Annotated in this window: 43 protein-coding genes (2 of these 43 only partly in view); 14 read left to right on the top strand and 29 right to left on the bottom strand. The window is 61.9% G+C overall.

The window, feature by feature from the left end; translation table 11 throughout:
- Window positions 1–1,436, top strand: the 3' portion of a protein-coding gene (locus BM194_RS05260) for a L,D-transpeptidase family protein (RefSeq protein ID WP_218155368.1). The gene continues 190 nt to the left of window position 1, outside the view; only the last 1,436 of its 1,626 coding nucleotides appear in the window; the start codon falls outside the window, past its left edge; the stop codon is at window positions 1,434–1,436.
- 356 nt (window positions 1,437–1,792) lie between these two features.
- Here BM194_RS05260 and BM194_RS05265 read toward each other — a convergent pair whose 3' ends face one another.
- The 5 genes from BM194_RS05265 to BM194_RS05285 are packed head-to-tail and all read right to left on the bottom strand — an operon-like array spanning window position 1,793 to window position 10,764.
- Window positions 1,793–4,225, bottom strand: coding sequence for a glycoside hydrolase family 65 protein (locus tag BM194_RS05265; protein WP_092844457.1), 2,433 nt, complete (start codon window positions 4,223–4,225; stop codon window positions 1,793–1,795).
- Window positions 4,222–5,796: a trehalose-phosphatase gene (gene otsB / locus BM194_RS05270; protein ID WP_092844459.1), complete on the bottom strand. Its 1,575-nt coding sequence runs from the start codon at window positions 5,794–5,796 to the stop codon at window positions 4,222–4,224. Before otsB ends, BM194_RS05265 begins: the two co-directional genes overlap by 4 nt.
- A 57-nt stretch (window positions 5,797–5,853) precedes the next feature.
- On the bottom strand, window positions 5,854–6,969 hold the full coding sequence (locus BM194_RS05275; RefSeq protein ID WP_092844461.1) for an ABC transporter permease: 1,116 nt from the start codon (window positions 6,967–6,969) through the stop codon (window positions 5,854–5,856).
- Between the two features lies 1 nt (window position 6,970).
- Window positions 6,971–9,691, bottom strand: a complete 2,721-nt coding sequence (gene rbbA, locus BM194_RS05280) for a ribosome-associated ATPase/putative transporter RbbA (protein ID WP_092844463.1) — start codon at window positions 9,689–9,691, stop codon at window positions 6,971–6,973.
- Complete coding sequence (locus tag BM194_RS05285) at window positions 9,688–10,764, bottom strand: HlyD family secretion protein (RefSeq protein WP_092844465.1); 1,077 nt, start codon at window positions 10,762–10,764, stop codon at window positions 9,688–9,690. The genes rbbA and BM194_RS05285 overlap by 4 nt, the downstream gene beginning before the upstream one ends.
- 253 nt (window positions 10,765–11,017) lie before the next feature.
- On the opposite strand from BM194_RS05285, the gene BM194_RS05290 reads away from it, so the two are divergent.
- The gene (locus BM194_RS05290; protein WP_092844467.1) at window positions 11,018–11,974 is read left to right on the top strand and encodes a calcium/sodium antiporter; all 957 of its coding nucleotides are present in this window, start codon (window positions 11,018–11,020) and stop codon (window positions 11,972–11,974) included.
- 143 nt (window positions 11,975–12,117) lie between these two features.
- Here BM194_RS05290 and BM194_RS05295 read toward each other — a convergent pair whose 3' ends face one another.
- A complete protein-coding gene (locus tag BM194_RS05295; RefSeq protein WP_092844469.1) occupies window positions 12,118–12,840 on the bottom strand; it encodes a GntR family transcriptional regulator in 723 nt (240 codons plus the stop codon).
- 342 nt (window positions 12,841–13,182) lie between these two features.
- Here BM194_RS05295 and BM194_RS05300 point away from each other — a divergent pair, with 342 nt between their 5' ends.
- Window positions 13,183–13,938, top strand: a complete 756-nt coding sequence (locus BM194_RS05300; RefSeq protein WP_092844472.1) for an outer membrane protein OmpK — start codon at window positions 13,183–13,185, stop codon at window positions 13,936–13,938.
- A gap of 31 nt (window positions 13,939–13,969) precedes the next feature.
- On the opposite strand, the gene BM194_RS05305 is transcribed toward BM194_RS05300, so the two are convergent.
- A complete protein-coding gene (locus BM194_RS05305) occupies window positions 13,970–14,611 on the bottom strand; it encodes a TetR/AcrR family transcriptional regulator (RefSeq protein ID WP_092844474.1) in 642 nt (213 codons plus the stop codon).
- Window positions 14,612–14,827: 216 nt separating this feature from the next.
- On the opposite strand from BM194_RS05305, the gene xdhA reads away from it, so the two are divergent.
- From xdhA to BM194_RS05335, 6 genes are all read left to right on the top strand, one after another.
- Window positions 14,828–16,315 carry a xanthine dehydrogenase small subunit gene (xdhA, locus tag BM194_RS05310; protein WP_092844476.1) on the top strand — a complete coding sequence of 496 codons (1,488 nt, stop codon included), beginning with the start codon at window positions 14,828–14,830 and terminating at the stop codon, window positions 16,313–16,315.
- Window positions 16,299–18,740: a xanthine dehydrogenase molybdopterin binding subunit gene (gene xdhB / locus BM194_RS05315; RefSeq protein ID WP_092844478.1), complete on the top strand. Its 2,442-nt coding sequence runs from the start codon at window positions 16,299–16,301 to the stop codon at window positions 18,738–18,740. The genes xdhA and xdhB overlap by 17 nt, the downstream gene beginning before the upstream one ends.
- Window positions 18,727–19,590: a xanthine dehydrogenase accessory protein XdhC gene (xdhC, locus tag BM194_RS05320; RefSeq protein ID WP_092844480.1), complete on the top strand. Its 864-nt coding sequence runs from the start codon at window positions 18,727–18,729 to the stop codon at window positions 19,588–19,590. Before xdhB ends, xdhC begins: the two co-directional genes overlap by 14 nt.
- The gene (gene guaD / locus BM194_RS05325) at window positions 19,587–20,909 is read left to right on the top strand and encodes a guanine deaminase (protein ID WP_092844482.1); all 1,323 of its coding nucleotides are present in this window, start codon (window positions 19,587–19,589) and stop codon (window positions 20,907–20,909) included. The genes xdhC and guaD overlap by 4 nt, the downstream gene beginning before the upstream one ends.
- 225 nt (window positions 20,910–21,134) lie before the next feature.
- On the top strand, window positions 21,135–21,701 hold the full coding sequence (locus tag BM194_RS05330) for a TetR/AcrR family transcriptional regulator (protein ID WP_092844484.1): 567 nt from the start codon (window positions 21,135–21,137) through the stop codon (window positions 21,699–21,701).
- Window positions 21,698–22,873, top strand: coding sequence for an MFS transporter (locus tag BM194_RS05335; RefSeq protein WP_092844486.1), 1,176 nt, complete (start codon window positions 21,698–21,700; stop codon window positions 22,871–22,873). The genes BM194_RS05330 and BM194_RS05335 overlap by 4 nt, the downstream gene beginning before the upstream one ends.
- 52 nt (window positions 22,874–22,925) lie before the next feature.
- Here the strand turns inward: BM194_RS05335 and BM194_RS05340 are convergent, their stop codons facing one another.
- From BM194_RS05340 to BM194_RS05370, 7 genes are all read right to left on the bottom strand, one after another.
- Entirely contained in the window at window positions 22,926–23,930 is a 1,005-nt protein-coding gene (locus BM194_RS05340; protein WP_092844488.1) for an adenosine deaminase, read from the bottom strand.
- A 59-nt stretch (window positions 23,931–23,989) separates the two neighbouring features.
- Window positions 23,990–25,717: a thiol reductant ABC exporter subunit CydC gene (gene cydC, locus BM194_RS05345; RefSeq protein ID WP_092844490.1), complete on the bottom strand. Its 1,728-nt coding sequence runs from the start codon at window positions 25,715–25,717 to the stop codon at window positions 23,990–23,992.
- A complete protein-coding gene (cydD, locus tag BM194_RS05350) occupies window positions 25,701–27,404 on the bottom strand; it encodes a thiol reductant ABC exporter subunit CydD (RefSeq protein WP_092844492.1) in 1,704 nt (567 codons plus the stop codon). The genes cydC and cydD overlap by 17 nt, the downstream gene beginning before the upstream one ends.
- 5 nt (window positions 27,405–27,409) lie before the next feature.
- On the bottom strand, window positions 27,410–28,411 hold the full coding sequence (gene cydB, locus BM194_RS05355; RefSeq protein WP_092844956.1) for a cytochrome d ubiquinol oxidase subunit II: 1,002 nt from the start codon (window positions 28,409–28,411) through the stop codon (window positions 27,410–27,412).
- A 5-nt stretch (window positions 28,412–28,416) separates the two neighbouring features.
- Window positions 28,417–29,829 carry a cytochrome ubiquinol oxidase subunit I gene (locus BM194_RS05360; RefSeq protein ID WP_092844494.1) on the bottom strand — a complete coding sequence of 471 codons (1,413 nt, stop codon included), beginning with the start codon at window positions 29,827–29,829 and terminating at the stop codon, window positions 28,417–28,419.
- Between the two features lie 296 nt (window positions 29,830–30,125).
- Window positions 30,126–31,106, bottom strand: coding sequence for a calcium/sodium antiporter (locus BM194_RS05365; RefSeq protein WP_177223349.1), 981 nt, complete (start codon window positions 31,104–31,106; stop codon window positions 30,126–30,128).
- 96 nt (window positions 31,107–31,202) lie between these two features.
- Window positions 31,203–32,174, bottom strand: a complete 972-nt coding sequence (locus BM194_RS05370) for a calcium/sodium antiporter (protein WP_177223350.1) — start codon at window positions 32,172–32,174, stop codon at window positions 31,203–31,205.
- 223 nt (window positions 32,175–32,397) lie between these two features.
- On the opposite strand from BM194_RS05370, the gene BM194_RS05375 reads away from it, so the two are divergent.
- The 5 genes from BM194_RS05375 (at window position 32,398) to BM194_RS05395 (ending at window position 38,870) form a co-directional block, all read left to right on the top strand.
- Window positions 32,398–33,720 carry a paraquat-inducible protein A gene (locus tag BM194_RS05375; protein WP_092844498.1) on the top strand — a complete coding sequence of 441 codons (1,323 nt, stop codon included), beginning with the start codon at window positions 32,398–32,400 and terminating at the stop codon, window positions 33,718–33,720.
- Window positions 33,713–35,371, top strand: a complete 1,659-nt coding sequence (pqiB, locus tag BM194_RS05380; RefSeq protein ID WP_092844500.1) for an intermembrane transport protein PqiB — start codon at window positions 33,713–33,715, stop codon at window positions 35,369–35,371. Before BM194_RS05375 ends, pqiB begins: the two co-directional genes overlap by 8 nt.
- A 60-nt stretch (window positions 35,372–35,431) precedes the next feature.
- Window positions 35,432–36,004 carry a PqiC family protein gene (locus tag BM194_RS05385; RefSeq protein WP_092844503.1) on the top strand — a complete coding sequence of 191 codons (573 nt, stop codon included), beginning with the start codon at window positions 35,432–35,434 and terminating at the stop codon, window positions 36,002–36,004.
- A 163-nt stretch (window positions 36,005–36,167) separates the two neighbouring features.
- Complete coding sequence (locus BM194_RS05390) at window positions 36,168–37,478, top strand: DEAD/DEAH box helicase (protein ID WP_092844505.1); 1,311 nt, start codon at window positions 36,168–36,170, stop codon at window positions 37,476–37,478.
- 165 nt (window positions 37,479–37,643) lie between these two features.
- The gene (locus BM194_RS05395) at window positions 37,644–38,870 is read left to right on the top strand and encodes an EAL and HDOD domain-containing protein (RefSeq protein WP_092844507.1); all 1,227 of its coding nucleotides are present in this window, start codon (window positions 37,644–37,646) and stop codon (window positions 38,868–38,870) included.
- A gap of 26 nt (window positions 38,871–38,896) precedes the next feature.
- Here the strand turns inward: BM194_RS05395 and BM194_RS05400 are convergent, their stop codons facing one another.
- The 15 genes from BM194_RS05400 to BM194_RS05470 form a co-directional block, all read right to left on the bottom strand.
- Window positions 38,897–39,598 carry an RNA polymerase sigma factor FliA gene (locus tag BM194_RS05400; RefSeq protein WP_092844509.1) on the bottom strand — a complete coding sequence of 234 codons (702 nt, stop codon included), beginning with the start codon at window positions 39,596–39,598 and terminating at the stop codon, window positions 38,897–38,899.
- Between the two features lie 159 nt (window positions 39,599–39,757).
- On the bottom strand, window positions 39,758–40,177 hold the full coding sequence (locus BM194_RS05405; protein WP_092844510.1) for a flagellar protein FlhE: 420 nt from the start codon (window positions 40,175–40,177) through the stop codon (window positions 39,758–39,760).
- On the bottom strand, window positions 40,174–40,668 hold the full coding sequence (locus tag BM194_RS05410) for a hypothetical protein (RefSeq protein WP_092844512.1): 495 nt from the start codon (window positions 40,666–40,668) through the stop codon (window positions 40,174–40,176). The genes BM194_RS05405 and BM194_RS05410 overlap by 4 nt, the downstream gene beginning before the upstream one ends.
- Window positions 40,669–40,685: 17 nt before the next feature.
- Window positions 40,686–42,971, bottom strand: coding sequence for a flagellar biosynthesis GTPase FlhF (gene flhF / locus BM194_RS05415; RefSeq protein WP_092844514.1), 2,286 nt, complete (start codon window positions 42,969–42,971; stop codon window positions 40,686–40,688).
- On the bottom strand, window positions 42,968–45,052 hold the full coding sequence (gene flhA / locus BM194_RS05420; RefSeq protein WP_092844516.1) for a flagellar biosynthesis protein FlhA: 2,085 nt from the start codon (window positions 45,050–45,052) through the stop codon (window positions 42,968–42,970). The genes flhF and flhA overlap by 4 nt, the downstream gene beginning before the upstream one ends.
- Window positions 45,049–46,215 carry a flagellar biosynthesis protein FlhB gene (gene flhB, locus BM194_RS05425; RefSeq protein ID WP_092844518.1) on the bottom strand — a complete coding sequence of 389 codons (1,167 nt, stop codon included), beginning with the start codon at window positions 46,213–46,215 and terminating at the stop codon, window positions 45,049–45,051. Before flhB ends, flhA begins: the two co-directional genes overlap by 4 nt.
- Before the next feature lie 186 nt (window positions 46,216–46,401).
- A complete protein-coding gene (gene cheZ, locus BM194_RS05430) occupies window positions 46,402–47,061 on the bottom strand; it encodes a protein phosphatase CheZ (RefSeq protein ID WP_092844520.1) in 660 nt (219 codons plus the stop codon).
- Window positions 47,062–47,080: 19 nt separating this feature from the next.
- Window positions 47,081–47,470 carry a chemotaxis response regulator CheY gene (gene cheY, locus BM194_RS05435; RefSeq protein WP_019018462.1) on the bottom strand — a complete coding sequence of 130 codons (390 nt, stop codon included), beginning with the start codon at window positions 47,468–47,470 and terminating at the stop codon, window positions 47,081–47,083.
- A gap of 163 nt (window positions 47,471–47,633) precedes the next feature.
- Window positions 47,634–49,361 carry a methyl-accepting chemotaxis protein gene (locus BM194_RS20995; RefSeq protein ID WP_092844548.1) on the bottom strand — a complete coding sequence of 576 codons (1,728 nt, stop codon included), beginning with the start codon at window positions 49,359–49,361 and terminating at the stop codon, window positions 47,634–47,636.
- A 34-nt stretch (window positions 49,362–49,395) separates the two neighbouring features.
- Window positions 49,396–50,457 (bottom strand): protein-glutamate methylesterase/protein-glutamine glutaminase, encoded by a 1,062-nt coding sequence (locus BM194_RS05445; protein WP_092844550.1) that lies wholly within the window; start codon window positions 50,455–50,457, stop codon window positions 49,396–49,398.
- Between the two features lie 63 nt (window positions 50,458–50,520).
- On the bottom strand, window positions 50,521–51,345 hold the full coding sequence (locus tag BM194_RS05450; protein ID WP_243836101.1) for a CheR family methyltransferase: 825 nt from the start codon (window positions 51,343–51,345) through the stop codon (window positions 50,521–50,523).
- 101 nt (window positions 51,346–51,446) lie between these two features.
- Window positions 51,447–53,612, bottom strand: coding sequence for a methyl-accepting chemotaxis protein (locus tag BM194_RS05455; protein ID WP_092844552.1), 2,166 nt, complete (start codon window positions 53,610–53,612; stop codon window positions 51,447–51,449).
- Between the two features lie 67 nt (window positions 53,613–53,679).
- Window positions 53,680–55,374: a methyl-accepting chemotaxis protein gene (locus tag BM194_RS21000; RefSeq protein WP_092844554.1), complete on the bottom strand. Its 1,695-nt coding sequence runs from the start codon at window positions 55,372–55,374 to the stop codon at window positions 53,680–53,682.
- 335 nt (window positions 55,375–55,709) lie between these two features.
- Window positions 55,710–57,311 (bottom strand): methyl-accepting chemotaxis protein, encoded by a 1,602-nt coding sequence (locus BM194_RS05465; RefSeq protein ID WP_244890886.1) that lies wholly within the window; start codon window positions 57,309–57,311, stop codon window positions 55,710–55,712.
- A gap of 153 nt (window positions 57,312–57,464) precedes the next feature.
- Window positions 57,465–57,671, bottom strand: partial view of a methyl-accepting chemotaxis protein gene (locus tag BM194_RS05470; RefSeq protein WP_092844558.1) — the 3' portion only. Its footprint extends 1,968 nt past the window's final position; only the last 207 of its 2,175 coding nucleotides appear in the window; its start codon lies off the right edge, out of view — the gene reads right to left on this strand; its stop codon occupies window positions 57,465–57,467.

A 57,671-nucleotide genomic window follows, 5' to 3' on the forward strand; every position in this document is an offset into this window, starting at 1 on the left:
TCGAGCCCGCCTGGAATGATGAGGCCACGCTTGCCGTGTTCATTGATGCATTGTCTTCCCTGGCTGACGATGGCCTGGATCCGGCCGACTATGCTACGGGCATTCTGCAGGAGGAGTACCGGCAGGTACAGGCGACGGGAACAGCGCTTCAACGCGCGCGCTTCGATGTCAATGCCACCCGTACGTTTCTGCTGGCGCTGCGTCATCTACAGCGTGGCAAGGTCGATCCCTTTGCCATCTATGAGCGCTGGGAAGTACCTATCGCCGAGGTGACGCTGGACCCCATGATGGTATCGAACGCCATCGATACCCGGCAATTTGCCCAGGCCTTTGCCGATGCCCGCCCAGCCTATCCCCCTTACGAACGACTGCGCTCGGCGCTGGCCAAATATCGCCGCATTCAGGCCCTGGGGGGGTGGCCCACGCTGCCATCCCGCGACCAATCGCTGCGGCCGGGCGAGACACATGAAGACATTCTGCTTCTGCGCCAACGGCTGGCCATGATTGGCGAGACCATGCTGTCACCCACCGACGCCCCCGATATGTTGCCTACCCGCTATGACGAGGCCTTGGCGGTGGCAGTTCGTCGGTTCCAGGAGCGCCACCTGTTGCAGGCCGATGGCATCGTTGGCCCGCGTACCCGGGCTGCGCTTAATGTTCCGGTAGAAGCCCGCATCGACCAGATTCGTGCCAATCTCGAGCGGGCCCGCTGGCTGTTGCATGACCTGCCCGACACGTTCGTGCTGGTCGATATCGCCGGTTACCGACTCAGTTACTTTCGTCCCGATGGCCAAATCTGGCGCACCCGTATCGTGGTCGGCCAGCCCTATCGACAGACTCCGTCACTGCGCTCCGAGATAACTCACGTCACGGTCAACCCGACCTGGACCATTCCGCCTACGATCCTGCGCCAGGATGTGCTGCCCCAGGTGCGTCGCGATCCGGGCTACCTGGCCCGGCACCGGATCCAAGTGCTGGATGGTTCGGGGTATCGCCTGGATCCCTTTTCCATCGACTGGACACGTCCCGGCAACGTCATATTGCGCCAGGCGGCTGGCCCCGGTAATGCGCTTGGCCAGGTCGTCATCCGCTTTCCCAACCAGCACCTGGTCTATCTTCACGATACGCCGGCGCAAGCCCTGTTCGCCCAGGAACAGCGCGCCTTCAGTTCGGGCTGCATCCGCGTCCAGCAGGTGCTCGAACTCGTCCAGCATCTGTTCGATGATACCGGTACCGACCAACACCTCGCCTCGCTCATCGCAACCGGAGAGACGCGTAACGTGCCTCTTTCCCGCACAGTCCCGCTTATCCTGAGCTACTGGACCGCCCAGGCGGATGAAGCCGGTTTCGTCACCTTCCGCCCGGATATCTATCAGCGAGACGCTCCCCTGCTTGCGGCTCTGGACCGTCCCTTTTTCTTGCGCGACGAGAGGTAAGGTCAGCATTGCACGCTAACGATCAAGCAGCGAATGACTAGCACAAAAAGCACTGTAACTTTTTGTTACCATCTACTACGCTTTGTTGACAAGCATCATGGTTTTCCACCGCAGGGTTTGAAATGATGCTTTCACGACACAGGAAGCGTCGAAGGAAACGGTGCAGGAAGCATCAGGCCTCAAGGACGCAAGAGGCAGGACGCCTCGAGATGAGACAGGATGATCGGCAGGATGCCGTTTGGCCAGGAGGCCGCCGCAGGGAGCGATTTGGCTACGGCAGGATGCGGACAGATATAAGGGCCTCGACCAGGGACTGGCGAGGCCCTTTCCTCATTTGCAAAAGGTCGTTCACTCGATCATGGGCAGTCCCGATTCGGCTGCCAGCAGCGTTCTTCCTCGGAATAGTGCAGTTCCAGCCGCTGCCCGGCGCCGAACGGGTGTATCTCGTCGCGAAACATGACCCGTTCCGGCCCCACCCAGCTTTCCGGTGCCGTCAGCGTTAGACGATCGCCTTCCAAATCGAGTTCGAGCCAGCAACCACGATAGCGTAACCGCAGATGCAAGCCGCCCAATGCCTCGGGCAGGCAAGGATTGAGCCGCAGCATGCCATCGCGAATTTCCAGCCCGGTGTGGCCGCGCTGGATCAGGTCGACGCTTCCCGCCATGGCGCCCAGGTGGATACCTTCCGGGGTCGTGCCGCCCTGGCTGTCCTCGATATCGCTCTGTAGCACCTGCTGGAACAGCTCCCAGGCTTGAAGACGGTCTGCACGCGCCAGCACCCAGGAAGTCACGACCCGACTGAGTGTCGACCCGTGCGAGGTGCGCTGCTGGTAGTAATCGATGGTGCGCGGAATCAGCTCACCGGAGAATGGATAACCGAGCTGGGCGAAGATGTCGCCCAGCTCCTCGGCGGAAAACAGGTAGAACAGCATCAATACGTCGGCCTGCTTCGACGCCTTGTAGCGATTGACGGTATCGCCTTCCGCCTCGAGTAGCCGGTCCAGACGATGGATATCGCCGTAGCGTTCGCGATAACCGGCCCAGTCGAATTCCTGCAACCCTTCGTAGCCCTCGAACTGACTGGGAACGCCATCGGCATGGAACGGCACGAAGAGCTGCTGGCCAATGCTCATCCACTGGCTGACTTCACGGTCCGAAAGTGCCAGCGCGTCGTTCAGTTCCCCACGCCGCCGCTCGCCGATCAGGTCGTAGACATTCACCGCACGTCCCAGAACCCAGGCCGCCATGACATTGGTATAGGTGTTGTTGTCGAGCCCTGGCGCCTGGGCATCGGGGTAACGGTCGTGAAATTCGTCGGGCCCCATCACGCCACGAATGTCGTAACGCTTGCGCTGCGCATTCCAGCTTGCGGCGCTCGCCCAGAATCGAGCGATCTCGAAAAGCATCTCGGCGCCGTAATACGCCAGGAACTCACGATCCTCGGTGACTTCGTAGTAACGCCAGACGTTGTAGGCCACGGCGGCATTGACGTGGCGCTGCAGCGAACTGTTGTCGGGAATCCAGCGACCCGACTTGGGATTGAGATGGACCTGCTGGCTTTCCTCGCGCCCGTCACTCCCGCTTTGCCAAGGATACATGGCGCCCCGGTAACCGGCCTGGCGGGCCAGATGACGGGCCTCGTCCAGGCGCCGGTAGCGATAGCGCAGCAGCGCACGGGTAATCTCGGGAATGCGATAGTTCAGGAACGGAAAGATGAACAACTCGTCCCAGAAAATGTGGCCGCGATAGGCTTCGCCATGCAGCCCGCGGGCCGGCACGCCAACATCCAGGTCGACACTGTGCGGCGAGACCGTCTGCAGCAGATGGAAGATATGCAGGCGCAAAATCATCTGTACTCGCCCACCGCCGTCGAGCCCGATGTCGCAGCGTTGCCAGAGATGCTGCCAGGCTCGCCGATGGCTATCCAGCAACTCGTCGAACGCTCCTGCCCTGGCCACCGCCTGACAAGCGGCGAACCCGGGTTCGGCAATCGCGCGGTCGCGCGACGTATGCAACGCCACGATCTTCTCGACCACGGCTTCGCCGCCTGCCGCAAGTTCGAACGTCATCTCTTGGGCAATGTAGCCAGCCTCCTCGACGGGCTGTCGCTTGCCCTCGATCTCCTGGCCGGCAACGCGCAAGCGCGTGCGCGCCGCCTGAGCGATGCGCAGCTTGGATTGCCGGGTTTCGACCTGAAGACAAATCGTGTCGTCACCCGGTGCATCCGCCGATAGTGGGGCCAGATGGGTGCTGGCCAGTTGCCGATAGCGCGCCACGCCGGCGTTGATCACCCGCCCATCCAGGGCCGACCGCACGGTGATGCGCCCCGCCCAGTTTTCGGGGCGAATGCGCCATTCGATGGCGCCCAGGTGAGGCTGGGCCATATGTACCAGACGCTGCGTGATCAGCGTGGTTTCACGGCCCTGATGGTCACGAAAGAAGAGCTGACGCTTGAGCACACCACTTTCGATATCCAGGCACTGGCGGTAATCGAGCAGTTCCACCGCCATGAGGTTGAACCAGTCGCCGCCTTCAGGCCGGAATGTCAGGCACAGCCAGTTGGGCAGGTTGACCAGGTCCTCGTTTTCGACCACTCGGCCGGCGATTTCCGTCGACAGGCGATTGTAGCCCCCCGCCAGGTAGGCCCCGGGATAGTGAAACTCCCCCGCTTCCGCCTCACCGGCAGCCCCGCGGGTCGCAAAGTAACCGTTGCCCAGCGTGCACAGGGCTTCACGCAACCCTTCCTGGGCTGGATCGAAGCCATGATATTCGAGCGTCCACTCGCTCATGACGTATTGCCCAGCGTAGCGGCAAGCCGGTCGAGAAAGCGCCCGACAGCCTCGGTGTCATCGAGTCGATAGCTGGCGGCCGTTGCCTGCGTGATATCGCCAACGAAAATGCCCAGGCCATTGTGCTCCCGCAACGCCACGAAGGCATCCTCGTCGGTTTCGTCATCGCCGATGTAAAGTGGTATGACGGCATCCTCGGCCACCCCGAGGGCATCAAGCAGCCATAACACGGCCTTGCCCTTGTCCCATGGCAATTGCGGACGCAGTTCGAAGACCTTCTTGCCGCCGGTGCGGCGTAGTTGCGGCTGATGGCCTGCCACGGCCGCGACCGCCGTCTCGACACGTTCCACATCGCCCTCGTCGACCAGCCGGTAATGAACAGCAATGGCGAAGCGCTTGCGCTCGACGAGCACGCCCGATACGTGGCTTAGACGAGTCCGCAGTTGGGTCTCGGCCTCATCGAGGGCCGACAGGAATTCCTCGGCGCGGTCGTGCTGCATGTGCAGGCCATCGGGCCCGGCAATATCGAAGCCGTGGCTGCCGGCATAAACAAGGGTGTCGATGCCGACCAGCTCGGCCACGTTGGCCCGGTCGCGTCCACTGACGATGGCCACGGTGCAGCGTTCGGCCAGCCGCTCGAGCGTGTGGCGCATGGCATCGTCGAGTACGGCCTGTTCCGGACGATCGACGATGGGCGTGAGCGTGCCGTCATAGTCCAGGAACACCATTGGACGCCGCTCTCCCAACTGCTCGGCGAGCCGCTCGAAACCGTCCAGCGCATTTGGTATGGCGCTTTCACTTGCCGCATCGTGCGACATCAGTTCGGCCAGGTCATCCACGACGATGTCGGCGCCATGCGCCAGTAATTCATCGCGTTGCCGGGCCCTGTCGATACCGACCACCAACCCGAAGCCTGCCCTGTCGGCCGCCTCGACGCCCGAGAGTGCATCCTCGACCGCAAGGGCCTCGCCGGGCGGCACCGACAGCAGGCTGGCTGCATGACGGAAAATGTCGGGGTGTGGCTTGCCATGCAGTCCTAGCCGCTCGGCTTCGATACCATCGACCACGGCATCGAACAGATGATCCAAACCGGTCCTGACCAGGATGTCCTGGGCGTTTCTGCTCGACGAGACCAGTGCCGTCTGCAATCCAGACTTGCGTACCGACTCGATGAACGCCACCGACGAGGCGAAAACATCGACCCCCTCTGCCGTCAGAAACTGTTCAAAGTAACGCTGCTTGCGATTGCCCAGCCCGCAAATGGTCTCCTCGTCGGGCAGGTCCTTGGGCGAGCCGAACGGGATCTGGATGCCGCGGGCTTCCAGAAAGCTGCTGACACCGTCATAGCGCGGCTTGCCATCGACGTAACGGCGGTAATCGTTTTCGGGATCGAATGCCTGGAAGGGTTCGCCATGGCGCTCGGCACGCTCGGCCAGGTAACCATCGAAAAGCTTTCGCCATGCCTGGCAATGAATGCGTGCCGTGTTGGTCACGACACCGTCCAGGTCGAACACGGCGGCACGATAATCGGTTGGCGTCATGTCGTGTGGCGAGTGCACTGGTCGTTGCATCGCAAGTCCTTGTGGCAGTCCGTTCGCGAAGTCGTGTCGATAGTGTAGCTGGCTGTCTCAATCCAGCGCCTTTCGAAGCCTCGCCAAGGCGCCGAAAAAAAACGCACAGCCGATGACGACCAGCGCCAGCAATTGTGGCCAGACGATCCCCAGACCGGCTCCGCGAAACAGAATGGCTTGGGCCAGTTCGACGAAGTGGGTGGTCGGCGCAACGAGCATGATGGTCTGCACCAGCTCGGGCATGCTCTCGCGCGGGGTCATACCACCCGACAGGATCTGTAAAGGAATCAGCGCAAGGATGATCAACAGACCCAGTTGCGGCATCGAACGCGCCACCGTTCCCAGGAAGATCCCCATCGACGTAGTCGCAAACAGCAGCAGCGTGGCGCCGAACAAATACAGTGGAAGCGAGCCGTGAAGCGGTACCTTGAGCCAGCCTTCGACAATGACACGCAGCGCGAACACCGAGGCCAGCAGCACGACCAGCCCCATCGACCAGACCTTGGCCAGCATGATCTCGAGCGAGGTGACCGGCATGACCAGCAGATGCTCGATGGTGCCGTGTTCGCGTTCGCGGATCAGCGCTGCCCCGGTCAGGATGATCGACAGCATGGTGATCTGGTTGATGGCCTCATTGATGGCACCGAACCAGCTTCGGTTGAGATTGGGATTGAACTCGGCGCGTACCACCGCCTCGATGGCGCCTTGCGCCGGCTTGCGATAGCCCTGCACAAACGCGGCCACCTCGTCGCCGATGATCCGTTGGATATGCCCGGCGCCGGTGAATGCCTGGCTGATCTGGGTGGCGTCGACGTTCAACTGGATGGTCGGCTGGCCGCCGGCCAGCAGGTCGCGCTGGAAATCGGGGGGAATGTTCAGCGTAAACGTATAACGCCCAGCATCCATGCCACGGTCCATCTCGGCAATGTCGATGAACTCGGGCGGCAGGAAATAGGGTAACTGGAAAGCATTGACGATACGCAACGATGCCTGCGATCGATCTTCGTCGACAATCGCCACACTGGCCCGAAATGGCGCTTCTGGCTCGCCGGTGGCGCTCAGGTAGATCCCCAGGGTAAACGAGTAGACGATCAGCAGCATCAGGGCAGGATCGCGGGAGAGGCTGCGCACTTCCTTGATGCCGAGTTGCAGTATATTGCTTAACCGGGCCATGTCAGCGCTCCTGCTTTCTCAGCCCCGCAACGCTGAGCAGTGTCAGCACGGGAATGGTAACCAGCAGGGCCAGAAAATATGGCGTCAGATCCCCTAGATCGAGCGCCTTGGAAAACACGCCGCGGCTGATGATCAGGAAATGGCTGGTGGGATAGATGTGCCCGATGACCGCCGCGCCCCCCTGCATGGCAGACACCGGGGTAAGCAATCCCGAAAACTGGATGGCAGGTACCAGCGTGGCGATGGCCGTGCCGAAGATGGCGGCAATCTGGCTTTTCAGCACCGAGGACATCAGCAGGCCCATCCCGGTGGAACAGATAACGTAAAGCAGCGCGCCGAGGCTCAATGTCAGCAGACTCCCCTTTACCGGCACGCCGAAGGCCAGCACGGCAAAGGCCACCAGAGTGGCAAAATTGATCATGGCCAGCGCGATGTAAGGCAACTGCTTGCCAAGCAGGAACTCCAGTCGCGAGACCGGTGTGACGTAGAGATTGACGATCGAGCCGAGCTCCTTCTCACGCACGATACCCAGGGCAGTCAGCATCGCCGGGATCAGCATGAGCAACAGCGGGATCATCGCCGGGGCCATGGCCGGCAGGCTCTTCACGTCGGGGTTGTAACGATAGCGAATGGCGATCTCCACCGGAGCCGATACTGCAGGACCTTCGTTCAGGCGGGCCAAGGTATCGGCGTGAATTCCCGCTACGTATCCCTTGATGGTATCGGCCCTGACCGGCATCGAACCGTCGATCCAGTACCCAACCTCGGGCACGTCGCCACGCTTGAGTTGGCGTCCGAATCCCGGCGGTATTTCCACGGCCAGGCTGATCTCGCCGCTGCGCAGGCGTTGCTGCATGTCGCTGTAGTCGATCAGCGGGGCATGTTCGGTGAAGTAACGCGACCCCGACAGATTGAGTGTATACGCCTGGCTGGTGGTAGTCTGGTCACGGTCGAGCACGGCGTAGGCCAGGTTCTCGACATCCATATTGATGCCATACCCCATGATGAACATCAGGATCAGACTGCCGAGCAGCGCCAGCGTGGCACGTACCGGATCACGGCGCAGCTCCAGCGCCTCGCGATGGGTATAGCTGAACAGGCGGCGCAGGCTGATGGCCAGGCGACCGGGATGGGCCGACGGTTTCGGCGCGGCAGACAATGACAACGGTGCTGAAGGCTCGATGTCACTCGAGGCATTGGCTTCTTGCAGGTAAGCAATGAACGTCGCTTCCAGCGTGGCAAGCCCGCGCGACGCCAGCAGCCCTTCGGGCGTATCGGTGGCCAGCACGCGTCCGGCATGCATCAGCGCAATGCGGTCGCAGCGCATTGCCTCGTTCATGAAATGCGTGGAGATGAAGATCGTCACGCCGTCGTCGCGGGCGAGTTGCCCCAACAGCGCCCAGAAGCCGTCACGCGCGACTGGATCGACACCCGACGTGGGCTCGTCGAGGATCAACAGTTCCGGTCGATGAATGATGGCCACCGCCAGTGATAGGCGCTGACGCACGCCCAGCGGCAGCGCGGCCGGCAACGTGTCGGCCATCGGCTCGAGTTCGAAGCGATCCAGCAGCTCTTGCACGCGGGGCCCACGCTCGGCCTCGGGCAGATGGAACAAGCGGGCATGCAGTTCCAGGTTCTGTCGCACCGTCAGCTCGCCATAGAGCGAGAACCCCTGCGACATGTAGCCCACCCGTTGACGCGTGGCGATATCGCGCGGATCGACGAGCTTGCCGAACAGCAGCGCCTGGCCTTCACTGGCGGGCAACAGCCCGGTGAGCATCTTCATGGTGGTGGTCTTGCCACAGCCGTTGGAGCCAAGGAAACCGAAGATCTCGCCGCGCTCGATACGAAAATCGACATGGTCCACGGCGATGAAGTCACCGAATCGCTTGGTCAGGCCGTGCGCCTCGATGGCGATACGTGCATCCGGTTGACGTGGCGCTATCTCGAAGGCCTGGTGCCTGCGCCGCTTGGTCTCGGGCAGCAACACGATGAAAGCTTCCTCGAGCGTGGCACTGCGCGTCGATGCCAGCAGATCACCAGGCGAGCCGGTACTCAGCACCTGTCCATCGTCCATGGCCACCAGCCAGTCGAAACGGCGCGCCTCATCCATGTAGGCGGTAGCAACCAGCACGCTCATGTCGGGGCGGTTACGCCGGATGCGCTCGATCAATTCCCAGAACTGGGCCCGGGACAACGGATCGACGCCGGTGGTCGGCTCGTCGAGAATCAGCAGATCGGGGTCATGAATCAGCGCACAGCACAACCCCAGCTTCTGCTTCATTCCTCCGGAGAGCTTGCCTGCTGGCCGCTCCGTGAACCCAGCCAGCCCGGTGCTGCGCACCAGGTCGGCAATACGGTCGCGACGCTCCTGGCGCCCCTGGCCGAACAACCGACCAAAGAAGTCGAGGTTCTCGAAGACTGTCAGGGTGGGATAAAGGTTCTTGCCCAGCCCCTGGGGCATGTAGGCGATACGTCGGCATACCTGTCGTCGGTGGCTGCCATTAGCCATGTCACCGCCCAGCACGAGCACCCTGCCCTGCTGGATTTTCCGCGCCCCGGCGACCAGCGCCATCAGACTGGACTTGCCGACGCCATCCGGTCCGATCAGACCCACCATGCTACCGGTGGGCACGGCCAGGTCCAGGGCGGAAAGCGCGTTCACCGGGCCATAGCGCAGGCTGACACCTTTCAGCCGTATCACGGGATCGACAGGACTCATGGCGTCACATTGACCTGGAGGTCTTCAGGCCAGTCGAGTGTGTCATCGAGCTTGAGATAGGCCATGCCCGGCAAGCCGGTCTTTACCTTGTCCACGTGCTGCTCCAGCAACTGCGGGTCGATGCGCGCCTTGACCCGGAACATCAGCTTCTCGCGCTCGCTGGCCGTCTCGACGGTCTTGGGCGTGAACTGGGCCACGCTGGAAACGTAGCTGACGCGAGCCGGAATCACGTATTGCGGCACGGCATCCAGTACCAGATGAACGTCGGCGCCCAGCGCGACACGTCCAGCCTGGCGCTCGGGGAGGAAGAAGGTCATGTAGACATCGGTCAGGTCAACGAGATTGAGCACCACACCACCGGCCGCCAGTACCTCACCGGGCTGGGCGACGCGGTATTGCACCCTCGCCACCCGATCGCTGCGCAACTGGCTGTCTTCGAGATCGGCCTCGAGCTTGGCCACGGTCGCCCTGGCCGCCTCGATGGCGGACTGGGACTCGACGACCTGGGAATCGGCCGCCTCGATGGCCGCCTGGGCGGCAAGCACACCTGCCCGCGCCGCCGCCAGTGCGGCTTCGGCACTTTGCAGGCTGGCCAGGTCATCATCGAGTTGCTGTCGCGACAGGGCATTGCGTGCCACCAATGCCCGGGTGCGCTCATAGCGCTTGCGGGCCGCCGTCAGCTCGGCCTGGCGCTGCAATACGCTAGCCTCGGCTGCAGCCTTTTCGCTCTCGCGCTGGGTCACCTGGGCCTGGGCAGTGCGCGTGGCATTCTCGGCCTGGCGCACCTGCGCCCTGGCCTGGCCCAGTTCGGCTTCGAGCACCTTGGTGTCCATGCGGGCCAATAGCTGATCCGGTGCGACCAGTTCCCCCTCGCCAACCAGCACCGCCTCGACACGACCGGCCTGCTGGGTCGCGATATCGATCTCGGTGGCTTCGATCCGCCCGTTACCGCTGGCAAACCCCTCCTCCAGCCCCTCGGGGCGCAACTCCAGCCACGCCAGCGCGCCGGCAACCAACACGACACCGGCCGCAATCAACGCTCGCCAAGCCACCTTGCGCAGCGTGAGGTTCATGGTATGGATTCCTTGTCACTCTAGACGGCGGTAAACAATCGGGAGCAAACGGCATGACTGGCGCGTCAGCGTTCTTTATGCGCATTATGGAATCTACGCGATACGGCGTGATGACATGGATCAACAATGCCTGACTCGGAGCGCTAACATTGGCGACTGGCTGAGTTGATTGGCGACTGGCTGAGTCGCGAACAGGTATAGGCTGCACTACCTTCGGGACAACCCATACATCTACTACTGGTTTTAATCACTTATGGAATTCGCGCTTAGCCTGGCTATCGGTATCGCCCTGCTCACGCTGGGCGGAGAAACGCTGATTCGCGGCGCCATCGCCGCCTCGCGTCGTATCGGTGTCTCCCCGTTGCTGACGGGCCTTGTCATCGTGGGGTTCGGCACCTCATCGCCTGAACTTGTGGTGTCGATCGATGCCGCACTCAATGCCCAGCCGGACCTCGCCGTGGGCAACATTGTCGGCAGCAATATCGGCAATATTCTTCTGATCCTCGGGCTGTGCGCCGTGATCACGCCAATGACCGTCCAGCCCCAAGCCCTGCGTCGCGATGGCCTCGTCGTGGTGATTGCCAGCGCCCTGTTCATCGTGCTGGCATTGAGTGGCGCCCTCGGCCGAGGCGATGCGCTCATTTTTCTTGTCGGCCTGGCCGCTTACCTGGTCTGGGCCTATCGCAGCGAAAGCCGCCAACACATACCGGCCGGCGACATGCATGCCGCCGAAGCCGAAGAAATGACGGCGTTGCCACGCAGTTGGCTAACCATCGGTCTGGCCATCCTGTTCGGTCTCGGTCTGTTGATCGGCGGGTCCAGGCTGCTGCTTCATGGGGCAATCGGCATTGCCGAAGCCATGGGCGTTCCCGAGACTGTCATTGGCCTGACGCTGGTGGCTGTCGGCACGTCACTCCCCGAGATGGCGGTGTCGGTGATCGCCGCCTTGCGCCGACATGCCGATGTCGCCGTGGGAAACATCCTTGGCAGCAACATTTTCAATGTGCTGGGCATCCTCGGCATCTCGGCCATCCTGCAACCCTTGCCGATGGCCGAGCGCATCCTGGTTTTCGATCAGTGGGTCATGTTGGGTTCGGCCGTCGTACTGATGGGCTTTCTTTATACCGGCTTGCGCCTGTCGCGTGTCGAAGGTGCCATTCTGTTAGGTAGCTACGGTGTGTATGTCTGGCTAAGTTTCGTCACGTTTTGATCGCAGCCCAGACGTAAAAAAGCCGGCCCAGGGGGAGTCTGGAGCCGGCGGCACGAAGGTGTTCAAGCGGAACAGGGATGCGTCGAACAACCTCAGTATAGTATTGAGTCAATATTTGTACAGAAATTTGCTCATCCTGGCGATTACGCAACCCCGCCGAGAATGGCCGCCAGGTCGATTCGCCCTTCCTGAGGCCGCAAATCGAGCAAGGCTTCAAGATCGCTCAAGTGCTGGCGCATACGGTCACAGGCTTGCTGTGGCGAGCCCGATTCCAGCAAATTCAGCAGATCGGCATGATCGTGATCCAGATAGCAGGCCTCCATCCCCGCACGCTTGTACAACGCGATGACAATGGAGGTGCGCAGGATCAGGTCGGCGAGCATGCCGCCCAGCACCCGGTTCGGTGACTGATCCGCCAGGTAGCGATGAACCGCCAGCGAGCACTTTACACGCCGGGCTTCGTCGCCCTGCTGATGAGCGTCGTGTTCTTCCGCGATGATACGTTGCAGTTCCTTGTGCTGGGCCGGGGACAGCTTGCCAGCCAGCAGGGCAGCCACCTCCCCCTCGACCAGTCGCCGGGCGGCAAAGATCTCCTTCGTTTCCTCGATGTCCGGCGACGCGACACGAGCGACCTGATTGGGCTGCTGCACGACGACATGATCGGCAACCAGTCGGGTCAGAGCCTTGCGTACTACCGAGCGGCTGACACCGAAGATCTCACCCAAGGTTGCCTCTGGCAGGCGCGTTCCCGGCGGAAGGCGCTGGGAGAGCACCGCATCGCGTATCATGTCGACGATGTACTGGTCACCGATACGCTTACCTGCATGAATATCGTCGATTACCGTGTCCTGCCATGACGTTGGCATAGTCCTGCTCCCTCGCTCGGTCACGAACACCATCGCATGTTCTGGGATCGGCTGCCACCAGTATGCAATTCAGGCCCATAAAGTATGCAAAATCTCATGAACGTTGAATAAATTCACTTCCCTACAGATTGTTTTCTGTTGATAAACACCAGCCAGCCCAGCGATAAATATTTTATCGCCATGCTCACCTGGAGTATAAATCTCCATACACATCAGATGAATAGCTAAATTTTCTTTATTTCGCTTTTTAGCGTCACCCTCTCTGTATACAGCTTGTGAATTGCTATTTTGTATACGCTATTAGAGCAAAAACAGAACAATGATGAATACAAGAGGAATACAATGTCTTTTTCTCGTTTTCTCCCGCAGCCTTTGGCAGCCGCATGCGTATTGGGTCTGGCATGTAGCGCTGCTACCCATGGCGCCTACGCCTGGACCAGCGCCAGCATTTCATTGCTTAAAGGCTGGGATTATGCCGTTGGTGAAGAAGAACGCACTATTGCGACATTCGAGATGGCCAACGGCTGGACTTATGGTGACAATTATTTCTTCTTCGATTACACCAACCTGACGGGTGACCGAGAGGATGGTGACTCCTTGCCGACCATTTACGGTGAATACGCGCCTCGCCTGAGTCTCGGCAAGATGACAGGCGCCGACTTTGCTGTTGGGCCGTTGCAGGACGTATTGCTCGCCGGCCAGCTAGAAATGGGCGAGAACATCAACCGCCGGCTGTACGGCCTGGGCTTCGATCTAGCCGTTCCGGGCATGGATTACTTTCAGCTCAACACCTATGTCCGCGACGATACCGACCTACCAGGCAACAGCTGGCAGGTGACGCTCGTCTGGGGGAGGCAATTCGACATTGGCGAGACCAGTTGGCTCTTCAAGGGCCACTTCGATTATGCCGATGCTGAAACCAATGACATGGAGAGCAATATCAACAGCGCTCCCCAGCTCCTGCTGGATATCGGGGATTTCTGGGGAACCAGCGATACCTTGTACGCTGGCGTGGAATATCAGTACTGGAAAAATAAGTACGGCATCGAGGGGGCCGACGAGCATAACCCTCAGTTGATGGTGACCTGGAAGCTGTAATCCACTTCGCCCTGCAGGCCCGGCCGGTCGGTCAGGGCCTGCGCGACACCACCCCGCACCCCTTGAGAATAATACGACACAGGAAATCGGTGATGTCCTGATAGTCGCTGGCCTCCAGCGCTTCACGCCCGGTAATGCCCAGCACCTGAGCCTCGAAATCAGCATAGTGTTGAGTAGAAGACCAGATCAGGAAGATCAACCAGACCGGATCGACCGGGTCCATCAAGTCTTTTGCCGCCCACTGTTCGAACACCTTGGCCCTTGCGTGAACCCACCCGCGCAGTTCGCCACGCAGGTAGTCCTGAAGGAACGGAGCGCCCTGCAGCACTTCTGCGGCGAACAGTCGCGAGCCTTGCGGGTGAGTTCGGGTCAGCTCCATCTTGCTGCGGATGAAGGCTTCGAGCACCTCGGCAGGGTCATCATCGACACTGATGTCGTCCAGCATCGCATTCCAGCGCTCCATCATGCGCTCGAGCAGCGTGACGTAGAGTTGGCGCTTGCTGCCTACGTAATAGAGCACATTCGACTTGGGCAGCCCGGCCGCTTCGGCAATCGCCTGCACGCTGGCGCCACGGTAGCCATGGCGAGCGAAGACCTGCTCGGCAGCATCGAGAATTGCCCGTTCGTTACGTAGCCGAGTGCGTGTCGCTTCCGGCGCGGTGATCGTCGTCATCGAAGCCATTTCCCCTGCCAAAGCGGCAAGCTTGCCCTAGCTTGGCAAGGGACTCAACGCTACCGACACTGTGGCTGCTTTCGGGAGGCGATTTTTGCGTCCACGTCCTTGCACTACTCGAGGCTTTCGGCCACGCTAGAAAAATATTGACCAATTGGTCAAGTTGCTTGCAGACTCTGCTGGCAGAACCACTGACAACAACGAGCGAACTCCGTGATGATCGACTTCTACCTGAACGGGCAGCGGCAGCAGTGTGCCGACGTCAGCCCGGACACTAGTGCACTGGAATTGCTGCGCCTGTTTCTCGGCAAGACCGGAACCAAGGAAGGCTGTGCCTCAGGCGACTGCGGCGCCTGCACGGTGGCCATCGGCGAGCCGGATGGTCAAGGCGGCCTGGTCTATCACAATGCCAATGCCTGCATCATGCCTGCGCACCAGTTGCATGGGTGCCATCTGGTCACGGTCGAAGGGCTGGCCCGAGGCGATGCACTGCATCCGGTACAGGCCGCCATGGTCGATTGTCACGGCAGTCAGTGTGGCTTCTGCACCCCTGGCATCATCATGTCACTGTTTACCCTTCATGAAGACCAGCGGCATCGGCCGGCTCCCTTGACACAGGAGCGCCTGGAGTCAGCGCTGGGCGGCAATCTCTGTCGCTGTACGGGCTACCGTCCGATTCGCGATGCCGCCCTGAGCATGAATGAATATCCCGATACGCACCCCACCTGGGCGGACGATCCTGACCTGCCCCGTAATGTCGAAACGCTCTTCACCGATGCTACCCAGGCGTCTCGTCCTGCCCCCAGGGAGACGACGGGCTATGCCATGCCACGCGATCTTGCAAGCCTTCGCGAACTGCGTCGACAGCATCCCGGCTCGCGCCTGGTGGCCGGCGGTACCGACCTGTGGCTGGAAGTGACGCAGCAGCTCAAGCCGCTTGAGGATGTCGTCGATGTCCACCAGGTCGCGGAACTCAACACCATCGAGGAAACCGCCGATGGCTGGTGGGTAGGTGCCGCTGTTACCTATCGTCGGCTGGAGCCGCTGTTCGCCGAACACTATCCGGCTTTCGCCCACCTCATGCACCGTTTCGCCTCGTCGCAGATCCGCAACCGGGCGACCATGGGTGGCAACGTGGCCAATGCGTCTCCGATTGGCGATACGCCGCCGGTCCTGCTGGCGCTGGACGCCCGGCTGGCCCTCGATGGCCCCGAAGGGCAACGCGAACTTCCCATTGACTCGTTCTTCCTCGACTACAAGAAGACGGCTCTTCAGGAAGGCGAATTCATCCGCGCCATTTTCCTGCCGCGGCTCGAAGAGCGCCAGCTCAAGGTCTGGAAGCTGTCCAAGCGTCGCGAAGACGATATTTCTGCGGTCCTGGCCGCCTTCTCCTGGCGGCTGGATGATGGCGTGATGAGAGACGTGCATCTCGCCTTTGGGGGCATGGCGGCCATTCCGCGCCGGGCGCCCCAGGCGGAAGCGGCGCTGGAAGGCCAGCCACCGGCCCCCGCCGCGTTCGAGGCCGCCCGGGCGGCGCTGCGTCAGGAGTTCCAACCCCTCGACGACGTGCGGGGCTCCAGCGAATACCGGCTCGTGGCAGCAGCCAATTTGCTCGAGCGCCTGCGCCTGATGCTGCACAAAGAGACACAAACGCGCCACGACAACAACACTGCGGAGGTCTGCCTCGATGCGTACGCTCACTGAACTTTCCCGCGATTCCGCCAATGCGCGTCAGGAACAGGTCGGACGCAACAAGGGCGACGGGCCATTGGCTCGGGATACCGAGAGCGAGACTAGCCGGGGCCGCGCCGGGCAGTCCGCCGCACATGAAAGCGCCATCAAGCATGTCACTGGTCGCGCTGCTTACATCGATGACCTGCCGGCGCCGGCCGATGCCCTGCATGTGGCGATCGGCTTTTCGCCCGTAGCGCATGGCCGCCTGACCCGGCTCGACCTGGACAAGGTCAGGCATGCCCCCGGCGTCATCGACGTGATCACCATCGTCGATGTGCCTGGTCATACCGACATCGGCCCGGTGTTTCCCGGCGACCCGATCTTCGTCGACGACGAGATCAGCTATCTCGGCCAATCGCTGTTTGCCGTCGCCGCAACCAGCTACAAGGCAGCCCGCCTGGCGGTACGGCTGGCCGTGGTGGAAATCGACGAGCAGCCGATCAACCTAGACCCAGTCTCGGCTGCCGAAGCTGGCGACGTGGTACGTCCTACCCATGTCCAGCAGAGTGGCGACTGGCAACGGGCACTGGATAACGCACCGCATGTGCTCGAACGCGAACAATTCGTCGGCGGGCAGGAGCATTTCTATCTCGAAGGCCAGGCCTGCCTGGTCACGCCCACCGAGGACGAGGGTGTGACCGTGTTCACCTCGAACCAGCACCCCAGCGAGACCCAGAAACTGGTCGCCGAAGTGCTGGGGGTGCCCTTTCATGCCGTTACGGTGGAAACCCGCCGCATGGGCGGCGGCTTCGGCGGCAAGGAAACCCAGGCCTCGCCCTGGTCGTGCATTGCCGCCTTGTTCGCCCGACGCACTGGGCGGGCAATCCGGCTGCGCCTGGCACGCGCCGAAGATACGCGCGCCACGGGCAAGCGCCATCCGTTTCACAATCGCTACCGTCTGGGCTTCGATGACCAGGGAGTGCTGACGGGTGGCGATATCACGGTGATCGGCGATTGCGGCTACTCGCCGGACCTGTCCGAGGCGATCGTCGATCGCGCCATGTTCCATGCCGACAATGCCTATTCACTGGGCGAGGCTCGCGTCACCGGTCACCGCGCCCGCACCAATACCGCCTCGAACACCGCGTTTCGCGGCTTCGGTGGCCCACAGGGCATGATGATCATCGAGGCGGCAATGGACGACATTGCGCGCCATGTCGGCGAAGATCCGTTGACAGTGCGCAAGCGCAACCTCTATCGCCCGGGACGTGACGTTACTCATTACGGCCAGAGCGTGGACCAGTATGCGCTGATTCATGAGATCGTCGAGCGCCTGGAAGCCAGCAGCGATTACTGGAACCGCCGCAAGGCAATCAGCGACTTCAACGCCCGCAGCCCGATCGTCAAGAAGGGCCTGGCACTGACCCCGGTGAAGTTCGGCATCTCCTTCACTGCCAAGCATCTCAACCAGGCCGGTGCACTGCTGCACGTGTATACCGACGGCAGCGTGATGATCAATCACGGCGGCACCGAGATGGGCCAGGGCCTGCACACCAAGGTCTGCCAGGTCGTGGCACGCGAATTGGGCCTGGACCTGTCGCAGGTGCGGATCACCGCGACACGTACCGACAAGGTCCCCAACACCTCGCCGACGGCGGCTTCCAGCGGGGCCGACCTCAACGGCATGGCTGCACGCGACGCGGCCAGCCAGATTCGCGAGCGGCTGTTCGACTTCGCTGCCGAACACTATGAGATCGACCGTGAAGGCATGACCATGGAAAATGGCGAACTGGTCGCTTTCAACCGTCGCATCTCGTGGGGCGAGCTGGTCCAGGCCGCCTACCTGTCCCGCATCTCGCTGTCGGCCAAAGGCTTCTACTCCACGCCGCTGATCCACTACGATCGCAATACCGGCAAGGGCCGCCCCTTCTACTATTTTGCCCATGGCGCCGCTGCCGCCGAGGTCGAGGTCGATACCCTGTCCGGCGAATACCGACTGACGCGTGCCGATATCCTGCATGATGTCGGCGATTCACTGAACCCGGCCATCGATATGGGTCAGGTCGAGGGCGGTTTCATTCAGGGCATGGGTTGGCTGACCACCGAGGAACTCAAGTGGAATGCCCAGGGGCGCCTGATTTCCGATGGTCCGGCGACCTACAAGATCCCGGCATTCGGCGACCTGCCGCCGGAATTCAACGTGGAACTGCTGCAGGGCCATCCCAACTCACAGGCCAGCATCTATCGCTCCAAGGCCGTGGGTGAACCGCCTTTCATGCTGGGTATTTCGGTGTGGTCCGCGCTTCGCGACGCATTGGCCAGCCTGGTCGACTATCGACAGGCACCGCGCCTGGATACGCCGGCAACGCCCGAGCGCGTGCTGATGGCCGCCGAAGCGCTGCGCCGTGCCTCTGCCATGGCCTCCTCGGAGGAGACCAGCGATGATTTGGCATGACGCCCTGCATCGTCTGCAGAACGCAGGTACGCCCCACGCCCTGGCCACCGTGGTCGGGGCGGCGGGCTCCACACCGCGTGAACCGGGTGCCAAGATGGTCATCACCGCCGACGAGGTCCACGACACACTGGGTGGCGGTACCTTCGAGTTCCAGGTCATTGATGCCGCCCGTCAGGCCCTGGCAGGTCACGACACTACCACGCGCCTCGAAGCCTTTCCGCTCGGCGGACGTTCCGGCCAATGCTGTGGCGGTTATGTCCATGTACTGATCGAGATCTTCGCAGGTGCCGAAATGACCGTGGCCGTGTTCGGTGCCGGCCATGTGGGACAGGCCCTGGTGCAGTTGCTGGCGCCGTTGCCATGGCGCGTGCTGTGGCATGACAGCCGGCCAGAATCGTTCCCGAGCGATGCCGCAGGGCAAGTGCGACTGGAATGTCGCGACAGCTCGGACAGCGCAGCCAGCGTGACCGCCCTGCCCCCAGGGTCGCATGCGCTTGTCATGACTCATGACCATGCCGAGGACCGTGTTCTGGTCGATGCCCTGTTGAAGCGTGGCGATTGTGCGTCGATCGGCCTGATCGGCTCGCAGAGCAAGTGGGCCAGTTTTCAGCGTCCCCTGCGCGAGGCGGGACACACCCAGGCCTCGCTGTCGCAGGTACGTTGCCCCATCGGCATTGCCGGTGCCCAGGGCAAGCGACCCTACGAGATTGCGCTGGCGGTGAGTGCCGAGTTGCTGACTCTCAAGCCGTCGGGTGAACGTCCCGACCAGCGTGGCATCGAACCCCGAGTCCTGCGCAAGGTATTCGACGCCGACCGCTCCCCGAATTCCAAGCTGGAGAACAGGAAATGACCGACTCCCGTGTGCTGCGCGGCCCGTTGCTCAGTTTCATGAACGATCCGGGCGAGGACGATACGCCGCAGCCGGGCAGCGTGTTGTACCTCGAGGATGGTGCACTGTGGCTCGAGAATGGCCGCATCCGCGCCATGGCCGAGCACCTCAAGCTCGAGCCCGAGTTGCCCGAGGGCATCGAGGTGGTGGATTACCGCGACAAGCTGATGATGCCGGGTTTCATCGATAGCCATGTGCACTACGTGCAGCTCGAGATCATGGCTTCCTATGGGCGACAACTGCTCGACTGGCTCAATGAATACACGTTTCCCGAAGAGTGCCGCTTTGCCGAACGTGCCCATGCCGAAGCCATCGCCGACGCGTTCCTCGACGAGACGCTGCGTGTCGGTACGACGACTGCCCAGGTCTTTTGCACCTCGCACCCGACCTCGGTGGATACGTTCTTCTCCGCTGCCCATCGCCGCGGCCTGCGCATGCTGGCCGGCAAGGTCCTGATGGACCGCCATGCACCGGATGCCCTGGTGGACGACACCTACGGCGGTATTCGCGATACCGAACGCCTGATCGGCGACTGGCATGGCAAGGGCCGACTGGGCTACACGCTGACGCCGCGTTTCGCGCCGACCTCCACCCGCGAGCAGCTCGACGCCACCGGCGGCCTGCTGCGCAATGCACCCGATCTGCACCTGCAGACGCACCTGTCGGAGAACCAGGGCGAGATTGCCTGGGTGGCCGAGCTTTTCCCCGAAGCCAGCGATTATCTCAACGTCTATGAACGCTACGGGCTGGTCGGACCAAAGAGTACCTTCGCTCACGGTATTCACCTGAGCCAGGATGCACGCAACCGCCTGGCCCAGGCCGGTGCCAACATTGCTTTCTGTCCGACCTCGAACCTGTTCCTCGGCAGTGGCCTGTTCGATCGCCTGGCCTGTCGCGAGGCCGGCCTCAATGTCTCGCTGGCCAGCGACATCGGTGGCGGCACGGACCTGTCCGGCTTCGGCACCCTGAAAGCGGCTTATCAGGTCGGCCAGTTGCTCAACCAGCCGTTGACGCCTTGGCAAGGGTTTTACCGCCTGACTCTTGGCAATGCCCGCGCCCTGCATCTGGAAACCCATATCGGCAGCCTGCGGGAAGGTGCCGAAGCGGATATCGTCGTGCTCGACCCCAAGGCGACGCCCCTGCTCGAGCGTCGCATGGCCCGCACCGCCAGCTTGAGCGAGCGTCTTTTCGCACTGATGATCCTGGGCGACGACCGTGCCGTGCATGCGACCTGGGCCAATGGCCAATGCGTGCACCAGCGCGATAAAGCCATGCCCTGACCTCACGACCAGGCGTCCTGCGACGCTTCCCGTGTGACGCCTCCGAGCGCTGTTGGCGGCCCTGTCTTTGGATGGGAGCCGTCTTTTTTCGTTGCTTGCCGAAGCCTGAATCGAGCCCTGCTCGATTATTCGATAGCCAGATTTTTTGTGCCTGGCGTCGTTTGATTATTTGACAGACTGGGCATGCTGGATTTAGATAGACCAGTCTATATAGGAGCTATCACGATGCCAGCGTCCAAGCGTGATCAATTGCTCGCCACGGCCGAGCGACTCTTCTACGAACAAGGCTTCCATGCGACCGGCATCGACCGCATCGTGGCTTCTGCCGGTGTCGTGCGCATGACGCTCTATAACCACTTCCCCTCCAAGGAAGCGTTGGTCATGGCAGTGCTGCAGGCTCGCCATGAACGCTTCATTGCGAGCCTCGATGCAGCCGTGGCCACGGCGCCACTAGGCAAGGCGACACCGGCCCTGGTCGAAGCTCATGGGGATTGGCTGGAAAACTACAGCCAGCATGGTTGCATCATGGCCAAGGCGATGGGCGAATTCGCCGAGCATAGTGCCGAGATTCATGCCCTGGCCGTGGCTGCCAAGGCGGACCTGATGGCCCGCCTCGAGTCGGCGGTGGCACGCGACGGCCTGGGGGATCACACCGGACTGGCACGACGACTCTTCGTGGTACTGGAAGGCAGCAACACGACAGTATCCTTGCTAGACGTACATACGGCGCTGGCCGACACGCGGACAGTCATCGACACTCTCCTTGCAACCGTCCGGAGCGACGCACCATGAAATCCTTGACCCCGCTCGGCATGGCAGCCCTGGGTAGTGGCATTATCGGCATCACCTACGGGTTGGCCCGCTTCGTGTTCGGGCTGTTCTTGCCCTCGATGCGTGAGGAACTGACGATTACTCCGACCATGGCTGGGGTAATCGGCGCCTTGCCCTTCTTGAGCTTCGTCTTTGCGATACTCGCTGCCCCTTGGGTCACGCGAGGTCTCGGAATACGCAACACAGCGGTCGCGGCCGCAGGCTTGGCCGGAATCGGCATGCTAACTATCGCTCAGGCGCCGACATCACTTGTGCTGGCCACCGGCGTGTTGATCTGCGGCATCAGTACCGGGCTATCTTCGCCGGTCATGGCCCAGTCGGTTTACCGGGTGGTGCCTTCTGGCCTGCGCGGGCGGGTCAATGCCGTCATCAATGCAGGGACCAGTCTGGGGATTGCCCTCGCCATGCCTGCCGTGCTGATCTGGGCCGAGGCTTGGCGTAGTGCCTATGTCGCCTTCACCGCCCTGGCGGCCCTTGGCGCCTTGGCTGCGCTCGTTTACCTGCCTCGGGACGAGCGCCCTGCCACGTCCTCCACGTCCCACAAGGCTTCCATAAGCCGTGAACAATGGGTCGGGATCGGCCAGTTGAGTACCCTGGCCGGCCTCATGGGTGTCGTGAGTGCAGCCTACTGGGTATTTGCGCCTGACGCCGTCATCACCGCCGGTGGCCTGGCATCGAGCCAGACAGCCTGGATGTGGCTGGCGGTCGGTCTTGGCGGACTGGCGGGCGGTGGGGCCGGTGATCTCATCACTCGCTTCGGGCCAGCCCTGAGCCATGTCATCGGTCTCACCGTAATGTCCGCGTCGCTGGCGCTACTGGCCATCGATCCCGGTCACTTTCCCTTGGCCCTGGCATCCGCTGCCCTGTTCGGCGTCGGGTACATGACCCTGACCGGCTTTTACCTGGTCAGAAGCACCCAGATCATGGCCGAGGCGCCCGCCCTCGGCCCGGTGCTGCCGTTGCTCGCGACATCGACCGGCCAGGTCGCCGGCTCACCGCTGGCCGGCTGGCTGGTGGGAAGCCAGGGGCATGCCGTCACCTTCGTGCTTTTTGCCGCCCTGGGGCTCGCTGCCGCCTTGCTGGGATCGTGGCTATTGCACAGTCGAGACACCGCCGATTGGCATGCCCTGTGATCGTCAGGCCAGGCAGGAGGGCCAAGGCTAGCTTGGCCCAGTTAGCCGCTGATCAAGCTGCCTGGGAATAGTCCTCCAGCTTGGCCAGCAACACCTGACGGCGCCCCTCATCCATGAACGCTACCTCGATGGCGTTGCGCGCCATGGTGATGAACGTCGCCTTGTCCCAACCGAAGGCCTGTTCGCACGACAGATAGTTATCCAGCACGCCACCGCCGAAATACGCGGGATCGTCGGAGTTGAGAGTCAGTTTGAGGCCGGCATCGAGTAGTGCGGGCAACGGATGATCCTGGATCCGCTCGACGACCTTGAGCCGGACATTGGACAGCGGGCATACGGTCAACGGTATCTGTGTCTCACGCAGCCGGGCGACAAGCTCCTGATCTTCCAGGCAGCGCACCCCGTGGTCGATGCGACACACGTCGAGCACATCCAGTGCCTCACTGATATAGGACGCCGGCCCCTCTTCGCCGGCATGGGCGACGCGTGGTAATCCTAGTGCCTTGGCTCGAGCGAACACCTCGGTAAACTTCGAGGGCGGATTGCCGGACTCGGCGCTATCCAGCCCGACGGCATCGATCAGTTCCAGGTAAGGTTCGGCCTGCTCGAGCACGGCCATGGCATCCTCGGCGGGCTTGTCGCGCAAGAAGCTCATGATCAATGCCGTGGACAGTCCCCATTCACGTTCGGCATGGCGCATGGCCCGGGTCAGCCCCTCGATCTGGACATCGAAGCCGATACCGCGCGACAGATGCGCCTGCGGGTCGAAGGAGAGCTCCACATGCACGACGCCCTCGGCCTGGGCTCGGCGGAAGTAATCGATGGCCAGGTCATTAAAGTCGTCTGTCGTGCGCAAGACCGCCATGCCCTGGTAATACAGGTCCAGGAAGGATTGCAGGTCACTGAAATCGTAAGCGGCACGCACTTCTTTTACCGAGGCATAGGGCAGCGCGATTCCATTACGCTCGGCCAATGCGAACATCAGCTCCGGCTCCAGCGAGCCCTCGATGTGCAGATGCAGTTCGACCTTGGGCAGGGCTTTCAACCAGTCCTTCATCGCGACACTCCTCATCGGGTTTGAACCATCTTGCCGCGACTTGACCGATTGCGCAAAGTCTAGACCAGCCGCCCTTCGCGCAAACGCAGCGATCGGTCGACCCTTGGCAGTACCGACTCGTCGTGCGCCAGATAAATGACCGTGCGTCCATCCAGCCAAGTATCGAGCCGGCCGGCGATACGCGATGCCGTTTCCACATCCAGCCCGGAAAACGGTTCATCGAGAATCAACAAATCTGGCTCGCTTAGCAGCACTCTCGCCAATGCGACACGGCGGGCCTGGCCACCGGAAAGCTGTCGTCCCGACTCGCCCACCCAGGTATCCAGACCCTGGGGCAGTTCACGTGCCCACGCCGCTAGATCGACGATATCCAACACCCCCCACAGCCTGGCGTCATCGGCCTGCGCATCGGCCAATCGCAGGTTGGCTGCCAAGGTGTCATGGAAGAGCTCGGCGTGCTGGGTCAGGTAGCCGATGCGCGAGCGCAGAACGGACAGCGCAATCTCGCGGATACTTCTGCCTCCGACCAGAACCTGCCCTTGCTCGGGTTCGATCAGGCGGGCTGCCAGCTTGGCGATACTCGACTTTCCGGCGCCAGACTCTCCTACCAGGGCAACACGTTCTCCAGGCGTTATGTCGAGCGATACCGCGGCAAGCGCCGGGGCTACACTACGCACTCCTTGGGACGGTCCTGTACCGGCATATTCCAGCGAGACGTTTTCCAGAGCCAACGACAGCGGCCCTGCGGGCAAGTCCAGCGGGGATTGCGGGTCGCGGATCGAACCACGCAGCGCCGCCATGCCATTCAGGCGCTCGGCCGCCGCCAGGGTGCTGCCGAAATGCGTGAAGCCCGTCGGCAACAGCGCCAGCGCTTCGTTCATGGCAAGAACCGCCAAAGGCAACATGACCATCACCGGGCCACCTATCTCACCCGCGGTGAATGCCCTGGCGCCCAGCCACAGGGCCAGCACGGCACTCAATGTCACGCCCATGCTGACCAGGGCGCTACCGAGCGCCTGGTAGCGTCCCAGTCGGCGCTGGTCGTCGTATAGTGCACGCTCTTCAGCGAGCAATGCCTGGCGATGTGCCCCCAGTGTGCCGTAGCACCGCAGCTCGGCCAGCCCCTGCATCTGCTCGATGCTGCGCATACGCAGCCGGTCAAGGGTGGCAATGCGCCTGCGGCTAGCTGCCAGACCCAGGCGGGCCTGCCCCACCACCAGCCATAGCCACAGTCCCAGCAAGGGAATCGTCACGGCAATACCGATGCCCGGTGCAAACAGCCCCAGCAGGACACCGATACCGCCAATCGCCAACAAGGCGACCAACGGCGGCGCGAGCAGTCGCAGATAGAAACTGTCCAGGGCATCAATGTCTGCCGTCAGGCGATTGAGCCATTCGGAAGCCCGCAACTGCCCCATCACGCGCTCGTCCAGGCGAGTCATCACGGCGAACATGCCGGCACGCAGGTCTGCCAGCAGGCGCAGCACCGTATCGTGGTTGTAGATACGTTCCACATATCTGACCACACTACGCCCCACGGCAAAGAAGCGGATACCGGCACCGGGCCGGTAGATATCCAACGTGGCCTGGATACCGGCAGCGAGCAGTGTGCCGGTAATCGCCGTGGCGGTGATGAACCAGCCTGACAGCGCCAGCAGGCCGATCGCAGCAACGACAGTCAGCAACATCAACAGGCCGCCTACCCACAATCGGCGTCGACGCCGGCCAAGCACTTTCAACCAAGGACGAAAGGTAGCAATCAGTGTCGCATCATTGCTCGATTTCATTGCGTCCTCGCCGTTGGGAGTCGATCACCCGTCCCTCGCTCAATGTCAGCACACGATCCGCCAGTGCGATCAATGCCGGATGGTGCGTGGCCAGGATCAAGGTCCTGCCCTGGTCGAGCAGCCACCGCAGCGACTCGATGACCTGCGCTTCGGTCTCGGCATCGAGGCTGGCCGTCGGCTCGTCAAGCAGCACCAACGGCGCCTGGGAGAGGAACACTCGCGCCAGGGCCAGGCGCTGCCCCTGACCGCCCGACAGCCCCAGGCCGCGCTCCCCCAACTGGGTCTCGAGACCCTCAGGCAGGGCATCAACCAGTGGTCCCAGTCCGGCCAGGCGGACGGCTTCACGCAAGCGCTTGTCATCGGCATCGGGCGCGGCCAGGCGCAGATTGTCGGCCAGGCTGCCCTTGACCAGCCAAGGCCGCTGATCCATCCAGGCGATCGGTGATGCTGGTGCCACTTCGCAGTGCCCCTCGTCTACAGAGAGGAACCCGGCCAGCAGGTGCAAGAGCGTCGACTTCCCGGTGCCGGAGGGCCCCACAACGGCCAGGCATTCCCCCGGCTCGACGGCGAGATCCAGCGGCCCGAGTACCCGCCCTCGTTCCGGATAGCTGACACAGGCCCCCACGATGCGGATACGCGTGCCACCGGCCTTCCCAGCATGTTGCTCAGGCGCCTCGACCGGTCCAGTTTCCGCGGGGCAGGGTCTCTTGAGCAACTTCACCAGGTCATCCGCAGCGCCCAGAGCCGCCGCGCGATCATGATAATGCTGCGACAACGTACGTAACGGCTGAAAGAACTCCGGCGCCATGAGCAGGATGAACAAGCCACTGAACAGCGTCAGTTCGTCGGCCGGACCGAACGAGATATAGCCCAGCAACCCGAAGCCGATATAAATGGCCACCACGGCAATCGCGACCGACGCGAAGAACTCGAGTACTGCCGACGATAGAAAGGCAAGACGCAGCGTACGCATGCTGCGCTGACGGTAATCGTCCGCTGCGGTAAATACCTCGTCGATGCTGCGCTCGGCGCGGTTGAACAACTGCAGGGTGGTCACGCCCCGTACCCGGTCGAGGAAATGCCCGGCCAGTCGGGTCACCGCCAGAAACTGCTCACGATTGAGCCGCTCGGCACCCATGCCTACCAAGGCCATGAACAGGGGAATCAGGGGAGCCGCAAGAAGCAGGAACAAGGCGGCCAGCCAGTCGAGCCACAGCACCACGATCAAGATGAATAGCGGCAACAACACAGCCAGGCGAAGCTGGGGAAGGAAACGCGAGAAGTAACCATCCAGCGCCTCGACCTGCTCCACCAGTTGGCCACCCAGGCCGGCACTGTGCCGGTCGCTGAGTCGCTGAGGCCCCAGTGCCGCCAGATGGTCCAGCAATTGATGACGAACGCGCGAGCGCACCCGCCACCCAGCCTCGACACCGGCGCTTTCTTGGCCCCACTGTACGCATGCACGCAGCACCACGACCAGCGTCAATGTCGCGAAGGCCGCGACCAGCTCACCTGCCAGGGCACCATCCACGACCAGCCGGCTGACGATCCAGGCCAGCAGCCCCATCTGCACCACTGTCAGAACGCCATCGAGCATGCCCAGTGCCGAGACCAGGGCCAGCCAGCCACGCACATGACCGGCCTGGCTGCGCAGCCAGCCTCGTGGGGTAAGATCGGACTCCACCATGACGGTCAGTGATACCCCTCACCCGGACGCACCTTGCCCCGAAACACCCAATAGGCCCAGGCGGTATAGCCGAGAATGATGGGGATGACGAACAACGTGCCGATCAGCAGAAACAGCTGTGAACTGGGGGAAGCCGCTGCATCCCATAGCGTATGATTGGGCGGAACGACATAAGGCCAACGACTCACCAGGAGCCCCAGATAGGTGAAGATGAACATGCTCAGGGTGGCAAGGAACGGCAGCCTGTCGCGGCGCTGCCTGACGGACCAGAACAGCAGCGCAGCACTGAGCAACGCCAAGGCCGGCAAGATCCAGATGACACCGATATTGCTGAACCAGCGATCCCAGACGCTAGGGTCGACGTAAGGCGTCCACAAGCTGACGATGGCGAACACTACCAGTACCCCGGCGAGCAGCTTCGGCGCGAGCCGGTAGGCCCACTCCTGGACGGCCCCCTCGGTCTTCATGATGATCCAGGTGGCCCCAAGCAAGGCCAGGCCGGCCATCATGCCCAATCCCGTCATCACGGTGAACGGCGTCAGCCAGTCGAAGGGACCACCGGCAAAGGTGCGACTCTGCGTCTCGAAGCCGAGGATATAGGCGCCCACCACGGCGCCCTGGGCAAATGCCGCCACGGCGGAGCCGCCCGCAAAGGCCAGATTCCACCATTTACGTGAGCGATGCGACTTGAAACGAAGCTCGAATGCCACGCCGCGGAAGATCAGTGCGGCAACCATCAGAAATACGCCGATATAGAGTGCCGGCAAAATGATGGTATAGACCAGCGGAAACGCACCCAGCAGGGTCGTGCCCGCCAGTACCAGCCAGGTTTCGTTGCCATCCCAGATCGGTGCCCCGGTGTTCATCATGACATCGCGAGACTCTTCGTCGGGCGCCAACGGAAAGAGGATGCCCATGCCCAGCACGAAGCCGTCCAACAGCACATACATGATGATGCTGAAGGCAATGATGACGGCCCAGATGATCGATAAAACGTAAGTGTCCATAGCCATTATCCCCTCCCTGGTGCAACGTCATCGTCACTGTCGAACGGCACATGCGAGGCCGACATGGGCCGCATCGGCCGATGGCTTTCTTCAGTGTCCACCGCGTCTTTCTCGATGCCCTTGCGTATCACACGCGTGAGGTAATACAGCCCTGCCCAGAAGATGATGGCGTAGACGGCGATATAGCCCAGCAGGGTGAACAGTACCATGCCCGTACTCAACGACGGCGTGACCCCTTCGGCATGGGTCATCATGCCGTACACCAGCCACGGGGCCCGCCCGGTTTCGGTCGTGATCCAGCCAGCCAGCAAGGCGATGAATGGCGTCACGCTCATCAGGCGCAGTCCCTGCAGGAACCACCGGCTGGTATAGACCTTCCCGCCGCGGCGCAGCACCAGCCCGACCACCGCAAAGGCGATCATCAGCACACCCAGGCCCACCATGATGCGGAAGCCGAAGAAAGTGAACCAGACGGGAGGCTGCTCATCCCTGGGCACCTCGTTGAGGCCGGGCAGTTCGGCAGTGGGATCGTGAGCCAGGATGAGACTGCCCAGCTTGGGGATGCCGACTTCGAAATGGTTGGTCTGATTCTCCTGGTCCGGAATCGCGAAGAGCAGCAGCGGCACGGACTCCTCGGTTTCCCAGATGGCCTCGATCGCCGAGATCTTGGCCGGCTGATGCTCCAGGGTGTTCAAGCCATGAAAATCCCCGATGACGGCCTGGGCCGGTGCCGCGACCAGCAATAGCCATAGCGTCATCGAGAGTGCCTTGCGGTTGGCTTCGACATCGTGCTTGCGGAGCAAATACCACGCGCTTACCCCGGCAACGACGAACCCACCCGCCAGGAAAGACGCCATGACCATGTGTGCCAATCGGTAAGGGAAGGATGGGTTGAAGATGGCATCGAACCAGGACGTGACATGGAATACGCCGTCACGGAACTCGACCCCATCCGGGGTGTGCATCCAACTATTGCCGGCCAGTATCCAGAAGGAGGAAATCAGCGTTCCCAAGGCGACCATGATGGCAGCGAACAGGTGTACCCCTGGGGATACGCGATCGCGGCCGAACAGCAGGACCCCTAGAAAACCTGCCTCGAGGAAGAAAGCGGTGAGCACCTCATAGCTGAGCATGGGGCCGAAGAAATTGGCCGTGGCTTGCGAGAAGTTGCTCCAATTGGTCCCGAACTGGAAGGCCATGACGATGCCCGAGACCACGCCCATGCCGAAGACGACGGCAAATACCTTGGTCCAGAAGATCGACAACCGTTCCCAGGCCTGGTTGCCCGTCGTGACAAAAAGCCCCTGCAGCAAGGCCACGTACGAAGCCATGCCGATGGAAAACGCGGGAAATATCGCGTGAAAAGAGACGACGAAAGCGAACTGCAATCGCGATAAAAGTACCGGATCAAGTTCCATGGCTTCTCCTTGACATCTGTCGTGGTTCAGGGGCAGCCGTCGATGCGTGTTTCGGGGGGTTCCCGGTTGTTGTCACTCGGGCCAAGGCGGCCGTCGCGCATTCGTAAACGACACACAGAGGATAGTCATTCACGCGCTTTATGCAGCGAAACAGACGCGGATATATCCTCTTTCATCATGCTACGCATTCGAGAACGTCGGCTGAAGCGAGTCGCCATTGTGAAGGTGTGTCTCATTGACGCAGTTGGTCGGATTTGCCGCGCGGTGGTTTGCCGCAGGGGGCGTATCGCATGGTTTCAGCCAGTCTGGCCAGCCAGGGCCGACGTAACGAGATAGCCGTTGTAGCCCAGGTAGCTCATGACCAGCAGAGCGGCTTCCGGACGCGAGACGCGCCCCGGACCGCCCCGACCGAGACAGAACAAAACCATGGCCAACGTGAGCGCCGCCATGACCGGCCAATCGCGATAGAGCGCCTCCGATACGGCTTCGATAGGCGCAATGATGCCAGCCAAGCCGACCACACCTAGTGTGTTGTATAGGTTGGACCCCACCACGTTACCGAGCACCATGTCGTGCTGCCCCTTGCGCACGGCGCTGATCGACGAGGCAAGCTCCGGTAGAGACGTTCCGATAGCGACGACAGTAAGGCCGATGACCAGATCGCTGACGCCCATGGCCTCGGCAACGTTCACCGCGCCCCATACCAGCAATCGTGAGCTGATCACGAGCACGATCAACCCGGCCAAGGTCCATGCCAGGCCTTGGCGCAGCGACATGGCGGGAGCGACTGATTCGCTTTCCTCCAGTACGCTGGCGCGTTTTCTGGCTTTCTGGCGTGCCCGGACAATGCTCAGGACAACCACGGAGACCAGCAAAACGAGCAGCAGAGTCGAATCGAGCCGCGATATCGTACCATCGAGCAGCAAACCTCCCGATAGCAGGGTGATCGCCACAAGGACGGGCAACTCCTGGCGCAACAGTTGCCCATGCACCACGAGGGGGCTCATTAGCGCCACGGCCCCGAGTATCAAGCCGATGTTGGCGATATTCGAACCATAGGCGTTGCCCAGCGCCAACCCGGGGCTACCCTGGGCAGCGGCCAGCGCCGACACCACCATCTCCGGTGCCGACGTCCCGAACCCGATGATTAACAGGCCCACCAGTAGCGATGGCATGCCCAAGTGAAAAGCGGTTGCTGCAGCGCCATCAATGAAGCGGTCGGCGCTCCATGCCAGCACGACAAGCCCGATAATGATTGCCACGAGAGGAAGCCACACGTCCCTGTCTCCTCTTGCTGGTTACTGACGGCCATGCCATGCAGGCAACACTTCCTGCACGTGTCTCCACGCCAAACATGGCATGGCTAGAGCGACTCAGGCAGAGATAACGGTATAAATAAGGTAGCCGGTGTAGACGAGATAGGCCATCAACAAGGCAGCGGCTTCGAAACGGTTGATACGCCCCTGCCCTCGCCAGCCAATCCCGAAGATCACCACGGCCAAGGTCAGTGCCGCCATGACAGGCCAGTCGCGATAGAGTGCCTCCGAGACCGAGCTGATCGGCGCGATGACCCCGGCCAGACCCACCACGCCCAAGGTGTTGAAGAGGTTCGAACCGACCACGTTACCCAACACCAGATCATGTTCGTTCTTGCGCACGGCGCTGATCGACGAGGCCAGCTCCGGCAAGGAAGTGCCTACGGCGACCACGGTCAGGCCGATGATCAGGTCCGAGACGCCAAACGTCTGAGCGATATACACCGCTCCCCACACCAGCATTCGCGAGCTGACGATCAGCAGCGCGAGCCCGACCAGTGTCCAGATGACGCCTGCCTTCAGGCTCATGGCATTCTCGGAAATGTCCTGTTCGGTGTTCATGCCGAGGGCATCGCCATTGCCTTGGCGGGCACGCCAGATACTGAAGCCCATAACGACCAATAGCAGCACGATCAGGATCGTCGCATCCAGCCGGGAAATCTCGCCATCCAGAAGGAACCACGCCGAGATCAGCGTAACCAGGCCAAGCAACGGCAATTCCTGCTTGAGGACCTGGGAATGTACCGCCAGTGGGCTCATCAGGGCGACGAAGCCCAGAATCAGGCCGATATTGGTGATGTTCGACCCGTAGGCGTTACCCAATGCCAGCCCGGGGTTGCCCTGGCCGGCGGCCAGGGCCGACACCATCAGCTCGGGTGCCGATGTACCGAACCCGATGACCAGCATACCGATGAGTAGCGTCGGCACGCCCAGATGATTAGCGGTAGCGGCAGCGCCATCCACGAATCGGTCTGCACTCCACACTAATATGATCAGCCCCACGACGATGGCGGCAATGGCCATTAGCACGTTGTTTCTCCCCTCTGGTAAATGTTGCCACAGTGCAGCGAGTCGGTTTGCGTTGTACAAGTGCAAGCGACCTTACGGGCCAGCATGATAGGTGTTACCCGTTAATGGCGCGAGACCGGTTCGTACCGGACAGCCAGTAAGGTTACACTGTTCATACGTCAAGGAACGACGTTTATCCTCATCTGCCGGCAGGAAGCCAAACGTGAGCCTACGTTCAGCATCAATGACTGCGGAGCCTATTGGCCAGGACATGCGCCCGGAGAGTTCCACGCCCCGACAGACACGGCGACGTCTGCGTGTCTGTCACGAATGCGACTGGTTGGTGGCCCTGCCGCCCCTGCGAGCCAAACAGAAAGCGGACTGTCCACGCTGCGGTCATACCCTGGCGACCCGCCATCACCATCCTGCAGAACGTAGTCTGGCCCTGGCCATCGCCGCCCTGGTTGCCCTCGCATTGTCCGTCACGTTCAACTTCGTCAGCTTCGAGGTCAGCGGCGTCAGTAATCGCATCAAACTCCCCCAGACCGCGGCCACATTGATCGGCTTCGACCAGCCCCTGGTCGCCATCAGCGTGGCGCTGACGATCATGGTCTTGCCGGCAGTCTATCTGGCGGGGGTCATCTGGCTGCATGCCGGCCTTGTCCAGCGCGTCACGCTGCCTGCCAGCCGCTATATCGCGCGGGCCCTGGCACATCTTCACCCATGGATGATGGCCGACGTGTTCATCATCGGCGCCCTGGTCAGCCTGATCAAAATCGCCGGGCTGGCCAGCGTTTCCCTTGGCATTTCCTTCTGGGCATACTGCTGTTTCGCCGTGCTGCTGCTGGTCACCACCCAATCCATCGACCGCGACTGGATGTGGTTTTCGCTGGCCGGCGAGCCGCTGGCGCCCGAGGGCAGCCGCACCGGCAACCTGGCGGCCCCACAGGGACTCGGAGGCTGTCCGACGTGCGGTTTGGTCAACCGCCTCGACGCCCATGGCCATGGGCGTTGCCGCCGCTGCGGCGAGCGCCTGCATGCGCGACTTCCGCATAGCCTGCAGCGGACCTGGGCACTCCTGTTCGCCTCTGCCGTGGCATATATCCCGGCCAATGTCCTGCCAATCATGACCACGACCTACCTCGGCAACAGCGATCCACAGACGATCATTGGCGGTGTCGTGGAGCTCTGGCAGGCGGGATCGATCCCCGTGGCCCTGGTCATCTTCATTGCCAGCGTACTGGTTCCTGTCGGCAAGCTGATTGCCCTGGCCTGGCTGTGCATTGCCGCACGCCACAATGCAGGCCATCACCCCGTCACGCGCACGCGTCTCTATCGCCTGACGGAATTCATCGGGCGCTGGTCCATGGTCGATATCTTCGTGGTGGCGATCCTGGCTGCCCTGATCCGCGCCGATGCCCTGATGACCATCACGCCGGGGCCCGCGGCCCTGGCCTTTGCCAGTGTCGTCGTGCTGACCATGCTGGCTGCCATCACCTTCGATCCGCGCCTGCTCTGGGAAACCCCAGTCCCCGAACCGTCAGACAAGGAAGCTCGTCATGCCTGAAGCGCATCGCGCTGAACGCCATCGTCAGTCCCGGCTTTCCCCGATCTGGATCGTGCCGCTGGTCGCCGTGATCATCGGCCTGTGGCTGGTCTACGACAACTATGCCAGGCGAGGCCCCGAGATCACTCTGGAAATGCCCAATGCCGAAGGCATCGAGGCGGGAAAGACCCTGATCAAGACGCGCAACGTGCAGGTGGGTCGCGTCACCGGAGTGCGCTTGTCGGACGACCTGTCGCACACCGTCGTGACTGCGCGCATGGCGGAAGACACCGACCGCCTGCTGAACGAAGGGACCAGTTTCTGGGTCGTCAAGCCGCGCATCGGACGCGAAGGAATAAGTGGCCTGGGTACCGTGCTTTCCGGAGCCTACATCCAGCTCCAACCCGGCAACAGCGACCAGCCACAATATCATTTCGAGGTGCTCGAGCAGCCGCCGGTCGCGCCCCCCAATGCCGAAGGCATCCGCATCAACCTGGTCAGCGAGGTCGGCAGCTCGCTGAATGTCGGCGACCCTGTCACCTACCAGGGCTTTACCGTCGGCCGGGTAGAAAATACCGAGTTCGATCCCGAGGAACGCGAAATGCGCCACCGGCTGTTCATCGAGGCGCCCTACGACGTGCTGGTGACCGAAAGTACGCGATTCTGGACGGCGGCCGCGATCAGCCTGAATCTGGATTCCGAGGGGTTCCGGGTCAGCCTGGAGTCGCTCGAGACACTGGCTGGCGGCGGGGTGACCTTCGGTATCCCGTCGGATGTGCCCATGGGGCCCGAGGCCTCGCCTGACGCCACCTATCGGCTATATCCCGACGAAGAAAGCGCCCTGCAGGGCACCTTCAACCGCTATCTGGAATACGTTCTGCTGATCGACGATACGGTGCGCGGCCTGTCACGCGGCTCGCCCGTGGAATACCGGGGCGTGCGCGTCGGCACGGTGGTCAGCGTGCCCTGGCACTTCAGCGCCCCGCAACCCGACAGCCGACAGCGCTTCGCCATTCCCGTGCTGATTCGCATCGAACCCCAGCGCCTGGGTAGCAATGACGGGGCGCCTGAAACCATCGATCTCGATGCCTGGCGGGAGCGGATCAGTCGCATGTTCGACTATGGGCTGCGTGCCTCGCTCAAGACCGGCAATCTGCTCACGGGCGCCATGTTCGTGGACCTCAACTTCCAGCAGGACGCAGGCGAGTACCAGCGCGAGACATTCGATGGCCAGACCGTGTTTCCCACCACGTCAGGCGGGTTCGCGCAGATCGAGCAGCAGGTCTCCAACCTACTCGAGAAGCTCAACCAGTTGGAGATCGAGCCTATCCTGACAGGACTGGATCAGAATCTGCAGACGTCGCAGCAAGTGCTGAGCGAAGTGCGCGACACGGCGGAATCCCTGCAGGCCCTGCTGAACGACCCGACCACAGGTGACCTGCTGAAGAACATCAACGCCTCGCTGCGAGAACTTCGCCAGACGCTGCAGGGCCTGTCGCCGGAATCGGATGCATACCGCGAGCTGACGGCAACGCTGGAAAGCCTGGATCAATTGCTCCGCGATCTCCAGCCGGTCGCCAGGACACTGAGTGAGCAACCCAGCGCCCTGATTTTCGATCGCAGCGGAGGGGGTGACCCGATTCCCAGGGCGCCCGACCGCCAGGCGAGATAACACAAGGCGCCGGTGCCCGAGGGCACCGGCCATCACACATGAACAAAGGATGACACCACAATGCGAGTTCTGAGCTTATGCCTGCTGGTGATCTGGCTGGCAGGATGCGCCACCGGCGGTGGCGGCTCCTCGTTGGAGCGCTATACGTTGCCACCGGGGGCTTACACGGCCGACGTTACGGAACCTTCCCCTCAGCGAACCCTGATCATCGACGGCGTTCAGGTGGCCAACTACCTCTCGGGCCAGGGTATCGTCCTGCAACGCAACGACGTGCTGTTGCACCAGGCGAGTTCACACCTGTGGGCCGAAGACCTGGGACGCCAGTTGCACCGTGGCTTGCGCCAGCGGCTGGCGGAGCGCCTGCCTGACACGCGGGTCCTTAATGGTGGTAACGCCAGCGATGCCTGGCATCTTCGTGTCGAAGTCGATGAGTTTCAGGGGCGCTACGATGGCATGGCCGTGGCCGGCGGGCGCTGGCAACTGCGCGACGCCGACGGCGACATCCTGGCCATTGAACCCTTCTCGGCCAGCGTTCCCCTCGATAGCGACGGCTATCCGGCCCTGGTCCGCGCCCTCGGCAAGAGCTGGGACGAGGTTGCCCTCGACATGGCCCAACGCATCCGCACCCTATAAGGCCACGCCCGGTCCTACGTGCATCATGACGGCGTTTCTGTCATGATGCACGTCGCGGCTTTTTCGTCCCCCTGTCGCGCCTCCACTGTCACCGTCTTTTCCACGCATTGGCCCGGGACGCACCCATCTGGTGTGCGGCGAGTGCGTTTTATCCGGAGCTTGCATGAGTTTTACCGACCTTGGCCTGCGCGCCGAATTGCTGCGTGCCGTTGAAGAGCAAGGCTATTCCACCCCGACCCCGATCCAGCGACAGGCCATCCCCGCCGTACTCAAGGGTGGTGACCTGCTGGCCAGCGCCCAGACCGGCACCGGCAAGACGGCAGGGTTCACCCTGCCCCTGCTGCAACGCCTGAGTGCCGGTGGCCGCCCCGGCGCCCGCCAGATCCGTGCGCTGGTCCTTACCCCGACCCGCGAGCTCGCCGCCCAGGTCGGTGACAACGTGGCCGCCTACAGCCGCTATCTCAAGCTACGCTCGCATGTGATCTTCGGCGGGGTCGGTGCCCAGCCGCAGATCGATGCCATCCGCCCTGGCCTCGATATCCTCATCGCGACGCCGGGCCGGTTGCTGGACCTGCACCAGCAAGGGCATGTCGACCTGTCGCGTGTCGAGACCCTGGTACTCGATGAAGCCGACCGCATGCTCGACATGGGCTTCATTCATGACATCAAGAAACTGCTGCGCCTGCTGCCTGCCAGCCGGCAGAACCTGCTGTTCTCGGCCACGTTCTCCGACGAGATCCAGCAGTTGGCCAATGGCCTGCTCGACCGGCCTACCATGATCGAAGTCGCGCGCCGCAACACCACGGCCGAGACCGTCGACCAGGCTATCTACCGCGTCGACCGCGAAAAGAAACGTGACCTGCTGGCCCACCTGATCAAGCAGCACCAGTGGTATCAGGTCCTGGTATTCACGCGCACCAAGCATGGCGCCAATCGGCTTGCTGAGCAGCTGGACAAGCAGGCCATTCCCGCCATGGCGATCCATGGCAACAAGAGCCAGTCGGCCCGCACCCGTGCCCTGTCCGCCTTCAAGGACGGCAGTCTCCAGGTGCTGGTAGCCACGGATATTGCCGCGCGCGGCCTCGACATCAACGAGTTACCGCATGTCGTCAATTTCGAGCTGCCCAATGTCGCCGAGGACTACGTGCACCGCATCGGCCGTACTGGCCGTGCCGGCAGCGAAGGCCAGGCGGTATCGCTGGTGTGTGTCGACGAGCACGGACTGCTGCGCAATATCGAGAAGTTGATCAAGCGCGACCTGCCCAAGCATATCGAACCGGGTTTCGAACCCGACCCCAATGCCAAGCCGGAGCCGATCGAGAACGGTCGCCGCGGTGGTCGGCAATCGCCGCGTAACACGCCTCGTCAGGGCAAGACCGAAGGCGGCAACCGCAACGACAACCAGCAGCGTCGCGATGACAAACCTGCCCAGCAGCGTCGCCGCCGCCGTCCGCAGCGCTCTCGGCAAGCCTGAACGAATCGAGCGAATGCCAATACCGGGACCGTCCGGTGTTGGCATTATTGCGTTGAAGCTTAGATAATTCATGCGCCAAGGCATGAATTGTTTCAACTCGCTCAGCCGGGTAACCTATCGCTTGCAAAAGATTGACCTGTCTCACTTTTTATCGAGAGATCCGGTGTGAGTGATTCCGTCGTCGATGACGATCAATACTGCATCGCCCTGCAGCCCGTATGCGATGCCCTCTTCCAGCACATAGGCGATGAACTGCTCTATCGCGCTTCGCCGCAGGCGAAAAACGCGGAGATAGACGATCCCCTGCTAGCCACCGCCAGGGCGTGCAGTGCAGCCATCTACGATATCGGCCTGGAGAAACTGGTCGGTAATCGCTGGTTGTTTCTCAATGTGTCCAGTGAATGGCTCGCCCGACCGGAACTGCTCCCCATGCCGGCCGAGCAGATCATCATCGAAATTACCGACACGGTGCCCGCCGACAGCGACACCGTGCGTGCCATTCAGCTCATCAAGGCTCGTGGGTACCGCGTCTCGTGGACCCTTCAGGGCGACCATGACCGGGCGCGCACGCTGGGTGTACTGGCAGATATCGTCAAGGTCGACACGACCCAGCCCTACGACGAAAAGGCGGTCGAGGCACTAGCCTCTGGCAAACGTACGTTTCTTGCCGAAAAGGTCGACGACCTGTCGGTGTTCGAACGCTACAAGGCACTGGGGTTTACGCTATTCCAAGGCTATTTCTTCGCTCAGCCCAAGACGCACACTTCCAGCCTGAACACGCGGCGAGGCAACCAGAGCATCCAGCTCAAGCTGATCACCGAGCTTTACCGTGACACGGTCAACCTCGACGATATCGCCAAGCTCATTGCTCAGGATCCCTATCTCTACGTCACGGTACTCAAGCGTGCCAACTCGGGATATTTCGGGCAAGGCAAGCAGATTACCCAGCTCAAGCGCAGCCTGCAGTTGCTGGGCCTCATCGAACTGCGCACCCTTGTGGCCACGGTCATGCTGTCACAGAACGGACCGGTGTGCCGACTGACGATGAAGCTGGCATTGACCCGAGCCCTGATGTGCCGGCTGCTGGCCGACCCTTTCCCGGGCATCGACCGGGAAAGCGCCTTCACTGCCGGCCTGTTCTCGCTCATGGACGTGATGCTCGACTTGCCGATGGAAACCCTGCTGCGTGAAGTGCCCTTGCCCGGTGACGTGCTGGCTGCACTGCGTTCGCGTTCCGGCAGTCTCGGGGCATTGCTGATACTGGCCGAGGACTACGAAAAGATGGCCGTCGACGACAGCGACGCTACGGAGCGCGCCGAGTTGCGTCGTTGCTATCTACAGGCCAATGAAGAGGCGGATGCCCTGTTACGGTCGTTCAAGACACCCGATTGATGGAAATGAAAGTGACGCCTGGCCGATCAAGTATCGGCCAGTTTCGCACGCAGTCGCGCCACGGCCTGGCTGTGCAACTGACATACCCGTGATTCGCTGACCCCGAGCACCGCGCCAATTTCCTTGAGGTTCAGCTCTTCCTGATAATACAAGCCAAGCAGCAGTTTCTCGCGCTCGGGCAGACGCTCGATGGCCTCCACCAGACGCTGACGTTGTTCGTTGCCGGCCAAGGCATCGAAAGGCGATTGCGGCGAACGTTCGTCCGCTTCGGGCTCGCCGCCTTCGGCGACGATATCCTCGTAGCCGAGCAGTTGCCCTCCGTTGGTATCCGCCAGGCGCTGACGGTACTCCTCCAGCGTCAGCGACAGGGCTTCCGCAATTTCACGCTCTTCGGCCGGACGCCCCAGCTGTTGTTCCAGGGTGCGAATCGTTTCTTCGATTTCCCGGGCGTTGCGCCGGACGCTGCGCGGGACCCAGTCGCGGCTACGCAGCTCATCGATCATGGCGCCACGAATACGCTGGCTGGCATACGTGGTAAAGCTCGCCCCCTGCGAGGCGTCATAACGCCCCATTGAGTCCAGCAAGCCAACCATGCCCGCCTGAATCAGATCATCGAGTTCGACACTGGCCGGCAGCTTCACCTGAAGCGCCAGCGCCTGCCGCCGCACGATGGGAAGGTATTGATCGAGTAATGCGCGTTGATCGATCTTGCCCTGTGCCGTGTACATTCCACTCGCCTCGAAAAGAGTAAGCGACAGCACATGAACCCATACGCTTGGCTGCCGATAGTTGCATTATTACGTCGTCCCGACAGCGCCCAAGCATCGAAAACCCAGTATTGGCGTGGTTTATTCGTGCTTTAGCAAAATCTGGCAATAACGGTTGCGTTACTGATAATCGACGATGACCTGCAGGCCTTCGACACGAAACGGCCTGTCCGGCTGGCGCCCCTTGGGAAGCCGGAAACGAAAATGCAGCGGCTGGTCCGCCGCCAGGCCGGCCAAGGCCTGACTGGTGCCGCGCGCGCCGCTCAAGCGGGTGCACTCCCGGGAAACGCAAAGCCAGGCTTGCAGATAGGGCTGCCCCGCAGAAACATGGTATTGCCAGTGCACCTGACGAATGAAAGCGCCCTTGGCCAAGGGGCTGCCTGGCTTCAGCGGCTTCGATTCGACAATGCGATCCGCGGTGAACAGTCGTACCCCCTGCCCTGTGCCTACCCAACTACCCGATGCCGCCATGCCAAGGCCCGACACCACTAGGCAGCAGGTCAGCAAAACCAGTCCGAGACTGCGCTTGCCCATGTTCATAGGCGCTTCCTGGGCTTCGTGAAGCCGATCATGACGAGTTGAATGTCAAAGAAGTGGGACGCCGCATCGCGCAGGTTACCCAGCAGGCCAGCCCCCGACAGCAAGGGTGGATGGACCATCAGCAAGCGGCGCGGCGCTGCCGGATGCCGGGCAAGCCCTTTCAAGGTGCGGTAGGCACGTCGAAACCCCTCTGCATCGTCGTCGACCCAAAGGGCCCAGCGCTTTTGCTGGCTGGCCAGAGCCGACAGATGCGGACTTTCCACATCCAGCGCCACCACACGCCAGGCCGAGGGATCGCCAACCCAGGACTGGCCCTGTGCCTGCCAGCGACATAATGCCCTCATGACAGGGGCCACATCGCTGTCTGCCCCTTCGGGCAGCCCCAGCGTCAACAATACGCGAGAAGGCGGCGTTTCATGCACCGGGCCGGGGGCCGGGGCCATGGCTTCGGCCCAGCGACGCAACCCTGCCGCCTGATCCGTCTGACTCACCGTGCTTTCCTCGTCTTTCACTGCGCGCCGGCCAGGCGGAAGGCATCACGCGCTGTCAGCATGTGCATCAGCCCTTCCAGAAGTGCCGTGGACGAGCGTGTCCGGCGCCCTCCCAGCGCGGCCATCACTTGTGTCCTTACGTCCATTGCCCAGTCATTGCGCTCCTGATCAAGCCGCGAAGCCACTGCAGCCAACCCCGAGGCCACCAGAAGCTGCAGCTCGGGATCGAGCGGCGTACGACTCGCCTCGCCGATCAGCCGCCAGGCACGGCGTGTCAACAACGGCAAGTCGTCATGAATCAACTGGGCGACCATGGCCTCGATAGCACATTGCTCATGAGTCTCGTCTTGTGGCGCCAACCAATAACGTTGCCCCAGCGGGCGTCCGGTCTCTGACTCGACCAACGTACCGAACCAGGCATGTAGCCGCTCGCCATCGTCCAGGGCAACGGCCCGACGGGACAACGCGAGACGCGCATCACGTCCGCGATAGCGGCATGCCAGTTGCGTTCGTGCCTCGGCATCGCGGCTCAGATCGGCAAGCGCATGCCGCTCCGATGCCACCATGACCCGGGAATTGGCCTGCGCCATTGCCAGCCACGCCATGCCGAGGTTGGCCAGCGTGTCGCGAGCCAGTCCCCCCGGGCAACTGGGCAACAGATGCCAGGCCGGGCCGAGTTCGGCTTCGGCCCACATCAGGCGTTCTGATTCGCCCGCGGGCTGCAGGTGCGCGAGCCAGGGCATGGCCTGGGCATGACCGGCCGCATTCAGGCTGAGGGCCGGCATGGCCCAATCCGTGCCGTTGACCGGCCTTGTCCGTCCCCACAGCAAGTGATGCATGGCTTCCTGCTGGCCATGCCGCACTCGCCGGTCGATGTCCAGTAATGCCGGAATCCGGGCACGCTGCTGCTCCAGCGGGTAACCCAGCATGGGCCAGGCCTCCTCGAGCAGGGCGAAGCCGGAAACCTGGCGACGCAGGACCGACAGAGACGCAGCCAAGGTGCGCCCTTGCCCCAACAGGCCTCGCGACAACGCCTGGATACGCTGCCCGGGGGATGGGGCTATCGGCATGTCGATGGCAAACGATGATTGTCCCGCGACGCTGAGTGCCTGTTGGACGAGCGTATCCCGCTCTGCCAGGCTCAAGTCCTCCGGCACTTGCTGACCATGTGACAGGTAGTGCAGACACAAGCCATGGCGTATGGCAATGTCCAGCACCGCGCCCAGGCGTGGCGCCTCGTCGACCTTGGTCAGGATCGCACCGTAGAGCGGCGCCCCGGCTGCCAGCGAAGCACGCTGATAGGTCTCGACCACTTCTTCGAGCGTATCGCCATGACTGGCGGCATTGAGCAACAGCAGGCGGCGGATCGGACGGCATTCCGTACCGCTCTGGCTATCGCCAAGCATGGCGATCTGACCTGCCAGGCGCTGGTCGCGCTGGCTCATGCCGACGGTATCGATGATTACCAGGCGCTTGTCGGTCAGCCGGGTCAACAGGTTGCCAAGCGGCGCATCCGCTTCCAGGGCGTGCACTTCCACGCCCAGCAGGCGGGCATAAATCCGCAACTGTTCGTGAGCCCCGATTCGGTAGCTGTCGGTCGTCACCAAGGCGACACCCCTGGCGCCATGGCGCATCACGTAACGTGCGGCCAGCTTGGCGGTGGTGGTCGTCTTGCCGATACCCGTCGGCCCGACCAGGGCAAACACGCCACCGGCATCGAGCAAGCCATCTTCGTCATCGAGCACGGACAAGCGTGACGCGAGCTGCCGGCCTAGCCAGGCCTGGGCCTGCGACTCGTCGGCAGTCAGCAGTTCGGTGGGCGGTGTCTCGAGCAGCTCCTGTGCCAGGCGCACCCCGAACCCCGCCGCATATAAGCGCTGCCGGAGCCGGTCGACGAGACTCTCGCCGGCCGGTGTCGAGGACGTGTGCATCTGAGAGGCCAGCAAGGCCCGCAGGTCCTGCATTTCCCCTAGTACCCGTTCACTGAAGGCGGCGAAGTCGCCCGGTAGTTGCCCACCCGGCTGGGAGACGCTGACGGTGTCGGATACCTTAGGCGGTTCCGGTTCAGAAGATGACTGCGCGCCAGCCCACGCACCCGCCGACGGGGACGGGGAGCGCACCGCGGGCGAGGCCACACCGGTCGGCGCAGTCATCCGCCCATGTTCATCATCCGCCAGCGCCAAAATCTCGACGCCTTCGGGCACCTGGCGATTGGACAATATCAAAGCATCGTCACCCAAGGCTGCACGCACCTGGCGCATGGCCTCTCGACTGTTGATGCCTACGAAGCGCTTGACGCTCATTGACGTCCTCCGATCAGGGTAGTGACCCGCAGGGTACGGTCATCGGGAATTTCCGCCTGGGACAACACCGCGAGCTGGCGCAGGCGACGGCGCAGGAAGCGCGACAGCAGCGGCCGCAGCTCATGCTGGACGACCAGCACAGTCGGTTCGCCACTGGCTTCCTGACGCGCGACGCCGGCTTCCGACTGGGTCATCAGGGTGTCGGCCAGCCCCGGCTCGAGGGCACCGCCGCCGTGTAGCGCCTGGCTCAGGACCTGTTCGAGGTTAGCGTCCAGACCGATCACGTGCAGCTCGTCATGTCCCGGGAACCACTGCTGGGTAATGGCACGGCCCAGGGCAATACGTACCATGGCGGTCAACTCATGCGCGTCGCTCTGCGGCGAGCCATGCTCGGCCAAGGTATCGAGGATGGTACGCAGGTCACGGATCGAGACATCTTCCTCGAGCAGGTTCTGCAGCAGGCGCTGCAACGTGGTCAGCGAGACCAGCTTGGGCACCACGTCCTCGACCAGCGTCTTGCTCTCGTCGGCCAGCTTGTCGAGCAGTTGCTGGACTTCCTGGCGGCCCAGCATTTCACCGGCATGGCGGTGCAGCAGGTGGTTGAGGTGCGTCGCGACCACCGTGCCGGCATCCACCACCGTGTAGCCATAGACCTGGGCGTGCTCGCGCTGGTTGCTGTCGATCCACACCGCCGGCAGGCCGAAGGCGGGATCCTGGGTCGGGGTGCCCTCGAGGTGGCCCGAGACCTGACCGGGATCGATGGCCAGCCATTTGCCGGGATAGGCCTCGGCACGCCCGATCTCGGCGCCCTTGAGGGTAATGACGTAGGTGTTGGGCCCCAGCTCGAGATTGTCGCGAATGTGCACCACGGGCGGCAGGAAACCGACTTCCTGGGCAAACTTCTTGCGTACGCTCTTGATGCGTCCCAGCAATTCACCACCCTGGCGATGATCGACCATGGGAATCAGGCGATGGCCAACCTCGAGCCCCAGGGTATCGACCAGTTGCACATCGTCCCAACTCGCCTCAGGCACTTCCTGCTGCGCCGGCGCGGCTGCCGTATTGATGGTTTCTTCGGCCAGTTTTTCGTCGGCACGACGCATCATCCACCAGGCCAGACCACCCAGCAGGACGGTAAAAAGCAGGAACACGAAGTTGGGCATGCCCGGCACCAGGCCCAGCAGGCCCATGACGCACGCCGCAAGAATCAGCACCTGGGGCTTGTTGAACAGCTGGCCCATCATCTGCTGGCCAACATCCTGCTCGGTGTTGACACGGGATACGGTGACACCGGCCGCAGTGGAGATCACCAACGCAGGGATCTGCGCCACCAGCCCGTCGCCGATGGTCAGCAGCGTATAGGTCCGCGCGGCATCGCCAAAGGCCATGTCGTGCTGCATCACACCGATCAGCAGGCCGCCGATGAGGTTGACCACCATGATGATCAGGCCGGCCACGGCGTCACCGCGCACGAACTTGCTGGCGCCGTCCATGGAACCGTAGAAATCCGATTCCTGGGAAATCTCGCCACGACGGCGCTTGGCGTCTTCCTCGCCGATCAGCCCGGCATTGAGATCGGCATCGATGGCCATCTGCTTGCCCGGCATGGAATCGAGCATGAAGCGCGCGCCGACTTCGGCAATACGCCCGGCACCCTTGGTGATGACCATGAAGTTGATGATGACCAGGATCAGGAACACAACCAGGCCCACGGCGAAGTTGCCACCGATGAGGAATTCACCGAATGCCTCGATGACCTTGCCCGCTGCGTCGCCGCCTTCATCGCCTTCCATCAGTACCACACGGGTCGAGGCGACGTTGAGCGACAGGCGCAGCAGCGTGGTGAACAGCAGCACGGCGGGAAACGCCGCGAAGTCCAGCGGCTTTTCAGTGAACATGCTGACCAGCAGCACCATGATCGACAGCGCGATGTTGAAGGTGAAGAACAGGTCCAGTGCGAACGGCGGCAGGGGCAGGATCATCATCGACAGAATCATGATGATCAGTACCGGACCGGCCAGCAGCTTCATATGGGCATTGCCCAGCAAGTTCTGACGACCCAGAGAATCCAGCAGGTTCATTGAGCATCCTCGGAAGGTGATTCGCGCCGCGTGGCGTCGTCGAGTTCAGCGGGTACCGGCAGATTGCGCGGCGTGTCGGGCATATCGCCGCCTTCACGACGGACTTGCTTGAGGCGAAATGCCCAGGCCAGCACCTCGGCCACGGCGGTATAGAGATCAGCCGGAATTTCCCGGTCGAGATCGACATGACGATACAGGGCACGCGCCAGCGGCGGCGCCTCGAGTCGGGGTACGTTGTGCTCGTCGCCTAGCTCGCGGATGCGCGCCGCCACCGCGTCCACGCCCTTGGCGACGACACGCGGCGCACCCATTTCACCGTCACGGTAACTCAGGGCAACGGCGTAGTGCGTCGGGTTGGTGACGATGACATCCGCCTCGGGCACCTTGCTCATCATTCGCCCACGGGCCATCGCCTGCTGCTGTTGGCGAATACGTCCCTTGACGTGCGGATCGCCCTCGGACTCCTTGTGCTCCTTCTTGATCTCGTCCTTGGTCATGCGCAGCTTCTTGTTGTGACTCCAGAGCTGATAAGGCACATCGATCAGAATGACCACGATCAGCGACAGTACGATCAGGCCACAACACAGCGCGGCCAGCTTGAGCGCATGAAACAGAGCGATCTCGAGCGGCTGGTCCATCAGGGCCAGAAACTCACCGCGCCTGGACCACAAGAAGCCGATCGCCACGCTGCCGGTCAGCAACGATTTGGCAATGGCCTTGAAAAGTTCGGCCAGCGCCTGGGTGGAAAACATCCGCTTGAGACCCTTGAGCGGATTGAGCTTGGAGAACTGAGGCTTCAAGGACTTTCCGGAAATCAGCCAGCCGCCCAGCAGCGCCGGTGCGATCAACGCCACGACGGTCAACAACAAGAACAGCGGGACCAGCGCAATCAGGGTATGTGTCCCGAGCGCCCAGAAATTCGCCAGCATCAAGGCACTATCGAAGGCAATGCTTCGCTCGAACAGAAAGGTCTGTTCCATCATCAGCCCAAGCTGGTCATAGAGCAGCGAGCCCATGGCCCACAGGCTGGCGACACCTGCCATCAACATCATGAAGGTGGCAAGCTCTCGGGAACGGGCAACCTGGCCTTCTTCACGCGCCTTTTCAATGCGTCGTGGCGTTGGCTCTTCGGTCTTGTCTTCCTGGCTGGTCTCGTCGGCCATGGTTCCTGCAGCGAATAGCGGTCAAACGGAGTGGACGCTGGCTATTCTGCGTGGCACAGGCGAGAGACGATCACACAAAAAGCGCGACGAATCGTGCGTTAATTCACGATTGTCGCGCGTAAGCGGGCAAGTCTAGCGAGGGCACAGCGCACCGGAAGGCAGCGATACGCCGTGGAACGAACGGGGTCAGAAACCCAGCGAGTCGAGCAGGTCGTCCACCTGATCCTGACTGCTGACCACATCGGCGCCTTCGGGCTTGATCTGCGGCCCGTTGAGCAGCGACGACTCGCGCTCGGCGTCCATCACTCGACGCAATTCCTTGCGATCGTCACTGTCCGGCACATTATCCAGCAGCACCTGAACCAACTGGTTCTCGATCTGCTTGATGACGTCCATCATCTTCTTGATCACCTGGCCGGTCAGGTCCTGGAAGTCCTGAGCCATCATGATCTCAAGCAACTCGGCATTGGTTGCCTGCGTCTTGGCGGGAACGTCGCCAAGGTAGTTGCGCGTATCGATTACCAGCGCCTTGGCATCGTCGAGCTCCTTGGGCTCGGCGAACCATTCCGCCCAGCGCTTGTCGAGCTCATTGGCCCGCGCCTCGAGGCCCTCCTGGATCGGCTGCGCCCGATCAATGGCATTCAGGGCACGCTCGGCAGCCTGCTCGGTCATCGATGCCACGTAATTCAAGCGGTCGCGCGCATCGGGTATGGCTTCAGCTGCTCGTTCGATTTCCTTGTCGAGGCCCAACTCACGCATGCTGTCACGCAGCATGCGAGTCAGTTGCCCGATTCTCAGGATAAGATCATCGCCGTGATTGACGGCTTGCTGCGCTTCACCGCTCATGGCTGGCCCTCCTCACGGATCATTTGCCCAGTTTTTCGAAAATCTTGTTGAGTTTTTCTTCCAGCGTCGCGGCGGTGAACGGCTTGACCACATAGCCGTTGGCCCCGGCCTGGGCCGCAGCGATGATGTTCTCTTTCTTGGCTTCCGCCGTGACCATCAAAACCGGAAGAGACTTGAGCGCATCGTCGGCGCGGATCTGCTTGAGCATCTCCAGGCCATCGAGGTTGGGCATGTTCCAGTCGGACACGACGAACTCGAAACCACCGGAGCGCAGCTTGCCCAGCGCATCCTGGCCGTCTTCGGCCTCTTCCACATTGGTGTAGCCCAGTTCCTTGAGCAGACTGCGGACAATGCGTCGCATGGTGGGAAAGTCATCTACCACCAGAATGCTCATGTTCTTATCGGCCATCTTTCTTCCTCGTCGTCTAAGTGGCACGCCAAACGGCTATCGTGATTGTCGCAGTGAAAACGCGGGGGCAAAGTAGTGAGTAATCCAGCATTCCCGGCGCATTTCACCGTTGCAGGGCCCTGCTTCGCCAGAAGCGGCACAGGGCGGTGTCGTATAGTCAGGCTCAGAATTCTTCCCAGTCGTCCCCGGCCTCGGCCACCGGCTGGGACTTGACGGCTGCCTTGTTCCGGGCCGCCGGTATCCGGTGTGCGGCGGACTGTTTCGTGGCAGGTGCGGACGGCGAGGCGGTGGCATGCGCCAGCCTGGCGGTCGGCTCGCTGCCCAGCTGGCCATGGCCGGCCAGGCGGAACACGGCAACGGCCTGCTCCAGACGGCTGGCCTGTTCTTCGAGAGAAGCCGCAGCGGCTGCCGCCTGCTGGACGAGCGCCGCATTCTGCTGGGTGACTTCATCCATCTGTGTGATGGCAGTATTGACCTGCTCGATACCGTCGCTCTGCTCCTGAGACGCGGCGGAGATCTCGTCCATGATGTCGGTGACACGACGCACCGCCGCCACCACATCGCGCATCGTGGTGCCCGCCTCCTCGACCAGCGTCGAACCTTCCTGGATCTGCGCTACCGAGTTGTCAATCAGCGCCTTGATCTCCTTGGCGGCCGCAGCGGAACGGCTGGCCAGGTTGCGTACCTCGCCGGCAACCACGGCGAAGCCGCGGCCCTGCTCACCGGCACGCGCCGCTTCGACCGAGGCATTGAGCGCCAGGATATTCGTCTGAAACGCGATGGAGTCGATCACGCCGGTAATGTCGGAAATCTTCTTCGAGCTGCCGGAGATGCCGTGCATCGTGGTAATGACACGCTCCACGACGTCCCCGCCGTGCCCTGCTGTCGATGAGGCATCGTTGGCCAGCGTACTTGCCTGGCGGGCATTGTCGGCGTTCTGACGCACGGTGGCGGTCAGCTGCTCCATGCTCGCCGCGGTTTCTTCGATGGAGGCCGCCTGCTGCTCGGTGCGTGAAGACAGGTCGGCGTTGCCGCTGGCGATCTCGCGCGTGCCGACATGGATCGAACCGCTGCTCTGGCGCACGGTGGCAACGGTCTTGCTCAGCCCTTGCTGCATGTCGCGCATGGACGCGAACAGTTGGCCGATCTCGTTGCGGTTGAAGACCTTGATCTCGTGGGAAAGATCCGCCTTGGCGATGCGCTCGAAATGCTCGCCAGCCTCACGCAGGGGACGGACAACCATGTTCACCAGGCCGAAGCGCACCGCGACTAGCATCAGCAGCGCGAACACGACGACGGCCAGGCCGATGGCCTCGAACAACTGGGTGCGCGCCTGGTACTCGCTCATGCTGGCCTGACCCAGCTCATTCGCGTAACGCACGTATTCGGTCATGGCACTGGCCAGGGGGGCCTCGGCGTTTTCGAGTTCAGGCTTGAACGTGTCATAGCCGGAAATATTATTGCCGGCCAGCGCCTGCTGCTGCAGTTCCAGTAGTCTCAGTACCTCGGCAAAGTGCGTCTCTACAGGATCCGTTAGCGGGTGGATCGCCTCGCTCTTGGGCAAGGCCTGGAATGCTGCGAATCTTGCCTGGGCACGCTCGATGAGGTCTTTCGCTTGTGTCACTTGTGCTTCAGCCAGGTCACTACGCCCCAGGTAAAGCGCTGCCGAGGCGCCTTCAAGACTCAGGCGGGCCCGTAGCTTGAGCACATCGGCGCGACTGATCTCGCTGAGCTGCTTGACGTTGACCTCGTTGAGGGTACCGATCGACTCTTCGGCCGCCCGGTTACCGGTATAGGCCAAGCCGGCCAGCACCAGAAAAAACACGCCGACACACAACAACACCGAGGTCAGCAAGGTATTGATTGAAATGTTTCCGAGCAGGCGCTTCATGGTTCAGTTTCCCTGTGTCGTTAAAAGACTGTTCTTATACCCGCTGGGCCCGTCCCGACGCGGCCACCAAGTGCATGATCTGTCCAGCCATCTGGTCAAGGTCGACGACATCCATGGCACCGCCCAGGGCCACCGCCTCGCGCGGCATGCCATATACCACGCAGGTCGACTCGCTCTGTGCCAGGGTATGCGAGCCGGCTTGACGCATGGCCAACAGCCCGGCTGCGCCATCCTTGCCCATACCGGTCAGAATGACGCCGATGGCATTACGTCCGGCATGCTGGGCCGCTGAGTGAAACAGCACGTCCACCGAGGGGCGGTGACGATTCACCGGCGGGCCGTTGTCCAGTTGAGCCACGTAGTTGGCCCCGCTTCTGCCCAACTTGAGGTGCGCATCGCCCGGTGCAATATACGCATGCCCAGGGAGTACGCGCTCGCCGTCCTCGGCTTCCTTGACGGTGATGCGGCACAGTCGGTTGAGCCGTTCGGCGAACGACCGCGTGAAGCCCCCCGGCATGTGCTGGGTGATCAGGATGGCCGGTGAATTGGCCGGGAGCGGCTCCAGTACACTGCGAATGGCCTCGGTGCCCCCCGTCGATGCCCCGATGATGATGAGCTTCTCGCTCGAGATGAGCGGGGCCTTGATGGCCGCCGGTGGTGGCGTCCCCTCGCGGCGTACGCTGCGTGGGCGCGAACGCGCGGCTGCGCGAAGCTTGTCGGCGATCATGTTGCTGTAATCGAGCATGCCGCTGCGGATGCCCAACTGCGGCTTGGCCACGAAATCGACGGCGCCGAGTTCCAGGGCACGCAAGGTGATTTCCGAGCCGGCCTGGGTCAGCGAGGACACCATCAGGACCGGCATCGGCCGCAGGCGCATCAGGCGCTCGAGGAAATCGAGCCCATCCATGCGCGGCATTTCCACATCCAGGGTCAGCACGTCGGGATTGGTACGCTTGATCAGGTCACGGGCCACGAGCGGATCCGGGGCCGTCGCCACGACTTCCATATCCGGCTGCGAGTTGATGATTTCGGTCATCAGGTCGCGAATCAGTGCGGAATCGTCGACACACAGCACCTTTATCTTGGGTGCACTCAAAGGACACTCTCCTTTCCATCGCGTTGCCGTCCAGCGGCAGCGCAAAAGGACACAATGCTCAGACTATCGGCCATGACCCGGTCGACTTGAGGGTGAATTGGCGATCTCGTAAACCGTCTGGCCACGCAGACGAAAGGCCTGGCTGATATAGGAAAAGTTTTCGGAATGACCCGCGAACAGCAGCCCGTCAGGCTTGAGGAACGGCACGAAACGTTCGAGGATCTTGGCCTGGGTCGCCTTGTCGAAATAGATCATGACATTGCGGCAAAAAATGGCGTCGAAAGGCCCTTTGATTTCCCATTTCGGGGCGAGAAGGTTGAGCGCCTGCAACTCCACCATGGCCGCCAGCTCCGGACGAATCCGAGCCAGCCCCGCTCGTGCCCCGCTGCCCCGCAGGAAAAAGCGTTTGCGGCGCTCTTCGCTCAGCTTGGCAACCTGATCCATGGGATAAACCCCGGCACGCGCCTTGGCCAGCGCATCGGTATCGATGTCGGTGGCCACCACCCGTGCATCGCGCGCCCGCGTGCCCAAGGTTTCCTGTAGCAGCATCGCAATGGAGTAAGGCTCTTCTCCGGTGGACGCCGCGGCACTCCAGATGCGCACGGGCCCGGCACTTTTCATGACGTGGCTTGCCAGCAACGGAAAATGGTGCGCTTCGCGGAAAAATGCCGTCAGATTGGTGGTCAAGGCGTTGGTGAATGCCTCCCACTCCTTGGCATCGGGCTGCCGCTCGAGGCGCGCCAGGTAATCGGTAAAGCGGGTCAGGCGATGCTGACGAAGACGGCGAGCCAGACGGCTGTAAACCATCTCGCGCTTGTGCTCCGCCAGCACGATGCCGGCACGCTCATAGATCAGCTTGCGTACGCGCTCGAAGTCGGCATCGGTCATGACAAGGTCGCGCTCGAGACCGCTGCCCAGGGAAAAGCCGCCCTCAAGACCGGTTTCCCGCTGGGCGTCGCCCTCCAGGACGGACCGATGGATCGTTGTGCTCAAAAGGCCTCCCATTCATCCTCACTGGCCGCGTGCTGCTTGACCTGTTTCTGCACAGGGGGCGTCGCTGCCGACTCTGTTCGAGGCGGGAGCGCACGACGCGCCTCCGCCGCCTTGAAACGCGTCTCCCGGTCGACGGTTTCCTTTCCGCTGCCACTCAGACGCAACACCGCCATGGCCTGGGCCAGCAAGGCAACCTGCTGGTCTAGGCGATGGGCGGCGCGCGCCGAAGTCTGCACCCGTTCGGCATTCTGCTGCGTGACTTCATCCATCTGGGCTATCGCCTGATTGACCTGCTCGATGCCCTGGGACTGCTCATCGGACGCCGACGCGATCTCGCCCATGATGTCGTTGACCTTGGTCACTGAAGCGACAACCTGTTCGATGGAAGCTTCGGCCTGCTTGACAAGCTCGGCGCCACCATCGATCTCCTGGGTGGAACCGTCGATCAGGGCGCGGATCTCGCGTGCGGCATCCGCCGACCGTCCGGCCAGGTTGCGCACTTCGCCGGCCACCACGGCGAACCCTCGCCCCTGCTCTCCGGCACGTGCAGCCTCGACAGAGGCATTGAGCGCCAGGATGTTGGTCTGAAAGGCAATGGAATCGATGACACTGATGATCTCGGCGACCTTGCGCGAGCTGTCGGTAATGCGATCCATGGTGGTCACAACCTGTCCCATCACCTCGCCGCTCTGGCGCACGGCATCGGTCGCCGTGCTGGCCAGGCCACTGGCTTCGCGGGCATTGGCCGCATTCTGGCGAACCGTGCTGGTCATCTGCTCCATGCTCGAGGCGGTCTCCTCGAGCGAAGCAGCCTGCTGCTCGGTGCGCGACGACAGGTCTTCGTTGCCCTCGGCAATGTCGCGCGAGGCCGGCCGCACCACGGAGACGCTGTGATTGACATCGGTCACGATGCTGCCGAGGCTCTTGCGCATGGCATCCAGGGCACGCATCAGTCGCCCCAATTCATCGTCCCGCGCACTGGGCATGGTCGCGCCCAGGTTGCCCGAGGCGATCTGCAGCGTGAACTGCATGGACTCCTTCACGGGGCGACGGATGGCGCGAATGCTGAGAATGCCCATCACGATGAGCAGCACGAGACCGGCCAACAACAGCCCGCTCTGGATCATGAGCATCCGGCGCTTGTCACGGATCGCTTCGCTGGCCAGTAACTGAGCCGCCTCCTGCTTGCTGGCGACCAGGTTGTTGATCACCTCGCTGAGACGATCGCCTTCCGGTTCCAGGACATCCTTGAAGGCCACGAAGCCTTGATAGAAATCACCATCCACCAGACTGGTCGTCACGGCTTTCAAGCCGTCCTCCAGGTAGCCGGAAAGTCCCTCGTCAAAGGTCTCGGCAGCCTCGGTATGGTTGCTTTCGCGAGCCATGAACTCGCCCCAGAGCCGATCGAGGTCGGCAATGATGCCTTCGACCTCGGCCTGCATGGTTTCCATGTCGCCCGACATGGGATTGCTGACCGGCCCTGACACGGCATCCCTTCCGCGCGTCATCAATTGCTCGATACGCTGCAGGCGCGCCACGTCCATCAGTCCGTTGCGATTGAGCGACTCGAGTCGCTCACCGGCCGTCTCCAGCCCATACATGCCCAAGCCGCCACTGGCACCCAACAGCAGCAGGGCCAGCACGATCATGGTCGTCATGCGGCCTTGCAGCGAACGAAATTGCAGCCGCCCCAACCAGCCCCGCAGTCCGCTGCGCTGGATGTGACCTCGCGATAGCCGCACACCCTGCAGCTTGCCCTGCCGAATCCGGGCATAGACCTGTTCGGCATGCTCACAGGCCTCTGGATCGGCCTTGACTCGCACGGAAGCGTAACCCTGGACCTCGCCATGCTCGAAAATCGGCACGACGCTGGCACGCACCCAGTAGTGATCACCATTCTTGCGCCGGTTCTTGACCAGCCCTTCCCAGGATTCTCCCGCCTCGAGGGTTTCCCAGAGATTGGCGAACGCCGCCTCGGGCATGTCGGGATGGCGCACGATGCTGTGCGGCGCCCCGATCAATTCCTCCAGCGTATAGCCACTCACCTCGACAAAGGCCGGGTTGGCATAGGTAATCCGGCCCTTGAGGTCGGTTCGCGAGATCAGGTAATGCTCATCGTCCAGCTGATACTCGCGTTGGGTGACCTGTTGGTGATTGCGCATAACAATGTTCCTTGCTGCTGGTAAATTCCCAGGCGTGCTCTTGTTGTTGTTCTGGTGAAGACGGAAATCAGAACTCTTCCCACTCGTTCTCGGCTGGCGTCCGCGCTTCGGGCAGCCGGGCCTGGCTGTCGGCGGGTGCCTTCAGCGCGGCTCGCGAATCGCGGGACGAAGGTACCGGCAAGGCCTCCTGGCCGGCCTCGGCCTGTTGCGACAGGCGGAACAGCGCCACGGCCTCACGCAGGGCTTCGGCTTCACGCTCGAGTGCCGTGGCGGCAGAGGCGGCTTCCTGCACCAGGCTGGCGTTCTGCTGGGTGACTTGATCCATCTGGGTAATGGCCTGATTTACCTGGCTGATGCCGTTGCTCTGCTCCTGCGATGCGGACGCGATCTCGTCCATGATGTCGTTGACGCGCTGCACTGCAGCGACAATGTCCCCCATGGTGCTGCCTGCCTGATCGACCAATTTCGAACCGGCATCGACACGTTCGACGGAGGCTTCGATCAGTCCACGAATTTCCTTGGCGGCATCGGCCGAACGGCCAGCCAGGTTGCGCACTTCACCGGCGACCACCGCGAATCCCCGCCCTTGCTCGCCGGCACGAGCAGCCTCGACCGAGGCGTTGAGCGCCAGGATATTGGTCTGGAAAGCGATCGAATCGATGACATCGATGATGTCGACGACCTTATGGGAACTGGCACTGATGTCACGCATGGTGTCGACCACCTGCCCGACCACGTTGCCGCCTCGCTCGGCGGTCTGCGATGCGCTCTGCGCCAATTGGCTGGCCTGGCGCGCATTGTCGGCGTTCTGGCTCACGGTAGAGGTCAACTGCTCCATGCTGGACGCGGTCTCTTCGAGAGACGCCGCCTGCTGCTCGGTGCGCGATGACAGGTCGGTATTGCCCTGAGCGATATGGCGCGAGCCGGCGTGAATGCCTTGGCTGCTACGACGCACCCTGCCTACGGTCGTCGAAAGTCCTTCCTGCATACGTGCCAAGGACGAGAACAACTTGCCGATTTCATTGTTGCCGCGCTGCTCGATGCTGGCCGACAGGTCGCCTTCGGCCATGCGCTCGAAATGCTGCACGACCCGTCCCAGGGGACGAATGACATTGACGGTGATGCCCCACAACACGACCAGGATCATGACGATGGAAATCACTACGGCAGCCCCGATGGCGATTTCCAGTATTAATGCAGTATCTTGGAACGTGTCGTATAGTTCCCGGCCATCACCTTCGGCTTCTATAAAGAAATCCACCGCACTGGCATAGAAAGCATCGCTGAGTGCCTGAGCGTTGGCCGCATTTTCACTGAACGTGAACAAGTCCAGATCCTGCAGGGCCGCAATCTGCGGGGCCAATGCACCCTCGACGACAGCGCTGAAATTCTTTTCGACTTCATCGATCAATGCCTGGTGCTCAGGCTGGGCAGGAATCGCCTTGAATTCCGCAAAGGTGCCACGCAGCGTGTCGAGCATGCCGGGCAGTGCATCCATCCGGGATTCCTGATTGCCCCAGCCGGCCCCGTTGAGCTGGGCATATTCGCTCTGAATTGCCAGGCGAAGGTTGAGCAACTGGGTATTGGCCCGGTTGAGCGTGGATTGTTGCTCGACATTGACCTGGTTGAGCGTACCCAAGGCATTCTGGCTATACATCACGGCATAGCCACCCAAGCCACTGACGGTGAACACCAGCACCGTGAACACTGCCAGCACCATCAACCAGCTGGTCTTTACGGTCATGTTATCGATCAGCTTCATAAGAACCCTGCGTCTTATTGAGTGTGAGGCGACTCGATGGATCGTCACCGACGTTTTGCGCTGCCTCTTTTTTTCTTGACGCCATGCTCATGCATGGTCTCGTGCCGCCGCCTCACGGACGCGGAGTACACCCGCAATCGGCAGACGAACGGTGGGCATATGGAAGTTCCCGTATCCGGAAGCCAATCCCGCCCAGTCCCAACCGTTGAAAGAACTATCGGCAGATAGGGAAAAGACTTGATAGTGAACGGCTTGGTAGGGGGTAGCTGGTCTATGAAACCAGCGATGCCGCCCCGGGCGGGGCGGCATCGTCATCGAGGCGGTGACGCAGGCACTTACATGACGCTGTCGTGCGTCAGTGCCTTGGGCTTGGTGAGCGTGGCTTTTCTGGGTGCTCCTACCAGCTTGAACCAGGCCACGATCTCCTCCAACTGGTGCGCCTGGTTCTCCAGAGACGCGGAAGTCACACTAGCTTCCTGAACCAGCGAGGCATTCTGTTGCGTCACCTGATCCATCTGGCCTACGGCCTGGCCGACCTGCTCGATACCGGCACTCTGCTCCTGCGATGCCGAGGCGATCTCACGCATGAGTGCCGACATGCGTGCCACCGAAGACACGACATCGCGGATCGTTTCGCCGGTGCGATCCACCAACCCTGCCCCCGCCTCAACCTGTTCGTTCGAGGCCTGGATCATGGTGCGAATCTCGCGAGCCGCTTCGGCACTACGGCTGGCCAGAGTTCGCACTTCACCGGCAACCACGGCAAAGCCCCGCCCCTGCTCCCCGGCACGTGCCGCCTCGACCGAGGCATTGAGCGCGAGGATATTCGTCTGGAAGGCGATCGAGTCGATCACCCCAATCACTTCATTGACGCGCTGGGTGCTTTCGGAAATGCCGCGCATGGTTGTCACGACATCGCCCATCATCGTACCGCCCTGACGAGCCGTGTTACTGGTCTCCTCGGCGATCGTGCTGGCCTGGCGGGCATTGTCGGCATTCTGGCGCACCGTTTGCGTCAATTCTTCCATACTGGAGGCGGTTTCCTCGATGGAAGCAGCCTGCTGTTCGGTGCGCGCCGAGAGATCCTGATTGCCAGCGGCAATGCGGCTTGCACCGCTATTGATGTGGCCGGCTGCCTGGCGAACCTGTTCCAGCGACGAAGCCAGGCGCTGGCGCATACTTTCAATGGCCGACAAGAGGCTTGACGAGTCTCCTGCCTTCAATTGCAGCTTGTGGGTCAGGTCGCCGCCGGCGATCTGCTGAACAACGTCACGGGCATGGTCCGGATCGCCGCCCAGGCTTTTCAGTACACCACGAATGATCCAGAACATGGCCGCGGTCAGGAACGCCCCCACGATCAGCAGGAGGACTCCCAACCCCAACACACTACGCCAGAACGCCGCTTGGATGTCATTGAGATAAACCCCCGTCGCCAGTTGCCAATCCCATTCGGGAATGCGCAGTACATAGCTCAACTTGGGCTCCTGCACCTTGCTGGCATTTACGGACATGTACTCGACGAATCCTCCGCCACCTGCGGATGTCGCCACGCTGAGAAGTTCACGGTACAAGTACTTCCCAGCATCGTCTTGATACTGACTCATTGACGTTCCCGCATCGCGACGCGGGTGGTAGACAATATTTAGATCGCTATCAAATACGAAAATATAACCGCCATCGCCGAAGCTGAGCGTCGCGATACGTTCAAGCGCCTGTTGCTTCGCAGTATCAATCGCCAGCTCGCCTTGCCCTGCACGCTCGACATAATCCTGAACCATGTCATGCGCACTCGTGATAAAGAGCTGAAGACTTCGCTTACGCTCTTGTAGCAGTGTCTCGCGTTTGTCGAGAGCGGCCCAGCCGACAATCAACATCATCCCAATCCACATAAGGACCAGAAGGGCCCATAACTTTCTACGCATCGTCCAATGTTTCATTAGCAGTCTCGGTAATTTATCAATGACCGTAGTGACGGAGTTGGTTTAACTATCGGCAAGAATTACGAGAACTAAAGAGGACTAGTGTTCTACAAAAACAAAAAAGCATGTGCCATTCCGACACATGCTTTATCTAATTAAATACTAACTAATTTAAAACTCTTCCCACTCTTCCTGAGTTTCCGCATGTACCACCTTGCCGGATTTACCGGATGACTTCTGGCTGGATGGCAGCGCCTTGGCAGACGAGTGACGACGCGCCTCGGCCGCCTTGAAACGCGTTTCCCGCGTCACTGCCTCCTTGCCCTCGCCACTCAGGCGCAGCACGGCCATGGCATTGGCCAGCACCGCCACCTGATG

Origin of the sequence: Modicisalibacter xianhensis (genome assembly GCF_900113605.1) — a bacterium.
GTDB classification, from domain to species: Bacteria; Pseudomonadota; Gammaproteobacteria; order Pseudomonadales; family Halomonadaceae; genus Modicisalibacter; species Modicisalibacter xianhensis.

Excerpts from the sequence above, each read along its gene's own strand:
- BM194_RS05285 (WP_092844465.1), bottom strand. The coding sequence starts at position 10,764 with ATGAACCTCACGCTGCGCAAGGTGGCTTGGCGAGCGTTGATTGCGGCC.
- BM194_RS05375 (WP_092844498.1), top strand. The coding sequence starts at position 32,398 with ATGACTGCGGAGCCTATTGGCCAGGACATGCGCCCGGAGAGTTCCACG.
- BM194_RS05290 (WP_092844467.1), top strand. The coding sequence starts at position 11,018 with ATGGAATTCGCGCTTAGCCTGGCTATCGGTATCGCCCTGCTCACGCTG.
- rbbA (WP_092844463.1), bottom strand. The coding sequence starts at position 9,691 with ATGAGTCCTGTCGATCCCGTGATACGGCTGAAAGGTGTCAGCCTGCGC.
- cheZ (WP_092844520.1), bottom strand. The coding sequence starts at position 47,061 with ATGAGCGGTGAAGCGCAGCAAGCCGTCAATCACGGCGATGATCTTATC.
- BM194_RS05360 (WP_092844494.1), bottom strand. The coding sequence starts at position 29,829 with ATGGAACTTGATCCGGTACTTTTATCGCGATTGCAGTTCGCTTTCGTC.
- BM194_RS05455 (WP_092844552.1), bottom strand. The coding sequence starts at position 53,612 with ATGCGCAATCACCAACAGGTCACCCAACGCGAGTATCAGCTGGACGAT.
- cydB (WP_092844956.1), bottom strand. The coding sequence starts at position 28,411 with ATGGACACTTACGTTTTATCGATCATCTGGGCCGTCATCATTGCCTTC.
- BM194_RS05335 (WP_092844486.1), top strand. The coding sequence starts at position 21,698 with ATGAAATCCTTGACCCCGCTCGGCATGGCAGCCCTGGGTAGTGGCATT.
- BM194_RS05265 (WP_092844457.1), bottom strand. The coding sequence starts at position 4,225 with ATGAGCGAGTGGACGCTCGAATATCATGGCTTCGATCCAGCCCAGGAA.
- pqiB (WP_092844500.1), top strand. The coding sequence starts at position 33,713 with ATGCCTGAAGCGCATCGCGCTGAACGCCATCGTCAGTCCCGGCTTTCC.
- otsB (WP_092844459.1), bottom strand. The coding sequence starts at position 5,796 with ATGCAACGACCAGTGCACTCGCCACACGACATGACGCCAACCGATTAT.
- BM194_RS05330 (WP_092844484.1), top strand. The coding sequence starts at position 21,135 with ATGCCAGCGTCCAAGCGTGATCAATTGCTCGCCACGGCCGAGCGACTC.
- BM194_RS05450 (WP_243836101.1), bottom strand. The coding sequence starts at position 51,345 with ATGACCGATGCCGACTTCGAGCGCGTACGCAAGCTGATCTATGAGCGT.
- cydD (WP_092844492.1), bottom strand. The coding sequence starts at position 27,404 with ATGGTGGAGTCCGATCTTACCCCACGAGGCTGGCTGCGCAGCCAGGCC.
- xdhC (WP_092844480.1), top strand. The coding sequence starts at position 18,727 with ATGATTTGGCATGACGCCCTGCATCGTCTGCAGAACGCAGGTACGCCC.
- BM194_RS05275 (WP_092844461.1), bottom strand. The coding sequence starts at position 6,969 with ATGGCCCGGTTAAGCAATATACTGCAACTCGGCATCAAGGAAGTGCGC.
- BM194_RS05465 (WP_244890886.1), bottom strand. The coding sequence starts at position 57,311 with ATGAAACATTGGACGATGCGTAGAAAGTTATGGGCCCTTCTGGTCCTT.
- BM194_RS05295 (WP_092844469.1), bottom strand. The coding sequence starts at position 12,840 with ATGCCAACGTCATGGCAGGACACGGTAATCGACGATATTCATGCAGGT.
- BM194_RS20995 (WP_092844548.1), bottom strand. The coding sequence starts at position 49,361 with ATGAAGCGCCTGCTCGGAAACATTTCAATCAATACCTTGCTGACCTCG.
- cydC (WP_092844490.1), bottom strand. The coding sequence starts at position 25,717 with ATGAAATCGAGCAATGATGCGACACTGATTGCTACCTTTCGTCCTTGG.
- BM194_RS05385 (WP_092844503.1), top strand. The coding sequence starts at position 35,432 with ATGCGAGTTCTGAGCTTATGCCTGCTGGTGATCTGGCTGGCAGGATGC.
- guaD (WP_092844482.1), top strand. The coding sequence starts at position 19,587 with ATGACCGACTCCCGTGTGCTGCGCGGCCCGTTGCTCAGTTTCATGAAC.
- xdhA (WP_092844476.1), top strand. The coding sequence starts at position 14,828 with ATGATCGACTTCTACCTGAACGGGCAGCGGCAGCAGTGTGCCGACGTC.
- BM194_RS21000 (WP_092844554.1), bottom strand. The coding sequence starts at position 55,374 with ATGAAGCTGATCGATAACATGACCGTAAAGACCAGCTGGTTGATGGTG.
- xdhB (WP_092844478.1), top strand. The coding sequence starts at position 16,299 with ATGCGTACGCTCACTGAACTTTCCCGCGATTCCGCCAATGCGCGTCAG.
- BM194_RS05340 (WP_092844488.1), bottom strand. The coding sequence starts at position 23,930 with ATGAAGGACTGGTTGAAAGCCCTGCCCAAGGTCGAACTGCATCTGCAC.
- cheY (WP_019018462.1), bottom strand. The coding sequence starts at position 47,470 with ATGGCCGATAAGAACATGAGCATTCTGGTGGTAGATGACTTTCCCACC.
- flhA (WP_092844516.1), bottom strand. The coding sequence starts at position 45,052 with ATGAACCTGCTGGATTCTCTGGGTCGTCAGAACTTGCTGGGCAATGCC.
- BM194_RS05405 (WP_092844510.1), bottom strand. The coding sequence starts at position 40,177 with ATGAACATGGGCAAGCGCAGTCTCGGACTGGTTTTGCTGACCTGCTGC.
- BM194_RS05305 (WP_092844474.1), bottom strand. The coding sequence starts at position 14,611 with ATGACGACGATCACCGCGCCGGAAGCGACACGCACTCGGCTACGTAAC.
- BM194_RS05300 (WP_092844472.1), top strand. The coding sequence starts at position 13,183 with ATGTCTTTTTCTCGTTTTCTCCCGCAGCCTTTGGCAGCCGCATGCGTA.
- flhB (WP_092844518.1), bottom strand. The coding sequence starts at position 46,215 with ATGGCCGACGAGACCAGCCAGGAAGACAAGACCGAAGAGCCAACGCCA.
- BM194_RS05400 (WP_092844509.1), bottom strand. The coding sequence starts at position 39,598 with ATGTACACGGCACAGGGCAAGATCGATCAACGCGCATTACTCGATCAA.
- BM194_RS05390 (WP_092844505.1), top strand. The coding sequence starts at position 36,168 with ATGAGTTTTACCGACCTTGGCCTGCGCGCCGAATTGCTGCGTGCCGTT.
- flhF (WP_092844514.1), bottom strand. The coding sequence starts at position 42,971 with ATGAGCGTCAAGCGCTTCGTAGGCATCAACAGTCGAGAGGCCATGCGC.